The organism is Streptomyces sp. NBC_01689 (genome assembly GCF_036250675.1).
In the GTDB taxonomy this organism is placed as follows: domain Bacteria; phylum Actinomycetota; class Actinomycetes; order Streptomycetales; family Streptomycetaceae; genus Streptomyces.
This window is the reverse complement of sequence record NZ_CP109592.1, coordinates 7,067,360-7,125,030: the sequence shown is the minus strand read 5'-3', so window position 1 is coordinate 7,125,030 and position 57,671 is coordinate 7,067,360. Positions and strand designations below refer to the sequence as shown.

Genomic DNA, 57,671 nt, shown 5'->3' with positions numbered 1-57,671 from the left:
CGACCGCCGCGAGGCCGGGAGTTCCGGGTTCGACGACCTCTCGCGCGATCCGGTCCGCGTCGACCAGTACCGCGCCGTGCTCGACGAGGAGTCGCGACACCTCGCTCTTGCCGGCGCCGATACCGCCGGTCAGGCCCACCTTCAACATGCCGGAAAGCCTAGGGCCTGCCTCCGGCGCGCACCGGCGCGCCCCCGGTCCGTCGAGGGCGCTCCACGGCCGGCGCCGTCCGTCGTCCCGTCCGCTATTCGCCTTCGCGCTCCGCGAGGAAGCGCTCGAACTCCAGCCCGATCTCGTCCGCGGACGGGATGTCCACCGGCTCCGCGAGCATGTTGCCCCGTGTCTCCGAGCCCGCCGCGGCGTCGTACTGGTGCTCGAGGCCCTGGACGAGGGAGACGAGTTCCTCGTCGCCCTCCTGGACCTGGCGGTCGATCTCCGTCTGGGTGCGGTGCGCCTCGTTGCGCAGTGAGTGCGCGATGCCGGGAAGCACCAGGCCGGTGGCGCCCGTGATGGCTTCCAGGACGGTCAGCGCGGCGTCCGGGTACGGGGAGCGGGCGATGTAGTGGGGGACGTGCGCGGCGACGCCCAGCACGTCGTGTCCGGCCTCCATCAGGCGGTACTCGACGAGCGCCTCGGCGCTGCCGGGGACCTGCGCCTCGTCGAAGGGGCTGCGGTGACCGGGCACCAGGTCGGTGCGGTTGCCGTGCGGCGTGAGGCCCACGGGGCGGGTGTGCGGGACGCCCATGGGGATGCCGTGGAAGTTCACGGCGAGGCGGACGCCGAGCCTCTCCACGATCTGCTGGACCGCGGCGGCGAAGCGCTCCCACTCGACGTCCGGCTCGGGACCGGCCAGCAGCAGGAAGGGGGCGCCCGTGGCGTCCTGGACGAGCCGCACCTCGATCGAGGGCTCCTCGTAGTCGGTCCACCGGTCGCGCTTGAACGTCAGCAGCGGACGACGCGCCCGGTAGTCCACGAGACGGTCGTGGTCGAACCGGGCCACCACCTGGTGGGGCAGCGAGTCGAGCAGCCGGTCGACGATCTGGTCGCCCGTCTCACCCGCGTCGATGTATCCGTCGAAGTGGTAGAGCATGACCAGTCCGGCCGACTCCTGGGCGAGCGCCATGTCCACCACGGCCAGGCCCTTCGGCTCCCATGCGTACAAACCCTGCGGATCAAGCACTGTGACCGCTCCTCCTCGTGTTCCTACCCCACAACATGGCGCGCGGCACGGGCATTCCCGTTCCGCGCACCGCATCCGTGTCCGCGGCGCCCCCTCCCGCCGCCGGACGGACACCGGAGGCGGTACCCGGGACCCACCGCGCACGCCTTCGCGCCCGCGCCCGTCTCCGTGTACGCGTGCGCTTCCGTGTACGCGGCCGTCTCCGTGTACGGGTCCGCCTCCCCATCGCCTCCGCCGCCCCGTTCGCGTCCGTGTTCGTGAACGCCCCGCCGGGGAGACCGAGTTCGGGACGGCATTCCTCCAGGCCCCGAACCCGTACGGACGGGACCTTCGTCAACGACCCCTCATGGCCGCGCAGTTGCTCGCGACCGCACCGCACGCCCCCTCGCGCACCGCCTTGGTACGGACCTTGACGCGGACTCATGACGCCCTTACGTTCATATGGGCGCCCAAAGTTCACGTACAAGAACAGACTTCTTGCGAACCGACGGGAAGGTCACCCCCACATGCGTATCCGACGCACGCTTCTCCTCCCCCTGCTCGGCGCGGCCCTGGCCACGGGCGGGGTGCTGGCGTCCGCCCCCACCGCCTCCGCGGCCCAGACCATCGAGGTCTCCACGGCCGCCCAGCTGAAGTCGGCGCTCACCTCCGCCGCGCCCGGCGACACCATCCACCTCGCGGACGGCACGTACACCGGCAACTTCAAGACGACGACGGCCGCGGACTCCGGCTCCCGCATCACCCTCACCGGCTCCTCGAAGGCCGTCCTCACCGCGAGCGGCGGCTATGGGCTGCACCTCAACGGCGCCTCGTACTGGACAGTCCGGGGCATCACCGTCACCGGCGGCCAGAAGGGCATCATGATCGACTCGGCGAAGGGCGTCGTGGTCGACACGGTCACCGTCCACGGGCTCGACATGGAGGGCGTCCACTTCCGCAACTCCAGCACGGACGGCGCGATCAGGAACTCGAGGATCTACGACACCGGCAACGACGGCCGGGGCATGGGCGAGGGCGTCTACGTCGGCACGGCCGGCGGGACCTCGGACAGGAGCGACCGCATCGAGATCAGCGGCAACACGATCGGCCCGGACGTGGGCGGCGAGAACGTCGACATCAAGGAGGGCACCACGGGCGCGCGCATCACCGGCAACACCTTCGACGGCAGCGGCCTGACCGGCGCCAACTTCGACGACTCCTGGGTCGACGTGAAGGGCAACGGTGTCCTCGTCGAGAACAACAGGGGCACCGCCACCACGAACGACGGCTACGAGACCCACACCCAGCAGTCCGGCTGGGGTTGCGGCACGGTCTTCCGCGGCAACACCTCGGACCTGCGCGGCGCGTCCGGCGACAAGCAGCTGGCGGTCAACGTCACCAACTACAGCTCCTCCTGCAGGACCACCGTGTACGCGTCGAACACAGTCACGGGCGGGAAGGGGCTCACCAACATCACCGTGACGCCCTGACCCGTACCCGTCCAGGAAGAACGGACCCCCCATGGAAGTGGGCCCGCACCGAATCGGTGCGGGCCCACTTCTTTCAGCTACTGCCTAGCGGGGAGCCTTTCAGCTCTGGCCGCCGGCGAGCTTCTCGCGCAGGGCCGCCAGGGCCTCGTCCGACGCCAGGGCGCCGGAGGTGTCGTCCGACTCCGAGGAGTACGAACCGCCACCGGAGGCGGCCGGAGCCGCGCTGGAGGTGCTGGCACCCTCGGCCTCGGCCTGGGCGTCCGCCTCGCGGGACTTGATGACCTGAGCCTGGTGCTGCTCGAAGCGCTGCTGCGCCTCGGCGTACTGGTTCTCCCAGACCTCGCGCTGGGACTCGAAGCCCTCGAGCCAGTCGTTGGTCTCGGGGTCGAAGCCCTCGGGGTAGATGTAGTTGCCCTGGTCGTCGTAGGACGCGGCCATGCCGTACAGGGTCGGGTCGAACTCGACCGAGGCCGGGTCGGCACCGAAGGACTCGTTGGCCTGCTTCAGCGAGAGGCTGATGCGGCGGCGCTCGAGGTCGATGTCGATGACCTTGACGAAGATCTCGTCGTTGACCTGGACGACCTGCTCCGGGATCTCCACGTGGCGCTCGGCCAGCTCGGAGATGTGGACCAGACCCTCGATGCCCTCGTCCACGCGGACGAACGCACCGAACGGAACGAGCTTGGTGACCTTACCCGGGACGACCTGACCGATCTGGTGCGTACGGGCGAACTGCTGCCACGGGTCTTCCTGCGTCGCCTTGAGCGACAGGGAGACACGCTCGCGGTCCATGTCGACGTCGAGGACCTCGACGGTGACTTCCTGGCCGACCTCGACAACCTCGGACGGGTGGTCGATGTGCTTCCAGGAGAGCTCGGAGACGTGCACCAGACCGTCGACGCCACCCAGGTCCACGAAGGCACCGAAGTTGACGATCGAGGAGACGACGCCGGAGCGGACCTGACCCTTCTGGAGGGTGGTGAGGAACGTCTGGCGAACCTCGGACTGGGTCTGCTCCAGCCAGGCACGGCGGGACAGGACCACGTTGTTGCGGTTCTTGTCCAGCTCGATGATCTTGGCCTCGAGCTCCTTGCCCACGTAGGGCTGGAGGTCGCGGACACGGCGCATCTCGACGAGGGAGGCCGGCAGGAAGCCACGGAGGCCGATGTCGAGGATGAGTCCACCCTTGACGACCTCGATGACGGTACCGGTGACGATGCCGTCCTCTTCCTTGATCTTCTCGATGGTGCCCCAGGCGCGCTCGTACTGGGCGCGCTTCTTCGAGAGGATCAGGCGGCCTTCCTTGTCCTCCTTCTGGAGAACAAGGGCTTCGATCTCGTCACCGACGGCGACGACCTCGTTCGGGTCGACGTCGTGCTTGATCGAGAGCTCGCGGCTCGGGATGACACCTTCGGTCTTGTAACCGATGTCGAGCAGGACCTCGTCCCGGTCGACCTTCACGATGACGCCGTCGACGATGTCGCCGTCGTTGAAGTACTTGATCGTCTCGTCGATCGCGGCGAGGAAGGCTTCCTCGTTACCGATGTCGTTGACCGCAACCTGCGGGGTGGTGGCGGTGGTCTCGGTGCTGCTCGTCATGTGGGAAAGGGCTCCGGTACGGACAGTGAGTCGTAGGTACTGCTTGCGCCAGGAGCCCGTTTCGCTCTGCAGAAGGCCGGACAGCCAAGGAAGCGCCCGTCCGGAACCGTGTTCTCGCGAACACTGCCGGTGGCGCCTCGACAACCGAGGGGACATACATACAGATGCGAGCGCAGCCTGCTACGTCTGAGGTGCGCAGGCCCGCAGCGCAACTTGTAGCATACGGGGGCAGCCGGGCAGGGTCAATGCGCGAAGGCGCACACCCGGGGCGGATCGCCCCAATCCCGGCACAAGACCTGTCCCCTGAGGCCACGCGGGCCCCGGTCGGCCCCTGCCGTGACACCCCCGAGGCGGGTCGAAGGGCCGAGCCCGCAGATTAATACGAGGGAGCCGATCATCCAAGAGTTCGAGCAGTCCGAGCCCGAAGCCACCCGACGCGACGCGGACGTCACCGAGAGCTCCCGCGCCAATCGCGGCTGGTGGGACAGGAACGCGGACGACTACCAGATCGAGCACGGCACGTTCCTCGGGGACGACCGCTTCGTGTGGGGCCCCGAGGGTCTCGACGAGGTGGAGGCCGAGCTGCTCGGCCCGCCGGAGGACCTGAAGGGCAAGGACGTCCTGGAGATCGGCGCCGGCGCGGCGCAGTGCTCGCGCTGGCTGGCGGCCCAGGGCGCCCGCCCGGTCGCCCTGGACCTCTCCCACCGCCAGCTCCAGCACGCGCTGCGCATCGGCGGGCAGGTGCCGCTGGTGGAGGCCGACGCGGGCGCGCTGCCCTTCGCGGACGGCTCCTTCGACCTGGCGTGTTCCGCCTACGGGGCGCTGCCGTTCGTCGCCGATCCGGTGCGCGTGCTGCGCGAGGTGCGCCGCGTCCTGCGTCCCGGCGGCCGGTTCGTCTTCTCCGTGACGCATCCGGTCCGCTGGGCGTTCCCCGACGAACCGGGTCCGGAGGGACTGTCGGTCTCCGCCTCGTACTTCGACCGCACCCCCTACGTCGAGCAGGACGACGAGGGCCGCGCGGTGTACGTCGAACACCACAGGACGGTGGGCGACCGGGTGCGTGACGTGGTCGCCGGGGGCTTCCGTCTGCTGGACCTCGTGGAGCCGGAGTGGCCCGCCTGGAACACCCAGGAGTGGGGCGGCTGGTCCCCGCTGCGCGGGAACCTGATCCCGGGGACCGCGATCTTCGTGTGCCTGCGGGACTGAGGCGGCGTCGCCCTCTTCCCCGGGGGCCTCGTTTTCTCGTTCTCCTTCTCCTTCTCCTTCGTACGTGAGCCGCGCTCCCCGGGTGGGGGACGCGGCTCACGTACGAACAGGGCCGGGGTCGGGCGCGTACGGAACCGCGTTCCCCCCGTACCGGTCGGCGTTCCCCCCGTACGAGACTGGGGGTGTGATCCGTACCGACGCCCTCGACCGGCTGCCCGTCCGCTCCGCCCTGCCCGCGCTGCGTGAGGCCCTGGAGGAGCACGGCACGGCGGTGCTGTGCGCTCCGCCGGGCACGGGCAAGACGACGCTCGTGCCGCTGGTCCTCGCCGGGCTCGTCGGCGGGGGCCCGGCGCGCCGGGTGCTGGTCGCCGAGCCCCGGCGGATCGCGGCGCGGGCCGCGGCCCGGCGGATGGCGTGGCTGCTCGGCGAGCAGGTCGGCGGGAGCGTCGGCTACACGGTGCGCGGGGAGCGTGTGGTCGGGCCGCACGCGCGCGTGGAGGTCGTCACGACGGGAGTGCTCCTGCAGCGGCTGCAACGCGACCAGGAACTCGCGGACGTCGACGTGGTGGTGCTCGACGAGTGCCACGAACGGCATCTGGACGCCGACACGGTGGCCGCGTTCCTGCTGGACGTCCGGGCCACGCTCCGGCCCGGGCTGCGGCTCGTGGCCGCGTCCGCGACGACCGACGCCGAGGGATGGGCCCGGCTGCTGGGCGGGGCGCCGGTCGTCGAGGCGCAGGGGGTCTCGTATCCGGTGGAGGTCGTCTGGGCTCCTCCGCAGCGGCCCGTACGTCCCCCGCACGGGATGCGGGTCGACCCCGCCCTTCTCACCCACGTGGCGTCGGTGGTCCGGCGCGCGCTGGCCGAGGGCGACGGGGACGTGCTGTGCTTCCTGCCCGGTGTGGGGGAGATCGCGCGGGTCGCCGGGCAGTTGGGGGATCTGGGCGGGACCGGCGTGCTGCAGGTGCACGGGCGGGCGCCCGCGGCGGTGCAGGACGCGGTGCTGTCCCCCGGCACCGGCCGCCGGGTGGTCCTGGCCACCTCCGTCGCGGAATCGTCGCTGACGGTTCCCGGGGTGCGGGCGGTCGTGGACTCGGGGCTCGCACGCGAACCGCGGGTCGACCACGCGCGCGGGCTGAGCGCGCTGACCACGGTACGGGCCGCGCAGGCGTCCGGCCGGCAGCGGGCGGGCCGGGCCGGCCGCGAGGCGCCGGGGCGGGTGTACCGCTGCTGGTCCGAGGCGGAGGACGCCCGTCTTCCGCGCCACCCCGCCCCGGAGATCAAGGTCGCCGACCTGACGGCGTTCGCCCTGCAGGCGGCCTGCTGGGGCGACCCGGAGGCGACGGGGCTCGCGCTGCTCGACCCGCCGCCCGGAGGCGCGATGGCGGCGGCGCGTTCCGTGCTGACGGCGGTGGGCGCGGTGGACCCGGCGGGCCGGGCCACGCCGCGGGGGGTCCGCATGTCGCGGCTGGGCCTGCACCCGCGGCTGGCCCGGGCGCTGCTGGACGCGGTGCCCGAGGTCGGCGCGGACCGGGCGGCCGAGGTGGTCGCCCTGCTGAGCGAGGAGCCGCCGCGCGAGTACGGGGACGATCTGGCCGCGGCCTGGCGCGCCGCCCGGCGCGGCGGTGACGCCTACGCGGCGCGCTGGCGCACCGAGGCGCGCCGGCTGCGTTCGGCGGCCCGGGACGCGACGGGGACGGCACCCGCGCACGCGCCGTCGGACGCGCCGCCGGACCGGCGGGGGGACGTGGTACCGGACCCGCCGGGGAACGCGCGGCCCGTCCCGCCGTCGGGCGCGGCGGCATCGGCGTCGCGGCGGCCCTCCGGCACGGCCGCGTCGCCACGGCCGTCGGGCGCGCCCGCCACGGACGGCCGTGGCGCGTCCGCGCGCGGGACGTCCGCAGGTGCCCCGGACCGGGGCGGGCCAGGGGGCCGGAGCGGTGCGGGTGGCCCGGGCGGTCCGGCCGGTGCGGGTGGCCCTGGCGGTAGGGGTGGTGGCCCAGGCGGTGCGGGCGGTGCGGGCGGTGCGGGCGGTGCGGGCGGTGCGGGGGACGATCTCGTGGCCGGGCTGATCGCGGCCCTCGCCTTCCCCGAGCGGCTCGCCCGGGCGCGGGGCGGCTCGTTCCTGATGGTGAACGGGACCCGCGCCGATGTCGGCGACGGCTCCGCCCTGCGGGACGCGCCCTGGCTGGCCGTCGCCGTGGCCGACCGTCCCGTCGGTGCCGGGCACGCGCGCGTGCGGCTCGGGGCGGTGGTGGACGAGGCGACGGCCCGGCGCGCCGCCGCGAGCTTCGCCGCCGAGGGCGAGGAGGTCCACTGGGCCGAGGGCGATGTCGTCGCGCGGCGGGTCGAGCGGCTCGGGGCGGTGGAGCTCGCGGTGCGCCCGCTGGGGAGGGCTCAGCCCGGACTCGTACGCGAGGCCCTGCTGGAGGGGTTGCGGGCGGACGGACTCGGGCTGCTGCGGTGGTCCCCGGACGCCGAGGCGCTGCGCCGGCGGCTCGCCTTCCTGCGGCTGCGTCTCGGTGATCCCTGGCCGGACGTCACCGACGACGCGCTCCTCGCGCGGGGGGACGAGTGGCTGGAGCCGGAGCTGAGCCGCGCGCGGCGGCGGGCCGATCTCGCGCGGATCGACGCCGGGCAGGCACTGGCCCGGCTGCTGCCCTGGGCCACCGGTGACGCCGCCCGGCTGGAGGAGCTCGCGCCGGAGCGGATCGAGGTGCCCAGCGGGTCCAGGATCCGGGTCGACTACGGCGATCCCGAACAGCCCGTCCTCGCCGTCAAGCTGCAGGAGATGTTCGGTCTCCAGGAGTCGCCCGCGGTGGCCGGGGTGCCGGTGCTCGTCCATCTGCTGTCGCCCGCGGGGCGGCCCGCCGCGGTCACCGCCGACCTCGCCTCCTTCTGGAAGGACGGCTACCGGGCGGTCCGGGCCGAACTGCGCGGCCGTTACCCGAAGCATCCGTGGCCCGAGGACCCGGCGTCCGCCGAGCCGACCCGTCACACGAACGCGCGGCTCAGGCGCTGACCGGCTCGGGCCGCGCGGCCCGGGCGGGGGCGGGATCGTCCGGGCGCCGGCCGCGCGCCTCCAGGTAGAGGGAGAGGGAGAGCAGGGCCGCGCCCAGGACCAGCAGACCCCAGGGGAGGTAGGAGGTCATCAGCAGGACCAGGGTGCGGTTGGACTTGACCAGGGCGACGGTGTGCTCGATGTAGTCCTCGCGCATCTTCACGTGCCCGGAGAAGGCGGTCACCTCGGCGCGGCCGCCGAGCAGGGTGCCGCCGCGCAGTTCCTCCTTGTGGATCTCCTCGCCGTAGACCGGCGCGCCGGTGACCGGTTCGACCCAGAACCTGCGGACGGTCGTGTACCAGCGTGTCGTACCGGTCCTGGCGACGGACCGCGCGGTGATGCCCTTCACGGGCATGACCTTGGGGAAGGGGACCTTCGTCCAGGGGATCGTCTGCTCGAAGTAGTAGACCCCGACGCCACGGAAGGTCCGGGTGCCCTCGTAGTGGATGGGGGCCGAGGTGCGGGTCTGCGCGTCGAAGTACTCGTAGTCCCGTTTCTCGGTCCGGAAGGGCCATTTGAACTCGATGCCGTCGCGCCGGACGGGGTCGCCGTCGACCGACTCGCCGGTGGCGTGGACGGGTTCCTGGGTGTGGGCGTCGAAGATGTAGCGCTCGGGGAGCTTGGAGACCATCTTCCCGTCGGGGCCCTGGACGTAGGAGAGGGAGTCCCAGACGACGACGTCGCGGCCCGCCGTCCGTTCGATCCGCTCGGAGGCCTCCACGTTTCCCTTGAGGGTCTGCACGACGGTGACCTCGGGGACCTTCTTCGCCTTCATGGTGGCGTAGTCGAGCAGGGTGGCGTCCTTCGCCTCCAGGACCATGTCCTGGTACTGGCCCGCGGGGATCTTGGCCACCCGTGGGAAGACGTACCAGCGCAGCAGCGGGGACAGGGCCGCGCAGAACACGGCGAGGGCGAGCAGGATCAGGCTGGCCTTGCGGCGCATCTGGACGGCCCTCCCGGCTGGTTACGGATGCGTGGGGACGGTGGTGAGCAGGGGCTTGGGTGACGTGCTGCCGGACGGTGAGCCCACCGCGGCGATGGTGAACACCAGGGCGAGCGCCACGGCGAGCCCGGTCGCGGCGGCGATGAGGGCGCGCATACGGGCCTCCCGGAAACCTGGAGCTGATGCATCGTCAGATCGGGCACGGTAGCAACGGCGGGCCGAGATGAGAACACGTCGCGCACATGACGAGGGCGCCCCTCCGCCGGAAGCGGAGGGGCGCCCTGGTGGCGCGGGGCCACGGGTGGCCGCCGGTGGTCCTGGCGGGGACCACCGGGGCCTTGGTGGGTGGCCGCGCGGTCCCGGTGGGGGCCGCGCGGCCGTGCCCGACTACGGCGTGGCCGAACCGGACGGCGTGGCCGAGGAGGAGGGCGTGGCCGGCGTGGCCGAGGAGGACGGCGTGGCCGGGTCGGACGGCGTCGCGGGGGCGGCCGGGGCCACCGTCAGCTCGACCGTGAGCGTCGCACCGCCCGTGGCGGTGATCCGGAGCAGGAACGTGCCGGCCGTGTCGTCCGCGTACAGCTTGGGCAGTTGGAGCGTGCCGTCGGCGGCGGTCGTGAGGTCCGTGAGGGTGCGGACCGTCTTGCCGTCCGCGTCCTTGAAGTACGGGCCCTTGTCGTTCTCCGTCGCGTCGTCCGCCGACTTCACCAGCGTGGCGGTGGCCGCGACCTTGCCCGCGGCGGCGCCCTTGTAGGTGGCCTTCAGCTGGACCTGGCTCGCGAACTCGCCGCCCGGCACACAGGTCAGTTCGGTGTCGCCGGTGCGGGTCAGGGCGTCGGCCTGGCGCGCGGTGACGGTCGCCGCGTAGTCGAGACCGCTGAGCGTGCGGCCCACGACGGTGGCGCGGACGGTGAACGTGCCGGTCTTCTCGCCCGCCGCGAGCGCGGGCGCGGTGGCCGTGCCCTTGCTGTCGGTGACCACCGTTGCGACGCTCTCGCCGCCCGTGAAGGTGCTGTCCGTGTCGCCGACGATCAGGAACCGGACGCGGACCTTCGCGACCGCCTTGCCCGCCTTGGTCTCGGTGCGTACCGCGACCTTGGTGCCGAAGTCCTGGCCCGCCGTCGCGGTGAGCTTCCCGCTGCCCGCGTCCTCCAGGTGATCCACCGTCTCGGTGGGCGTGGGCGGCGGGGTCGAGGGGGTGGCGGGCGCGGTCGGGCCCGTACCGGGACCCGTCGAGCCGCCGTTGCCCGGCTTGGGGGTGCTGCTCGGCTTCGACTCGGGTGCCGAGGGCGCGGACGGCGACGGGCCCGCGCCGGACGGGGAGTTGTCGCCGCTGCTGTGCGACGGCAGGGTGCCCGTGCCGTCCGGCACCTCGTGGGTGCCCTTGCGGTAGTAATCCAGCCACGACAGCACCGTGTTGAGGTAGGCCGTCGAGTTGTTGTAGCTCAGGATCGCCGCGTTCATCTGCGCCTGCACGGACAGGTCGCGGTCGGACCTGCACAGGTAGTGGCCGGCCGCGAGCGCCGCGTCGTAGACGTTGTTGGGGTCCTTCTTGCCGTCGCCGTTGCCGTCCCGGCCCGCCCACGCCCAGGTGGAGGGGATGAACTGCATGGGGCCCACCGCACGGTCGTACGCGCTGTCGCCGTCGAACGCGCCGTGGTCGGTGTCGCCGATCAGCGCGAACCCGTTGCCGTCGAGCTTGGGGCCGAGGATCGGCGAGTAGGTCGTGCCGTTCGCGTCGACCCGGCCGCCGCGCGCCTGCCCGGACTCGACCTTGCCGATGGCCGCGAGGAGTTGCCAGGGCAGGTTGCAGCCCGGCTTGGACTCGCGCAGCGAACTCTCGGCCCTCTTGTACGCGTCGAGCACGGTCGCCGGTATCCCGGCCTCGGCCTCGCCCACCGAGACGGGCGTGCCGATGGTCGACGACGGGCTGGGGTTCGGGCTCTTCAGCGGCGGCAGATCGGTGTAGTAGGGCGAGTTGCCGGTCGCCGCGCCGTCACCGCCGCCCTGGCCGCTGCTGCTCGCGTCGGCCGAGGGCTGGGCGCCCGAGGCCTGTCTGCCGAGGCTGTCGGTGGCCACTCCGGGTGCCTGGGAAGCGGAGAGGGCCGCGACCGCCGCGGCGGCCACCGCGGTGGACGCCGCTCCCTTGCGCAGTCTGCCGAAATGCGCCGCCATTGAGTGATCCCCTCCCGTGGACGACCGCCCGCGCCCCGCGCCTTCGCCGACACGGTGACGCAGGTGACCCTACGACAACTTCCGTCGCCGGGGCACCCGTTCGTGCCCGATTTTCACCGGTTGGCCATGTTCGATTGTCCGATGGGACACGTACCCCCACGGCACGGCCTGACCTTCTCATACGTCTCTCATAATGACCCTCGGTGATCATCGGGGGCGGCGCCTTCGAACAACGTCAGTCACAGGGGGATGGTGTGCCCTTCACTCTCAGCCACGCGGCGGCCGTACTGCCCGCGGTGCGGGGCGACGGAAGCGGCCGGGGCCGGCTGGTGCCGGCGGTCCTGGTGGCCGGTTCCTTCGCGCCCGACATGACCTACTACGCGGCGGGCGTGGTCCCCGGCGCGATGGAATTCGGTGTCTTCACGCACTCGTTCACCGGCGTCCTCACCTTCGACGTGCTCGTCGCCTGGGCCCTGGCGGGTCTCTGGCTGGTGCTGCGCGAGCCGTCGGTGGCCCTGCTGCCGCGGGCCCGTCAGGGCAGGGTCGCGGGGCTGCTGCGCTGCGGGACGCCGCGCCGGGAGCCCGACGCGTCCCTGGCGCTGCGGTGGTACGCGTCGGCGGTGCTCGGCGCGCTGACGCACATCGGGTGGGACGCGTTCACCCACCACGACCGGTGGGGGGTGCGGCTGCTGCCCGCGCTGGGCCGGGACGTCGGGGGCACCCCGCTGTTCACGTACGCGCAATACGGCACTTCCGCGGCGGCGGCCGTGGTGATCACGGTCTTCGTGGTCGTCGCGCTGCGGCGGACACCGCCCGCCGAGCCGGTGGGGGTGCCGCCGCTGTCGCGTGCCGACCGGTGGCTCGCGGCCGCCGTGATCGGCGGCTGCGCGGTCCTCGCCGCCGGGCAGCGCGCCGCGCGCCGGTGGGCGTACCGGGGCTCCGTCGGGAATCCGTGGGAACTGGTCCCGACGCTGTGCTTCGGCGCGGGCGCCGGTCTCGCCCTCGGCCTGGCGCTGTACGCCGTCGGGGTCAGGGTGTGGCGTCCGGCTCCGGTTCGTCCCGGGCCGGGAGCCGGGCGTACGGAGCCGAGCCGTCCGGCCGCTCGCTGAGCCCGCCGCGCGGGGCCTGCCCCCGGGCGGGACCGCGCCCCTGCCCCAGACCGCGGTGCACGGCCCGGGCGATCCGTCCGATGGCGCGCGCCCGGTACGCCGTGGTCGGGTTGTCGTGCGACAGGACCACGATGCGGCAGGTCCCGCCGGTGCGGGTGAACGCACCGACACTGCGGACCCGCCAGCCGTGCGCGGGCCGGGGCAGCGGGCCGTTCCCCCGGCGTGCCCGCGCGTCGCCCGGCGTCCCCGCGGGACCGTCCGCGCGGACTTCACCGCGGACGTGGCCGAGCGGGTTCAGTCCATGGACGCGGCTGCGCAGGAAGGAGCCCGTGCCGGTGACCATCTCCGGCAGGCGCAGCGCCGCGATGCTGTCCGAGACGGCGACCAGGGGGTTGAGGACGGCGAGCTCCCACCGGTCCAGCGTGTCCCGGAGCCGCTGCGCCCGGCGCGGGACGGTCTCCCCGTCCGCACCGTCCGCGAAGCCCTCCGGGTCGTACTGGCACTCGCTCGCGAGATCGCAGGTCGGGCCGCTGCCGTCGGCGTGCGCCGGCGGGGCGCCGGTGTCCCGGTACGTGGCCGCCGCGGGCGCCGCTGCCGCCTCGATGGAGCGGGAGGCGGGAGCGGCCGAGCCGGGGGTGCGGCCGGCGCGGCGGGCCGCGGGCGTCTGAGCGGTACTCGCGCCCGCGGCCACCGCGGGGACCGGAACGGACAGCGCCGGGACGGCACCTGCGGGCAGGGCCGGGCGGCGGTGCGGTAGGCGTATACCCATGCCCGCATCCTTGCGGGCACCCTGCGCGGGGGGCGTCTTTGCGGGGGCCACGCGAGTGACGGTCTCTCCGAGGGCCGACCGGGAGACGGTGGGGCGCTGCCCCCGGGTCCCCTGAACGCCCTGGACCCCGGCCCCGGGTCCGGCTCCGGGGTCCCGCGACACCCCCGGAAGGCCCTGTGCTGCTGGACCGTGGCCCTGCGGCCCCGGGGCTCCGGCCTTCGGGTCCTGGATCCTGCGGTCCCCCGGCTCCCGGGCCTCCGGACTCCGAGCCCTGGACCTGCGAGTTCCCCTGCTTCCTGGCTCCTGGGGCTCAGGCCTCCGCGCTCAGGCGTCCGGACCCGGGGCTCCGGTGCTCCGTCCCCCATGGCTTCGCGAGCCTCTGGCCCTGGACCATCGGGGCCCCCGGACCTCTGCGACCCCGGGCTCCGGAGCGAGTCCCGGACTCCCCGTCCTCGGACCACGGAGTTTCCAGGTCGCCAGCTCTCCGGCCCCCTACCGGCGCGGTCAGGGCCGTCGTCGGGGGCCGGGCGGGGTGAGCGTTCGCCTGTCGAGGACGTGACCGGGCGGACCGGTCCCCGTCGCCGGTGGATCCGTCGATGGCGGAGGGCACGTCGTACGGGGCCGGTGTCCGCGACGGACCGGGGTCCCCGCCCGACCACGGCCGACGCCCGACCGTGCCGGTCCCGGTCCCGTGGCGGCTCGGGTCCCCGATCCGCGGCCACCGGGTCCGCGGTCGCCCCGAGCCCCGGTCGCGGCAGGCTAGTGCGCCGCCGATTCCCAGTCGGGGCCCGAGCCGACGGAGACGTCGAGCGGGGCCCGGAGTTCGACGGCGGACGCCATCTCGCGGCGGAGGAGCTCCTCGGTCCGCTCCCGCTCCCCCGGGGCGATCTCCAGGACGATCTCGTCGTGGACCTGGAGGAGCATCCGGGACTTCAGACCGGCCTCGCGCAGCGCCCGGTCGACGTTCAGCATCGCGATCTTCACGATGTCCGCGGCCGTGCCCTGGATCGGCGCGTTCAGCGCCATGCGTTCGGCCGTCTCGCGCCGCTGACGGTTGTCACTGTTCAGGTCGGGCAGATAGCGGCGCCGCCCGAACAGGGTCTCCGTGTAGCCCGTGGCCCGCGCCTCGTCCACGACCCGGCGCAGATAGTCCCGGACACCCCCGAAGCGCTCGAAGTACGTGTCCATCAGGGCCCGGGCCTCGCCCGCCTCGATGTTCAGCTGCTGGGACAGGCCGAACGCCGACAGCCCGTACGCCAGGCCGTACGACATGGCCTTGATCTTGCGGCGCATCTCCGCGTCCACCGCCGAACGCTCGACGGAGAACACCTGGGACGCCACCGTCGTGTGCAGGTCCTCCCCCGAGGTGAACGCCTCCAGCAGGCCCTCGTCCTCGGACAGATGGGCCATCACCCGCAGCTCGATCTGGCTGTAGTCCGCGGTCATCAGCGACTCGAAGCCCTCGCCGACCACGAAGCCGCGCCGGATCGCCCGGCCCTCCTCCGTACGCACCGGGATGTTCTGCAGGTTCGGGTCCACCGACGACAGACGGCCCGTCGCCGCCACCGTCTGGTTGAAGGTCGTGTGGATCCGGCCGTCCGCCGCGATCGACTTGATCAGGCCCTCGACGGTCACCCGCAGCTTCGCCTGCTCGCGGTGGCGGAGCATGACGACGGGCAGCTCGTGATCGGTCTGCTTGGCCAGCCAGGCCAGCGCGTCCGCGTCCGTCGTGTAACCCGTCTTCGTCTTCTTCGTCTTGGGCAGATCGAGCTCCCCGAAGAAGACCTCCTGGAGCTGCTTGGGCGAGCCGAGGTTGAACTCGTGGCCCACGGAGGCGTGCGCCTCCTTCACCGCCTGCTGCACGGCGGCCCCGAACATCTGCTCCATGGCCTCCAGATGCGCCCGGTCGGCCGCGATCCCGGACCGCTCCAGCCGCGCCAGCAGCGCCGACGTCGGCAGCTCCATGTCCCGCAGCAGATCGGCCGCGCCGACCTCCACCAGCTTCTCGTCGAACGCCTCACCGAGGTCGAGGATCGTCCGCGCCTGCGCCATCAGCGCCTCGGCCTCGGCCCCGTCGTCCGTGCCGAAGGCCAGCTGGCCGTCGGCCGCCGCGGCCGGGCCCAGCTCCCGCCCGAGATACTCCAGCGACAGCGCGTCCAGCGCGAAGGAACGACGGCCCGGCTTGACCAGATACGCGGCGAGCGCGGTGTCCATGGACACGCCCTCGACGCTCCAGCCGTGCTCGGCGAAGACCCGCATCACGCCCTTGGCGTTGTGCAGCACCTTCGGCTTCGCGGGGTCGGCGAGCCACCGCGCGAACGCGTTCTCGTCGCCCTCGTCCAGCTGCGCGGGGTCGAACCAGGCCGCGGCCCCCTCCCCCGCGGCGAGCGCGATCTCCGTGACCGAGCCCGCGCCCAGCGCCCACGCGTCGACCGTGGCCAGACCCAGGACCGCCCCGCCGTGCTCCGCCAGCCACGGCTTCAGCTCGCCCGCGCCCAGCACCGCACCGTCCAGCTCGACACCGGCGACGACCGGGGCCGCCGCCTCGGCCTCCTGCGCCCCGGGATCGACCGCGAACAGCCGCTCACGCAGCGACGGGTTACGGATCTCCAGCGTGTCCAGGACCATCGCCACGGCCGTGCGGTCGTACGCCGCGCGCTCCAGGTCCACGACCGCCCGGGGCAGCTCCACGTCCTTCACCATCTCGGTGAGACGACGGTTGAGCCGCACCGCCTCCAGATGGTCACGGAGGTTCTGGCCGGCCTTCCCCTTCACCTCGTCGACCCGCTCGACCAGCTCAGCGAACGAACCGAACTGGTTGATCCACTTCGCGGCCGTCTTCTCACCCACCCCCGGAATGCCCGGCAGGTTGTCCGACGGGTCACCCCGCAGCGCCGCGAAGTCGGGGTACTGCGCCGGCGTCAACCCGTACTTCTCGACGACCTTCTCCGGAGTGAACCGCGTCAGCTCGGAGACACCCTTCGTCGGATACAGGACCGTCGTGTGCTCCGAGACGAGCTGGAACGAGTCACGGTCACCGGTGACGATCAGGACCTCGAAGCCCTCGGCCTCCGCCTGCGTGGCCAGCGTCGCGATGATGTCGTCCGCCTCGAAGCCGTCCACCGCGAACCGCTGCGCGTGCATCGCGTCCAGCAGCTCACCGATCAGCTCGACCTGGCCCTTGAACTCGTCCGGGGTCTTCGACCGGTTCGCCTTGTACTCCGTGAACTCCTCGGAGCGCCAGGTCTTGCGCGACACGTCGAACGCCACCGCGAAATGCGTGGGCGCCTCGTCGCGCAGCGTGTTCGCCAGCATCGACGCGAAACCGTAGATCGCGTTCGTCGGCTGGCCGCTCGCGGTCGTGAAGTTCTCCGCGGGCAGCGCGAAGAACGCACGGTACGCCAGCGAGTGCCCATCCATGAGCATCAGACGCGGACGGCTCGCACCCTCGGTCTTCTCGGTCTTCTTCGATGCTGTTTCTGCCACGCCCCCGATCCTGCCACGCCCCACTGACAGCGCGGACCGTCCGGGACCGGCCGCACCCGTCCCCGGCAGCCCGTGCGAGGATCGAAGAGGTACCGCACACCAGGCACGCGAAGGGGTTCAGCGATGGCCAGCAAGCCGCCCAAGAGCGATCCGGTCCAGGACGCGCCCCAGGTCGAAGGACCGAAGCACGCGGCGGCCGGGCTGCCCGCGATCGGACACACCCTGCGGATCGCCCAGCAGCAGATGGGCGTGCGCCGCACCGCCCTCACCCTGCTCAGGGTCAACCAGAAGGACGGCTTCGACTGCCCCGGCTGCGCCTGGCCCGAGCCCGAGCACCGGCACACCGCGGAATTCTGCGAGAACGGCGCGAAGGCCGTCGCCGAGGAGGCGACCCTGCGCCGGGTCACCCCCGAGTTCTTCGCCGCGCACCCCGTCGCCGACCTCTCCGGCCGCAGCGGCTACTGGCTCGGACAGCAGGGCCGCCTCACCCACCCCATGTACCTGCCCGAAGGCGCCGACCACTACGAACCGGTGACCTGGGAGCGCGCCTTCGACATCGTCGCCGAGGAACTCGCCGCGCTCGGCTCCCCCGACGAGGCCCTCTTCTACACCTCCGGACGCACGAGCAACGAAGCCGCGTTCCTCTACCAGCTCTTCGCCCGCGAACTCGGCACGAACAACCTGCCCGACTGCTCGAACATGTGCCACGAGTCCTCGGGATCCGCCCTCACCGAGACCATAGGCGTCGGCAAGGGCAGCGTCCTGCTCGACGACCTCCACCAAGCGGACCTGATCATCGTCGCCGGGCAGAACCCCGGCACGAACCACCCCCGCATGCTCTCCGCCCTGGAGAAGGCAAAGGCCGGCGGCGCGAAGATCATCAGCGTGAACCCGCTCCCCGAGGCCGGCCTGGAGCGCTTCAAGAACCCGCAGACCCCGCAGGGCATGATCAAGGGCGCCGCCCTCACCGACCTGTTCCTGCAGATCCGCCTCGGCGGCGACCAGGCCCTCTTCCGCATCCTGAACAAACTCGTCCTCGACACGGAGGGCGCCGTCGACCAGGAGTTCGTCGCCGAGCACACCCACGGCTTCGAGGAGTTCGCCGCCGCCGCCCGCGCCGCCGACTGGGACGAGACCCTCACCGCCACCGGCCTCACCCGCGCCGAGATCGACGAAGCCCTCGCCATGGTCCTCGCCTCACGGCGCACCATCGTCTGCTGGGCCATGGGCCTCACCCAGCACAAGCACTCCGTGCCCACGATCCGCGAAGTCGTCAACTTCCTGCTGCTGCGCGGCAACATCGGCCGCCCCGGCGCGGGCGTCTGCCCCGTCCGCGGCCACTCGAACGTGCAGGGCGACCGCACCATGGGCATCTTCGAGCGCCCCGCCCCCGCCTTCCTCGACGCCCTGGAGAAGGAGTTCGGCTTCGCCCCGCCCCGCGCGCACGGCTACGACGTCGTCCGCGCCATCCGCGCCCTGCGCGACGGCGACGCGAAGGTCTTCTTCGCCATGGGCGGCAACTTCGTCTCCGCGTCCCCCGACACCGAGGTGACCGAGGCCGCCATGCGCCGCGCCCGCCTCACCGTGCACGTCTCGACGAAACTCAACCGCTCCCACGTGGTCACCGGCGCCCGCGCCCTGATCCTGCCCACCCTCGGCCGCACCGAGCGCGACCTCCAGGGCGGCGGCGAGCAGTTCGTCACCGTCGAGGACTCCATGGGCATGGTCCACGCCTCACGCGGCCGCCTGGCCCCCGCGAGCACCCACCTGCTCTCCGAACCGGCCATCGTCTGCCGCCTCGCCCGCCGCGTCCTCGGCGACGACTCCCGCACCCCCTGGGAGGAGTTCGAGAAGGACTACGCGACCGTCCGTGACCGCATCTCGCGGGTCGTCCCCGGATTCGAGGACTTCAACGCGCGCGTCGCCGACCCCGCCGGATTCGCCCTCCCGCACGCCCCGCGCGACGAACGCCGCTTCCCGACCGCAACCGGCAAGGCCAACTTCACCGCCGCGCCCGTCGAGTACCCGAAACTCCCCGAGGGCCGGCTGCTGCTGCAGACGCTGCGCTCCCACGACCAGTACAACACCACGATCTACGGCCTGGACGACCGCTACCGGGGCATCAAGAACGGCCGCCGGGTCGTCCTGGTCAACCCGCGGGACGCCCGCGCGCTCGGCGTCGCCGACGGCTCGTACGTCGACCTCGTCAGCGAATGGCAGGACGGCCTGGAACGGCGCGCCCCCGGATTCCGTGTCGTGCACTACCCGACCGCCCTCGGCTGCGCGGCCTCCTACTACCCGGAGACCAACGTCCTCGTCCCGCTCGACGCCACCGCCGACACCAGCAACACCCCGGCCAGCAAGTCCGTCGTGGTCCGTCTGGAACAATCGGCCACCGACTGAGCGTTTGCTCAGGACGTCAGCAAGAGAGATCGACGACGATCGGAGCCGGCCCCCATGGGCGAGCAGAGCCACGTGAAGTTCCCGCAAGAGGTCCTCGACGAGTACGCCGCGCTCGGTGTCGACCTGCCCGCCCTCTTCTCCGCGGGCCACCTCGGCACCCGTATGGGCGTGCAGATCGTCGAAGCCTCCGCGGACCGGGTCGTCGGCACCATGCCCGTCGAGGGCAACACCCAGCCGTACGGACTCCTCCACGGCGGCGCCTCCGCCGTCCTCGCGGAGACCCTCGGCTCCGTCGGCTCCATGCTGCACGGCGGCAGCTCCAAGATCGCCGTCGGCGTCGACCTGAACTGCACCCACCACCGCGGCGCCCGCTCCGGCCTCGTCACCGGCGTGGCCACACCCGTCCACCGCGGGCGCTCCACCGCCACGTACGAGATCGTCATCACCGACGAGGACGGCAAGCGCGTGTGCACCGCGCGACTGACCTGCCTGCTCCGCGACGTGAGGCCCGGCGACGAACAGCACGTACGCGCCCAGGGCTGACCCCCCGCCCCGCACGGCCCCCGGGCCCGGCCACCCGCCCCCTCGGCGGACGGCCGGGCCCTTCGGCCGTCCGCGGACGAACGCGGAGGCGGCACCACGAAGCGACGAGGCCGGACACGGGAGCCGGCCCCGGCCGACCAGCGGCGGCGAGACGGCGGCCCGCCACGACCGCTTCCAAGCGGGCCCGCGAGGACGGGAGTTGCCCCCGGCCCTGTCCGGCGCGCCCCGCACGCGCCCCTCGCACGCCCCCGGCCGCGCCGCCGACATGGCCGCGCGCCCCACCTGTCACTCCCTCACGAATCGCCGGAAGCAACGGAGTTGACGCCCCCTCGCACGGGACACGCCACGAGCGCGCACGGACGCCCGCCGGTACGGCCGAACCCGCACCCGCCAACGCCCCCGAACGGAAGCCGAGTCACACCCCGTCCGCCCCGACTCCCCTCGCGGCATCCCCCGTTGTGACGTCTCCCCCGCTCTCGGGATCATCACCGCTCCGACGGACTTCCCACCCGGACCCACCCCATGCGCCCCTTACCGCGCACCCCAGGACAACCCGGTGGATCACGGCCCGCACCTCCGTGACCGAGCGTCCCGGACTCCCCCTCGGCGCCCAACTCCCCCCGCCCGCCGTAACGCTGCGTAACACGCGCGCAATACAGCACCGGAGTTCGCCCCCCGAAGACCAGTACCCCGAAGGATCTTCCCCTACTCCTCCACCCGACCTGCGGCGCCTTCCCACCACGACGCTCACCCACGCACAACCGGAAGTGCGGATTCTCAACATGTGGACTTCGCAGAATTTCCGCCAAACCGGCTGAGAGCGCCCTTCCTCGAAGCTCACCAACCAGCACGTCATAACAAGAAAGTCACAAGCCAGCCCACGGCGATGCCGGGGCCCACAGACAGGCTTAGAGTCACGGCCAGTCACCGCGCCGCCGGGCGCGTCTGCAGCACGGCATCGGTACCACCAGTACGGCCCGGCGAGACTCACAGCGGCTCAGCCGAGCTGCTGCGCCAGGGAGAGGAATCATCGTGCGACAGCGTTCTTTGGTCATACTCACCTCCGTGCTCACCACGGGAGCACTCACGCTGACCGCCTGCGGTTCGCGCGACGACGGTGGTAACAAGGACAGCGGCAAGAAGACCGAGATCATCATCGGTGTCGACGCCCCGCTGACCGGTCAGAACTCCGCCACCGGCCTCGGCATCCAGGGCGGCGTCCAGATCGCCGTCGACGACGCCAACAAGAACAACACCGTCCCCGGCGTGACCTTCAAGGTCCAGGCGCTCGACGACAAGGCGATCCCGGCCAGCGGCCAGCAGAACGCCACCGCCCTCGTCGGCAACGACAAGGTGCTCGGCGTCGTCGGCCCCCTCAACTCCGGTGTCGCCACCCAGATGCAGCAGGTCTTCGCGACCGCCAACCTGGTCGAGATCTCGCCCTCCAACACCGCGCCCGAACTCACCCAGGGCAAGAACTGGCAGACCTCGAAGTCCCGCCCGTTCAAGACGTACTTCCGCACCGCCACCACCGACGCCCTCCAGGGCGGCTTCGCGGCCGAGTACGCGACCACGACGCTCAAGAAGAAGAACGTCTTCGTCGTCGACGACAAGCAGACCTACGGCGCCGGCCTCGCCAAGCTGTTCAAGGCCGGCTTCACCAAGGGCGGCGGCAAGGTCGCGGGCGAGGACCACGTCAACACCGGCGACACCGACTTCTCCGCCCTCGTCACCAAGATCAAGAACTCCAAGGCCGACCTCGTCTACTACGGCGGCCAGTACGACGAGTCCGAGAAGCTCACCAAGCAGCTCAAGGACGGCGGCGCCAAGATCCCGCTCTTCGGCGGCGACGGCATGTTCAGCGACACCTACATCCAGACCGCCGGCAAGACCTCCGAGGGCGACCTCGTCACCTCGGTCGGCCAGCCCGTCGACTCCCTGCCCTCCGCCGCCGAGTTCATCAAGAAGTACAAGGCCTCCGGCCTCAAGGGCGACTACGGCACCTACGGCGGCTACTCCTACGACGCCGCCACCGCCATCATCAAGGCCATCGGCAACGTCGTGAAGGACGGCAAGGTCCCCGACGACGCCCGCGCCAAGATCGTCGACGAGGTCCAGAAGACCAAGTTCGACGGCATCGCCGGCCCCGTCGCCTTCGACGAGTTCGGTGACACCACCAACAAGCAGCTCACCGTCTACCAGGTCGTCGACGGCAAGTGGAAGGCCGTGAAGAGCGGCACGTTCAACGGCTGACCCGATCTGATCCCCCCGGATCCGATCCGCCGCTAGCACAACCCCAGGGCCGCGCGGCCTCGACCACACGTCACCGCGCGGCCCGCTCCATACTCCCGTTCACTCTCCCCACCCACATGGAGGCCATGCGGTGAACACCCTGCCGCAGCAGCTGGCCAACGGGCTGTTCCTCGGCTCGATGTACGGGCTGATCGCCATCGGCTACACGATGGTGTACGGCATCGTCCAGCTCATCAACTTCGCCCACGGCGAGATCTTCATGACCGGAGGCTTCGGCGCACTCTCGGTCTACCTCTACGTCCTGCCCGACGGCACATCCATGTGGATAGCCCTTCCGGCGATGCTCATCGGCGGAGGCCTCGTCGCCGTCCTCATCGCCGTCGGAGCCGAACGGTTCGCCTACCGTCCGCTACGCGGCGCACCACGCCTCGCACCACTCATCACCGCCATCGGCCTCTCCCTCGCACTCCAGCAGGTCGTCTTCAACTGGTACCCGAACGCCAAGAACGACCTCAAGTTCCCCCAACTCCCCTTCGGACCCGTACACATCGGCTCCGTCAGCGTCCAGAGCGGCAGCGTCTTCGTCATCATCGCCGCCCCCCTCTGCATGGCGGCCCTCGCCCTGTTCGTCCGCATGTCCCGCACCGGCCGCGCCATGCAGGCCACCGCACAGGACCCGGACACCGCACAGCTCATGGGCATCGACACCAACCGCATCATCGTCATCGCCTTCGCCATCGGCGGCTTCTTCGCCGCCGTCGCCTCCGTCGCCTACGGACTGCGCTACGGCACCGTCAAGTTCGACATGGGCTTCCAGATGGGCCTCAAAGCCTTCACCGCGGCCGTCCTCGGCGGCATCGGCAACATCTACGGCGCCATGATCGGCGGCCTCGTCCTCGGCCTCGCCGAGACCCTGGCCACCTCCTACATCGACGGCATCCCCGGCATGCAGCAGCTCGGCGGCGGCGGCTGGTCCTCCGTCTGGGCCTTCGTCCTCCTCATCCTCGTACTGCTGTTCAGGCCACAAGGCCTGGTCGGCGAACGCGTCGCGGACAGGGCGTGAGCACCATGGCAACCACCGAGACCACCACCCCCGCCCGCGGCCTCGTCGCACTCCCCGAGACCGCCGCCCGCGCCCTCCTCGCCGTCGGCGCCGTCGCCAGCATCGCCAGCACCTTCATGTCCTGGACCTACACGTCCGACTTCCCCGGGGACCTCACCTACTACGGCTCCCCCGCCGGACTCCAGATCCTCGACCTCGTCGCCGGCCTCCTCGCCCTCCTCTACACCCTGACCCTCTGGAACGTCCGCGGCCTCGGCTGGCTCAACCCGGCACGCGCCACCCAGCCCGTCGTCCTCGCCGCCACCGCCGCGTTCACCGTCAGCTGGTTCAGCGCCATCGCCATCGCCGTCGACCTCAAGGGCCTCGTCGCCCTCGACCCCGGCGCCTACATCGCCGCCGTCGGCTCCCTCGTCGCCCTCCTCGGCGCCCTCGCACTCCCCAAGCCCGGTGACACCTTCAAGGACTACGTCACCAAGCCCGAGAACATCCCCGCCCCCGCCAAGCTCCCCGCCTGGGGCGAACGCCTCGCCATCACCGCCGCCACCGCCGTCGCCCTGATCGTCTTCAGCTACGGCATCGGCGTCGACCCCGAGGCAAGCGAAACGTTCCTGGGCTACCTGTTCCTCGTCGTCTTCGGCACCTGGGCCCTCCTCGCCGCCGGACTCTTCGACCGCTTCGCCCAACTCAACGCCCGGCACAAGGGATTCGCCACCTCCATGGCCTTCCTCGCCGCCGCGATCTTCCCCTTCGTCGAGAGCGACGAGCACAACGCCAACCTCGGCGTGAACATCCTCGTCGTCGCCACCGTCGCCCTCGGCCTCAACATCGTCGTCGGCCTCACCGGCCTCCTCGACCTCGGATACGTCGCCTTCCTCGGCGTCGGCGCCTACGCCGCCGCCCTCGTCTCCGGCTCCGAGTTCTCCCGCTTCTCCGGCGTCCAGTTCCCCTTCTGGGCCGCCATGCTCACCGGCATGGCCGCATCGCTCGTCTTCGGCGTCCTCATCGGCGCCCCCACCCTGCGACTGCGCGGCGACTACCTCGCCATCGTCACCCTCGGCTTCGGAGAGATCTTCCGCATCACCGTCAACAACCTCGACGGCTCCTCCGGACCCAACCTCACCAACGGCCCCAACGGCATCTCGATGATCCCCGACCTCAACATCTTCGGGTTCAACTTCGGCAACAGCCACGACATCGCCGGATTCACCCTCGGCCGGTTCGCCAACTACTTCCTGCTGATGCTGATCATCACCGGACTCGTCGTCCTGGTCTTCAACCGCGCCGCCGACTCCCGCATCGGCCGCTCCTGGATCGCCATCCGCGAGGACGAGACCGCCGCCACCGCCATGGGCATCAACGGCTTCCGCGTCAAGCTCATCGCCTTCGCCCTCGGCGCCTCCCTCGCCGGCCTCGCCGGCACGGTCAGCGCCCACGTCGGCTACAGCGTCAACCCGGCCCCGTACCAGTTCGCCGGCTCCGTACCCCCGAACTCCGCGTTCCTCCTCGCCGCGGTCGTCCTCGGCGGCATGGGCACCGTCAACGGCCCCATCCTCGGCGCCACCCTGCTCTACATGCTCCCCGAGAAGCTCAGCTTCCTGAAGGAGTACCAGCTCCTCGCCTTCGGCGCCGCGCTCGTCATCCTCATGCGCTTCCGCCCCGAGGGAATCATCGCCAACCGTCGCCGCCAACTCGAGTTCCACGAAGCCGACGAGACCATCGACATCCCCGAACAGGGCCTGCCCGACTCCACCGTCGGCGTCACCAAGGCAGGGGCGTGACCCACATGACCACCACCACAGCCCCCAGCCCCGTCCTCGAGGCCAGCGGCGTCACCATGCGCTTCGGCGGCCTCACCGCCGTCCGCAGCGTCGACCTCACCGTCAACACCGGAGAGATCGTCGGCCTCATCGGCCCCAACGGCGCCGGCAAGACCACCTTCTTCAACTGCCTCACCGGCCTCTACGTCCCCACCGAGGGCAAGGTCTCCTACAAGGGCACCGTCCTCCCGCCCAAACCCCACCTCGTCACCAGCGCCGGCATCGCCCGCACCTTCCAGAACATCCGGCTCTTCGCCAACATGACCGTCCTGGAGAACGTGCTCGTCGGCCGCCACACCCGCACCAAAGAAGGCCTCTGGTCCGCCCTCCTGCGCGGCCCCGGCTTCCGCAAGGCCGAAGCCGCCTCCCGCGAACGCGCCATGGAACTGCTGGAGTTCATCGGCCTCGCCCACAAGGCCGACCACCTCTCCCGCAACCTCCCCTACGGCGAACAGCGCAAGCTGGAGATCGCCCGCGCCATGGCCAGCGAACCCGGCCTCCTCCTCCTGGACGAACCCACCGCCGGCATGAACCCCCAGGAGACCCGCGCCACCGAGGACCTCGTCTTCGCCATCCGCGACCGCGGCATCGCCGTCCTCGTCATCGAGCACGACATGCGCTTCATCTTCAACCTCTCCGACCGCGTCGCCTGCCTCGTCCAGGGCGAGAAACTCGTCGAAGGCACCTCCGACGTCGTCCAGGGCGACGAACGCGTCATCGCCGCCTACCTCGGCACCCCCTTCGAAGGCGCCCCCGGCGCCGACGAACTCGCCGAGGTCGAAGCCGCCGAAGCCGGCGGCACCGCGACGGCGACCGCACCCGTCGTGCCCGCACAGGCCACCGCCGAACCCGCCGACACGACGGAAACGGCCGACACCCCGGACCCCGACGGCACGACCGAACCCGCCGACACGACCGGCCCGGCCACCACCCCGGAGACCACGGAACCGGCCGACACCACGGAACCGGCCGACACCACGGAACCGGCCGACACCCCGGACGCCCCGGCGACCCCGCCCACCACCGGGACCCCGGAAGCCGCCCAGGACGACACCTCCGCGGAGAGCACCACCAGCAAGGAAGGAAACGCCCAGTGACCGCACTGCTCGAGGTCGAAGACCTCAAGGTCGCCTACGGCAAGATCGAAGCCGTCAAGGGCATCTCCTTCTCCGTCGAAGCCGGCCAGATCGTCACCCTCATCGGCACCAACGGCGCCGGCAAGACCACCACCCTGCGCACCCTCTCCGGCCTCCTCAAGCCCGTCTCCGGCCGCATCACCTTCGACGGACAACCCCTCACCGGAGTCCCCGCCCACAAGATCGTCTCCCTCGGCCTCGCCCACTCCCCCGAGGGACGCCACATCTTCCCCCGGCTCACCATCACCGAGAACCTCCAGCTCGGAGCCTTCCTCCGCACCGACAAAGCAGGCATCGAGAAAGACATCCAGCGCGCCTACGACCTCTTCCCCATCCTCGGGGAACGCCGCAAGCAGGCCGCCGGAACCCTCTCCGGCGGCGAACAGCAGATGCTCGCCATGGGCCGCGCCCTCATGTCCCAGCCCAAACTGCTCATGCTCGACGAACCCTCCATGGGCCTCTCCCCGATCATGATGCAGAAGATCATGGCCACCATCGCCGAACTCAAGGCCGACGGCACGACCATCCTCCTCGTCGAACAGAACGCCCAGGCGGCGCTCTCCCTCGCCGACCAGGGACACGTCATGGAAGTCGGCAACATCGTGCTCTCCGGAACCGGACAGGACCTCCTGCACGACGAGTCCGTACGCAAGGCCTACCTCGGCGAGGACTGACACCCCGCCCGCACACACGAAGAGGCCCGCGCCCCCACACAGGGACGCGGGCCTCTTCGCACACCCACACGCGCCAGGACTAACCCTTCGACGACTTCTTCTCCGCGGCGTCCGCGATGACCGCCTCGGCCACCTGCTGCATCGACATCCGCCGGTCCATCGACGTCTTCTGGATCCACCGGAACGCCGCCGGCTCCGTCAGCCCGTACTCCGTCTGCAACACCGACTTCGCCCGGTCCACCAGCTTCCGCGTCTCCAGCCGCAGACTCAGGTCCGCGACCTCCTGCTCCAACTGCTTCAGCTCCGCGAACCGCGACACGGCCATCTCGATCGCCGGCACGACATCACTCTTGCTGAACGGCTTCACCAGATACGCCATCGCACCCGCGTCCCGCGCCCGCTCCACCAGATCGCGCTGCGAGAACGCCGTCAGCATCAAAACCGGGGCGATGCCCTCCTCCGCGATCTTCTCCGCCGCCGAGATACCGTCCAGCTTCGGCATCTTCACGTCGAGGATCACCAGATCGGGCTTGTGCTCACGGGCCAGCTCGACGGCCTGCTCACCGTCCCCCGCCTCACCCACGACGGAGTAGCCCTCCTCCTCGAGCATCTCTTTCAGATCGAGACGGATCAGCGCCTCGTCCTCGGCGATGACGACACGGGTCGTCAGCGGAGGCACGTGCGACTTGTCGTCGTCGGGCGCGTCTACGGGCTGGGGCGACTCGGGGGCGGTCACGGGGGCTCCTCGGTACGGGCCGGGCAAGTGCTGCTGCCCAAGAGCCTACCTAGCTGCAGCGGCCTGTGGTCACCCGGTATGCTTCCGGACAGCCAGTCTCGCCGGGTTGGTGGAACGGCATACACGGAGGTCTCAAACACCTCTGCCCGTGAGGGCTTGCGGGTTCGAATCCCGCACCCGGCACAGTCTCCGGCCAAGCGGATGTTCACCTTCTCGTGAACATCCGCTTTTTGCTGCGTGTCGTTACGGTCAGTGACGCAGGGTGGTCACATGATCCAACACGGAACTGAAGTTCGACAGCAGGCGCTCACACTGTTGCGCAACGGGGTGAGGAACGCGGACGTGGCTCGGCGATTCAATGTCCCGCTGGGGACAGTCGGCTACTGGAAGCATCAGGATCGGGCTGCCGCAATGTGAAGGTCTACTCCAAGCACCTGCACTGCATGTTTCCGCAACACGGCCCGGGAAAGAAACACGAGCGCCCCATCGTCCTCGAACCCTGGCAGCAGGACATCGTCGGCGCCCACCCGTGGGAATGCGTCCGGGGCCTGATCCACTCCGACGGATGCCGGATCACCAACTGGACGACCCGCGTCGTCGGCGGTGAGCGCAAGCGCTACGAATATCCCCGGTACTTCTTCACCAACATGTCCGACGACATCCGGCGGCCCTACACCGACACCCTGGACACGCTCGGCGTCCGGTGGACGCACTGCACCCGCGGCGGGAACCCGTACAACATCTCCGTCGCCCGCGGGGCCTCCGTCGCGCTCATGGACGCCCACGTCGGCCCCAAGTACTGAAAAGACCTGCCTACTTGGGGCTGTCGTCCTCTCCGATGTGGTGGACGCGGACGAGGTTGGTCGTGCCGGAGACGCCGGGCGGGGAGCCGGCCGTGATGACCACGATGTCGCCCTTCTGGCAGCGGCCGTACTTCAGCAGCAGTTCGTCGACCTGGTCGACCATCGCGTCGGTGGAGCCGACGTGCGGGCCGAGGTAGGTCTCGACGCCCCAGGTCAGGCTGAGCTGGGAGCGGGTCGCCGGGTCCGGGGTGAAGGCGAGCAGCGGGATGGGTGAGCGGTAGCGGGAGAGGCGGCGGACGGTGTCGCCGGACTGGGTGAAGGCGACGAGGAACTTGGCGCCGAGGAAGTCGCCCATCTCGGCGGCCGCGCGGGCGACGGCGCCGCCGTGGGTGCGGGGCTTGTTGCGTTCGGTGAGGGGTGGCAGGCCGGTGGCGAGGATGTCTTCCTCGGCGGCGGCGACGATGCGTGCCATGGTGCGGACGGTGGTGATGGGGTGTTTGCCGACGCTGGTCTCGCCGGAGAGCATGACGGCGTCGGTGCCGTCGACGACGGCGTTGGCGACGTCGGAGGCTTCCGCGCGGGTGGGGCGGGAGTGGTCGATCATGGAGTCGAGCATCTGGGTGGCGACGATGACCGGTTTGGCGTTGCGCTTGGCCAGTTTGATGGCGCGTTTCTGGACGATGGGGACTTGTTCGAGGGGCATTTCGACGCCGAGGTCGCCGCGGGCGACCATGATGCCGTCGAAGGCGGCGACGATGCCGTCGATGTTGTCGACGGCCTGGGGTTTCTCGACCTTGGCGATGACGGGGAGGCGGCGGCCTTCTTCGTCCATGATGCGGTGGACGTCGTGGATGTCGTCGCCGGTGCGGACGAAGGAGAGGGCGATGACGTCGAAGCCGGTGCGCAGGGCCCAGCGGAGGTCTGCTTCGTCCTTGTCGGAGAGGGCGGGGACGGAGACGGCGACGCCGGGGAGGTTGAGGCCTTTGTGGTCGGAGACCATGCCGCCTTCGATGACGGTGGTGTGGACGCGGGGGCCGTCGACGCCGGTGACTTCGAGGCAGACTTTTCCGTCGTCGACGAGGATGCGCTCACCGGGGGTGACATCGGTGGCGAGTCCGGTGTAGGTGGTGCCGCAGGTGTGGCGGTCGCCCTGGGCGCCTTCTTCGACGGTGATGGTGAAGGTGTCTCCGCGTTCAAGGAGTACGGGGCCTTCGGTGAAGCGGCCGAGTCGGATCTTCGGGCCTTGAAGGTCGGCGAGGAGTCCGATGCTGCGGCCGGTTTCGTCGGCGGCCTTGCGTACGCGCTGGTAGCGGTCCTCGTGTTCGGCGTGGGTGCCATGGCTGAGGTTGAAGCGGGCTACGTCCATTCCGGCGTCGACCAGGGCTTTGATCTGGTCGTAGGAGTCGGTGGCGGGGCCCAGGGTGCAGACGATTTTCGCTCGGCGCATGGTCTGAGCCTAGGCCTTACCCGTGGGTAGAGATTTGGCCGTGCATGTCTACTCAACAACCTTTGCGTGAAGGATTATTGACAACTGTTGAATTGTGCGTGGGGGCGCTCTGATGAGCGGATGAAGGGTTCGGGGGTGGCCGTTCCGTCTGTCGACGCGGTGCGGGACGGCGGCGGGCGGGGTGGCGTGGGGAGATGGTTCGGTTACCGAGTGTGATGGTTTTGGTGGTCACAGTTGGGGTGGGTTCATGGTGAATCGGGCGTTGACCTGGGCGTGGACGTGCTGGCGTTGGGGTTCGAGGTCGAGGGCGGGGGCTTCTTCGGGGGCTGCGCCGGCGAAGGACCTGGAGCGCAGGGCGCCGGCGGGGGCGGCGAGGTGGGGTGGGGTGTTCTCGGCGCCGATGTCGGCGAGTTCGACGAGGGCGGCGAGGGTGGTGTCGAGGGCTTCGGCGTATTCGCGGGCGCGTTGGACGGCTTCGTGGACGGCTTGTCGGCGGGCTTGGCGGTGGGCGGGTGAGTCGGGGCGGAGGTCCCACCAGGGGCCGTCGATGCGGATGAGGTCGAGGTCGGCCAGTCGGGTGGTGAGTTCGCCGAGTGCGGTGAAGTCGGTGAGTTCGGCGGTGATGTGGACGCGGCCGTGGTAGGCGCGGATGCGTTCGCCGCGGCCGTGTCGGGTGAGTTCGGGGCTGATGGAGTAGGCGCCGGTCTCGATGTGGGTGACGGCTTCGCCGTAGGACTTGATGAGGTCGAGGGCGGTGGTGTTGCGGTGGGTGAGGTCGGTGAGGGCTGTGCGGCGGTCGGTGCCGCGGGCGGTGAGGGTGATGCCGATGCGGGCGATCTCGGGGTCGACTTCGAGGTGGGCTTCGCCGCGGACGGCGATGCGGGGTGCGGCGGGTGTGCCGTAGGGGAGGGCTGGTTGGGGTTCTTCGGTGGGGGTCATGCGTCCCACTCTGTCATCGTGCGGGGGGTGTGCGGGGGTGTCCGGTCATCAGATGGAAACCTCCGGGCCCTGTTCGGGGGTGTCATGTGTGGGTCAGAATCTACGCGCGTCGTTGACCGATTCCCGAGGAGTCCCTGACATGTCTTTGAACCGCCGGAAGTTCCTGGAGAAGTCCGCCGTGACGGGTGCGGGGGTGGCTCTCGCGGGTGCGGTCGCGGCGCCGTCCGCGCAGGCCGCGACGGCCGCGTCGGCATCGGTGGCGAAGGGTGGGAAGAAGCCGGTGAAGCGGTATTCGTTGACGGTGATGGGCACGACGGACCTGCACGGACATGTCTTCAACTGGGACTACTTCAAGGACGCGGAGTACCGGGACGGTGCGGGGAACGCGCAGGGTCTGGCCCGGATCTCGACGCTGGTGAACGCGGTCCGCAAGGAGAAGGGGCGCTGCAACACGCTGCTGCTGGACGCGGGTGACACGATCCAGGGGACGCCGCTGACGTACTACTTCGCGAAGGTGGATCCGATCACGGCGAAGCACGGTCCGGTGCATCCGATGGCGCAGGCGATGAACGCGATCGGGTACGACGCGGTGGCGCTGGGGAACCACGAGTTCAACTACGGGATCGAGACGCTGCGGAAGTTCGAGTCGCAGTGCGACTTCCCGCTGCTGGGTGCGAACGCGCTGGACGCGAAGACGTTGAAGCCGGCGTTTCCTCCGTATCTGATGAAGACGTTCCACGTTCCTGGCGCCCCGGCGGTGAAGGTGGCGGTGCTGGGGCTCACGAACCCGGGTATCGCGATCTGGGACAAGGCGTATGTGCAGGGGAAGTTGGTGTTCCCGGGTCTGGAGGAGCAGGCGGCGAAGTGGGTGCCGAAGCTGCGTTCGATGGGTGCGGACGTGGTGGTGGTGTCGGCGCATTCGGGTGCGTCGGGGACGTCGTCGTACGGTGACCAGTTGCCGTATGTGGAGAACTCGGCGGCTCTGGTGGCGCAGCAGGTGCCGGGGATCGACGCGATTCTGGTCGGGCACGCGCATGTGGAGATCCCTGAGTTGAGGGTGACGAACGTGAAATCGGGGCGGACGGTGGTGCTATCGGAGCCGTTGGCGTTCGCGGAGCGGTTGTCGGTGTTCGACTTCGAGCTGGTCTTCGAGAAGGGGCGCTGGGAGGTCGAGTCGGTCGCGTCGTCGGTGCGCAACTCGAATTCGGTGGCGGACGATCCGCGGATCACGCGGTTGCTGAAGGATGAGCACGCGTTGGTGGTGGAGTACGTCAATCAGGTGGTCGGTACGGCGACGGAGACGTTGACGACGGTGGAGGCGCGGTTCAAGGACGCTCCGATCATCGATCTGATCACGAAGGTGCAGGAGGACGTGGTCAGGGCGGCTCTGGTGGGGACGGAGTATGCGTCGTTGCCGGTGATCGCGCAGGCGTCGCCGTTCTCGCGGACGTCGGAGATTCCGGCGGGTGAGGTGACGATCCGGGATCTGTCGAGCTTGTACGTGTATGACAACACGTTGGTGGCGAAGGTGCTGACGGGTGCGCAGGTGAGGGCGTACCTGGAGTATTCGGCGAACTATTTCGTGCGGACCGCGGTGGGTGCGGTGGTGGACGTGGAGAAGCTGACGAATGCGAACGATCGTCCGGACTACAACTACGACTATGTGTCGGGGTTGCGGTACGACATCGACATCGCGCAGCCGGAGGGTTCGCGGATCAGGAATCTGAGCTATGAGGGTGTGCCGTTGGACGACGCGCGGCAGTTCGTGCTGGCGGTGAACAACTACCGGGCGAACGGTGGTGGTGCGTTCCCGTTCGTGGCGTCGGCGAAGGAGGTGTGGTCGGAGTCGACGGAGATCCGGACGCGGATCGCGGAGTGGGTGACGGCGAAGGGTGTGCTGGATCCGGCGGAGTTCGCTTCGGTGGACTGGAGGCTGACGCGGGAGGGCACGCCGGTGTTCTAGGGCTGCGAGGTGAGGTGGACGGCGTCGGTGATCCCTTCGGGGGGCCGGCGCCGTTTGTCGTGCGGGCGCGTGTGCGGGGCGGTTGCCGGTGGTGGGGGAGCTTATCGGCCGTCGACGAGGGGGGTGAGGGCTGGTGTCTGCCGGCTGGGTGGGATGTGGGGGTGGGGTTCGAGGCCGAAGGTGGTGAAGGCGGTGCGCTGTGGGAGGGGGTAGGGGTCTTTGCCGGTGAGGGCGTTGAGGATGGTGGCGCTGCGCCAGGCGGCGAGGCCGAGGTCGGGGGCGCCGACGCCGTGGGTGTGGAGTTCGGCGTTCTGGACGTAGACGTGGCCGGTGACGGTGGGGTCGAGGTGGAGGCGGAACTGGTCGTCGATGCGTGGGCGTTCGGCGTTGTCGCGGCGGAGGTAGGGGTCGAGTCCGGCGAGGATGCGGTCGAGGGGGCGTTCGCGGTAGCCGGTGGCGAGGACGACGGCGTCGGTGGTGAGGCGGGTGCGGGTGCCTTGTTGGGCGTGTTCGAGGTGGAGTTCGACTTTGGTGGTGGCGACGCGTCCTGCGGTGCGGACGGTGACGGCGGGGGTGAGGACGGCGTCGGGCCAGTCTCCGTGGAGGGTGCGGCGGTAGAGCTCGTCGTGGATGGCGGCGATGGTGTCGGCGTCGATGCCTTTGTGGAGTTGCCATTGGGCGGCGACGAGGCGGTCGCGTACGGGTTCGGTGAGGGCGTGGAAGTAGCGGGTGTAGTCGGGGGTGAAGTGTTCGAGGCCGAGTTTGGAGTACTCCATGGGGGCGAAGGCCTCGGTGCGGGCGAGCCAGTGGATCTTCTCGTGTCCGGATGGGCGGTTTCTGAGGAGGTCGAGGAAGACTTCGGCGCCTGATTGTCCGGCGCCGATGACGGTGATGTGTTCGGCGGTGAGGAAGCGGTCGCGGTGGGCGAGGTAGTCGGCGGCGTGGATGACGGGGACGCCGGGGGCTTCGACGAGGGGTTTGAGGGCGTCGGGGATGTGGGGGGCGGTGCCGACGCCGAGGACGATGTTGCGGGTGTGGGTGCGGCCGAGGAGTTCGGTGTCGCCGTCGGCGGCGAGGCGGGTGAAGTCGACTTCGAAGAGGGCTTGTTCGGGATTCCAGCGGACGGCGTCGACCTGGTGTCCGAAGTGGAGTCCGGGGAGGCGGTCGGCGACCCAGCGGCAGTAGGCGTCGTATTCGGCGCGCTGGATGTGGAAACGCTCGGCGAAGTAGAAGGGGAAGAGGCGGTCGCGGTCCTTGAGGTGGTTGAGGAAGGACCAGGGGCTGGTGGGGTCGGCGAGGGTGACGAGGTCGGCGAGGAAGGGGACTTGGAGGGTGGCGCCGTCGATGAGGAGGCCGGGGTGCCAGTCGAAGCCGGGGCGTTGTTCGTAGAAGACGGTGTCGAGTTCGGGGAGGGGGTGGGCGAGGGCGGCGAGGGAGAGGTTGAACGGGCCGATGCCGATGCCGACGAGGTCGCGGGGCGCTTCGGGTTCGTGGTGTGCCGGGGTCATCGGGGGGTGTGTCCTTCCACCAGTTTCAGGAGGGCGGCCAGGTCGTCGGGCCGGGTGTGGGGGTTGAGGAGGGTGGCTTTGAGCCAGAGGCGGTCGTCGAGCCGGGCGCGGCCGAGGACGGCGTGGCCGTCGTGGAGAAGGGTGCGGCGGATGGCGGCGACGGTTTCGTCGGTGGCTCCGGCGGGCCGGAACAGGACGGTGCTGAGGGTGGGCGGGCCGTGGAGTTCGAGGCCGGGGCGGGTGGTGATGAGGTCGGCGAGGTCGGTGGCGCGGGCGCAGACGTGGTCGACGAGGGCGCCGAGGCCGGTGCGGCCGAGGGTTTTGAGGGTGACGGCGATCTTGAGGATGTCGGGGCGTCGGGTGGTGCGCAGGGAGCGGTCGAGCAGGTCGGGGAGGCCGGCTTCGGTGTCGTCGTCGGCGTTGAGGTAGTCGGCCTGGTGGCGCAGGGGGGTGAGGTCGTGGGGGTCGCGTACGGCGAGGAGGCCGGCGGCGATGGGCTGCCAGCCGAGTTTGTGCAGGTCGAGGGTGACGGTGTGGGCGCGGTCGAGTCCGTCGAGGGCGGGTCGGTGGCGGTCGCTGAAGAGGAGGCCCCCGCCGTAGGCGGCGTCGATGTGGAGGCGGGCGCCGTGGGTGGCGCAGACGTCGGCGAGGTCGGGGAGGGGGTCGATGAGTCCGGCGTCGGTGGTGCCGGCGGTGGCGGCGACGAGGAGGGTGCCGCGGGGGCCTCGGAGGGTGGTGAGGGCTTCGTCGAGGGCTACGGGGTCCATGGTGCCGGTGGGGGCGGGGACGACGACGGGTTCGGGGAGGCCGAGGAGCCAGGCGGCGCGGGGCAATGAGTGGTGGGCGTTGGCGCCGTGGACGAGTCGGACGCCGTTGTGGGCTTCTCGGGCGAGGAGTACGGCGAGTTGGTTGGATTCGGTGCCGCCGGTGGTGACGAGGGCGGTGGCCGGGCGGGGTGTGCCGGCGGTCGGGTAGACCTCGGCGGCGAGGGCGGTGGTGACGAGGGTTTCGAGTTCCGAGGCGGCGGGTGCCTGGTCCCAGGAGTCCAGGGAGGGGTTGAGGGCGGAGGCCGCGAGGTCGGCGGCGGTGGCGACGGCGAGGGGCGGGCAGTGCAGGTGGGCGGCGCACAGGGGGTCGGCGGGGTCGGCGGAGCCTTCGGCGAGGGCGTGGACGAGGGTGCTCAGGGCGTCGTCGGTGCCGTGCCGGGGCAGGATGTCGCCGGCGGCGTCGCGCAGGCGGCGGGCGACGTGCTCGGGTCCTCCGGCGGGGAGGGGGCCGCCGCGTGCGGTGGTGCCGATGCGCAGGGCGTCGAGGACGGTGTCGAGCAGTGGCCGCAGTGCGCCGGGGCCTTCGGGTCCTGAGGCGAGGGGCGGCGTGCTCATGGGTGTCCTCCGGAGGGCGCGCGGCAGGGGGCTCCAAGCCTGTACGGGATGGGGACGGCGCGCCCGCAGAGCACAACGATCTGACCCGAATGGGGGTACTGCCGTGGCGGGTGAAGGTGAGGGGCGGGGGTGACGGGGGGTGTGAGGGCGTTCTGTGGGGTGGGTGGTTTTCAGGGCGTGCCGGGGCCGGGGGTGAACGGTTTCCGGGCCGGGCCGTCCGCAGGGCCGGCTGGAACGCGGGTCCGGCCGTCCGCAGGGGTCGCTGGAACGCGGGCTCGGCCGTTCGCAGGGGTCGCTGGAACGCGGGCTCGGCCGTTCGCAGGGGTCGCTGGAACGCGGACCCGGCGGATCCCGGACCCGGCCGTTCCCAGGGCGTGCCGGAGCACCGGGTCCGCTGTCCGTGCGGGGAGTGGGACCCGGTGCTCCTGTGGAATCAGCCGCGGCTCGCTTCGCGGACCTTCAGTGCCCGTGCCAGGTCGTCGAGTTGGTCGACGAGTTTGCGGCGCAGTGCGGGGATGGGGTCGGCGTCGCGCAGGCAGGTCTCGCCGAGGGCGAGGGTCTCGGGGGTGACGGCGTGGGCGGGGAAGGCGTAGCGGCCGGCGGCCTCGGCGATGGCGGGGCCGCGGCGGGCGGCGAGGGCGACGGCGTCGGGCCAGTACCGCTCGACGTACTGCTGGAGGAGGTCGGCCTGTTCGGGCTGCCAGAAGCCCTGGGCCGTGGCGGTGAACAGGTAGTTGGAGAGGTGGTCGGAGGCGAACATCTCCTGCCAGGCGTGGCGTTTGGCCTCGGGGTCGGGCAGTGCGGCGCGGCAGCGGGCGGCGCCTTCCTGGCCGGTGGCGCTGGGGTCCTGGACGAGTTCGGCCTCGATGACGGCGTCGTCGATGGCGCCGAGGACGGCGAGGCGGCCGAGGACGCGCCAGCGCAGTTCGGGGTCGAGTTCGGGGCCGCCGGGGACGGTGCCCTCGGAGAACCAGGCGCTGATGGTGTCGGGGTGTGCGGCGACGTCGATGTAGTGGCGTACGGCGGTGAGGCGCAGGCCCGGGTTGTCGCCGTCCTCGGTGCGGCGCAGGAGGTCGCGGCAGAGGTCGCTGAGGGTGGCGAGGGCGGTGGGGCGGTCCTCGGGGGGCAGGAGGCGGCCGGCGACCTGGGTGGCGGCGAAGGTGAGGACGCCTTGGACGAGGGCGAGGTCGGTCTCGTGCGGGAGGTGGGTGCGGGCCGCGTCCACGTAGGCCATGGCGGGCAGTTCGCCGTCGCGGACGGCGTCGCGCAGGGCGTTCCAGACGACGGCGCGGGTGAGGGGTTCGGGCAGTCCGGACAGGGCGTCGCGGACGGTCCGGAAGGAGTCGGTGTCGAAGCGGATCTTGGCGTAGCTGAGGTCGCCGTCGTTGAGGACGAGGAGGGCCGGTCGGCGGCCGGGGCCGAGGTCGACGGGTTCGCTCTGCGGTAGGTCGGTCTCGACGCGGTCGCGTGGGACGAGTCGACCGTTCTCGCCGGGGACGGTGTCGTAGGCGCCGACGGCGATGCGGTGGGGGCGGGTGCCGTCGTGTTCGACGGTGAGGCGCCAGGTGCCCTGGGTCTCGGTGAGCGTGGGGCGGAGGGTGTCGACGCCGGTGGTGCGCAGCCAGGCGGCGGCCCATGCGTGGACGTCGCGCTCGGTGGCGGCGGCGAGGGAGTCGATGAAGTCGGCGAGGGTGGCGTTGGCGAACTTGTGGCGGGCGAAGTGGGTGTTGATGCCGGCCAGGAAGTCCTTCTCGCCGAGCCAGACGACGAGTTGGCGCAGGGCGGAGGCGCCCTTGGCGTAGGAGATGCCGTCGAAGTTGAGCATGGCGGACGCGGTGTCGGGGACGGCGTCCGGGTCGGGGGCGACGGGGTGGGTGGAGGGGCGCTGGTCGGCGTCGTAACCCCAGGGTTTGCGGGTGACGCCGAAGTCGGTCCAGGTGTCGGTGAAGCGGGTGGCTTCGGTGAGGGTCTGGTAGCCCATGTACTCGGCGAAGGACTCGTTGAGCCAGATGTCGTCCCACCAGCGCAGGGTGACGAGGTCGCCGAACCACATGTGGGCCATTTCGTGGGCGATGACCATGGCGCGGGTCTGGCGTTCGGTGTCGGTGACGGCGGAGCGGTAGACGAATTCGTCGCGGAAGGTGACGAGGCCGGGGTTCTCCATGGCGCCGGCGTTGAATTCGGGGACGAACGCCTGGTCGTAGGAGTCGAAGGGGTAGGGCTCGTCGAACTTCTCGTGGTAGCGGTCGAAGCAGGCGCGGGTGACGTCGAGGATCTCGTCGGCGTCGGTGTCCAGATAGGGGGCGAGCGAGCGGCGGCAGTGGATGCCGAAGGGGAGGCCGCGGTGCTCGGTGCGGACGGAGTGCCAGGGGCCCGCGGCGACGGCGACGAGGTAGGTGGAGATGAGTGGGGTGGGTGCGGCTTTCCAGCGGCCTTCTCCGAGGTGTTCGGTGATGCCGTTGGAGAGGACGGTCCAGGTGTCGGGGGCGGTGACGGTGAGGTCGAAGACGGCCTTGAGGTCGGGCTGGTCGAAGGCGGCGAAGACGCGCTGGACGTCTTCCATGAAGAGCTGGGTGTAGAGGTAGGTCTCGCCGTCGGTGGGGTCGGTGAAGCGGTGCATGCCTTCGCCGGTGCGGGAGTAGTGCATGACGGTGTCGAGGCGCAGTTCGTGTTCGCCCGCGGTCAGGCCTTCGAGGGGGAGCCTGTTGCCGTCGAGGGTCTCGGGGTCGAGGGGTTGTCCGTCGAGGGTGACGGAGCGCAGCTCGGCGGGCTTCAGCTCGACGAAGGTGTCCGCGTCGGCGCGGGCGGTGAACCGGATGACGGTCCGGGAGTCGAAGGTCTCGTCCCCGCGGGTCAGGTCGAGTTCGATCCCGTAGTGGTGGACGTCGAGGAGCTTGGCACGGGTCTGCGCTTCGTCGCGCGTCAGTACGGACATGGGGGACATGCTGCCTGATGGCTCGGGCAGGGCACAGGGGCAGCCCGCGATGCGGCTTATGTCCGACCTGGTCAGGGGGTTCGGTCCTGTTCCAGGGGGTGGTGGGCGGCGTCGATCTCGGCGCGCAGTTCGCGCAGTTCCCGTTCCAGGGCCTGGCGGCGGCTGTGGGTGTCGTAGAGGTAGCGGACCTTGGTGCGCAGGGTCCAGGGGTCGACGGGTTTCATGACGAGGTCGGCGACGCCGAGCGCGTAGGCGGTGGCGGACAGTTCGGCGTCCGGGCCGAAGCCGGTGATCAGGATGACGGGGATGTGCTGGGTCTGTTCGAGGCGGCGCATGTAGCGGACGACGTCGAGGCCGCTGACGCCGGGCATGCGTACGTCGAGCAGGAGGAGTCCGATCCGGCCGCGGAGGACTTCCTTCAGGGCGTCGTCGCCGCTGGTGGCACGGGTGACGAGGTGGCCCAGTGGGGCCAGGGCGCTTTCGAGCGCGTACAGCGTGTCCTCGTGGTCGTCGACGATGAGGATCTTGGCATCCGACGGCATGGCCCGATACGTCCCCTCGCTCGGGCACCCGCCGGCCCGGGCGCGCACGGACGGGCGGCATGTGCCCTTGGCCTGACACCTGACAGGGAGTGCTCCGCGCAGGATGCCCGCTGGGGGCACCCGGTGTCACTCCCCCGTGGCTCCGGTGGGCTGTCCCGTGCCGTCCGCGATGCTCTCGTGGTGCCGGATGACCTCGGCGATGATGAAATTCAGCAACTTTTCCGCGAAGGCCGGATCCAGCTTGGCGTTCTCGGCCAGGCGGCGCAGCCGGGCGATCTGCTGGGCCTCGCGGGAGGGGTCGGCGGGCGGGAGCTGGTGGGCCGCTTTGAGGTGGCCGACCTGCTGGGTGCACTTGAAGCGTTCGGCGAGCATGTGGACGACGGCGGCGTCGATGTTGTCGATGCTGTCGCGCAGCCGGGCGAGTTCGGCGCGGACGGCGGTGTCGGCCTCCGGGCCGGGGGTGGCGGGGGTGTCGCCGGTGGGGTGGCCGGTCGCGTCGCCGGTGTCGTGGGTCGCGTCGCCGGTGAGGCCGGTCGCGTTGCCGGTGTTGCTGGTGGTCATGGTCGACCAGCCTACGTGCCGGACGGGGGGCCGGTCGTGGGCGGATCGTCGGGGCCGGGGGCGGCGGTGCGGTCCGGGGCGGGGCCGAGGTCGGCGGCCGTGCGGGCGCCGGGGCCGGGGACGTGGTCGACGCGGGTGGTGGCGGACGGGGTGCGGCCCTGCTGGGCGCGGAAGCGGACGGGAGCGATGCCGACACGGCGGGTGAACAGGCGGGAGAAGTAGGCGGGGTCGTCGTAGCCGACGCGCCGGGCCACGGCCGCGACGGGGAGGTCGGTGGCGGCGAGGAGTTCCTTCGCGCGGCCGAGCCGGACGGCGAGGAGGTACTCCTTGGGGCTGCGGCCGGCGGCGCGGCGGACGGCGCCGCGCAGTTCGGCGGTGGTCATGCCGTTGCGGGCCGCGTGTTCGGCGACGGACAGTGGCTGGAAGGCGTCGCGGGCCAGGGCATGCAGGACCGGGTCGTCGTCGGGTGCGAGGCCGGCGCGGGCGCGGCGCAGCACGACGAGGAGCTCATGGACGGCGGCGCCGGTCTCGACCTCCATGAGGGGGTTGCCGCGGCGGGTGGCGCGGGCGATACGGGCGACGGCGGCGCGGGCGCCGGCCGCGTCGGAGAGGGGGACGACGGGGCGGTCCGGTTCGATGTGGCCGAGTTCGGTGTAGGCGGCGGTGGCGGGGCCGGTGAAGTCGACGAAGCACTCGTCCCAGCTGGGGTCGGGGCCGTAGTGGTGGGGGACGCCGGGGGTGAGCCAGAGCAGGGCGGGCGCGGTGACGGTGTGGCGGTGTCCGCCCGGGTCCTGGAACCAGCCGCTGCCCGCGCTGACGACGACGGCGACATGGTGGTCGAGGGTGCGCGGTCCGACGGGGGGCAGTTCGCCGTGCTGGAGGCCGACGCCGAGGCAGGCGAGGCCGAGGCGGTGGTGGACGGGGGCGGGGGTGAGGTACCGCATCCAGGTGTGGTGCATCCGCCGTCCTTCCGCCGGTGCGGCCGGTGCGGCCCAGCCGGCCCAGCCGTTGCGGCCGGTGTCGCGATTCGGTCCAACCAGAGGTGATCTTTGTCCATGGACGGGGTCGCCGCCAGGGGGTGAGGGTGGGCCCATGAGCGAGTTCACGGTGGGGGACACGGATTTTCTGCTGGACGGGCGGCCGGTGCGGCTGCTGTCCGGGGCGCTGCACTACTTCCGGGTGCGTGAGGAGCAGTGGGGGCACCGGCTCGGGATGCTGCGGGCGATGGGGCTCAACTGCGTGGAGACGTACGTCCCGTGGAACCTGCACGAGCCGCGGCCGGGTGTGTTCCGTGATGTGCGGGCGCTGGGCCGGTTCCTGGACGCGGCGCGGGAGGCGGGGCTGTGGGCGATCGTGCGGCCCGGCCCGTACATCTGCGCGGAGTGGGAGAACGGCGGGCTGCCGCACTGGCTGACGGGCCGGTGGCGTACCCGGGACGAGGAGTATCTGCGGCCGGTGGAACGCTGGTTCCACCACCTGCTGAAGGAGATCGTGCCCCGGCAGGCCGACCGGGGCGGTCCGGTGCTGATGGTGCAGGTCGAGAACGAGTACGGCAGTTACGGGTCCGACCAGGTGTATCTGCGGCGTCTGGCCGAGGTGCTGCGTGCCGAGGGGGTGAGCGTCCCGCTGTTCACCTCGGACGGTCCCGAGGACCACATGCTCGGCGGGGGTTCGGTCCCGGGGGTCCTCGCGACGGTCAATTTCGGCTCTCGTGCGCGTGAGGCGTTCGGGGAGCTGCGCCGGCACCGGTCCGAAGGGCCGCTGATGTGCATGGAGTTCTGGTGCGGCTGGTTCGACCACTGGGGCGGTGAGCATGTCGTACGGGATCCGGGGGACGCGGCGGACGCGCTGCGCGAGATCCTGGAGTGCGGGGCGTCGGTCAATCTCTACATGGCGCAAGGCGGGACGAACTTCGGGGGCTGGGCGGGTGCGAACCGGGGTGGCGGGGCGCTGCACGAGGGGCCGCTGGAGCCGGATGTGACGTCGTACGACTACGACGCGCCGGTCGACGAACTCGGGCGGCCCACCGAGAAGTTCTGGCGGTTCCGGGAGGTCCTCGCGCCGTACGCCCAGGGCCCGCTGCCGGACCTGCCGCCGGCCCCGGCGTCGCTGGGCGCGTCCGCGGCCGTGGATCTGCGGGAGTGGGCCCCGCCGGACGACGTGCTGGAGGCACTCGGCGGCCCGGAGGGCGAGTACGCCGTCCCTCCGGACTTCGGTGAACTGGACGTGGACCGGGGCCTGGTCAGGTACGAGCTGACCGTGCCGGGGCCGCGGGCATCGTACCCGCTGCGGCTGCGCGGGCTGCGGGACCTGGCGGTGGTGTACGTCGACGGGACGGCGGCCGGGGCGCTGACGGAGGAGGACCCGGAACTCGCGGAGCCCGTGGCGGGAGGCGCGCGGGTGGAGATGTGGGTGGAGTCGCTGGGCCGGGTCAACTACGGTCCGCGGTCCGGCGAGCAGAAGGGCATCACCGGGGGTGTGCTGCACGAGCGGCAGTATCTGCACGGGGTACGCGCCCGGGGGCTGCGTCTCGACGCGTTCGACGGCGGTGTCGGCGGGGTGCCGTTCACCCGGTCGCCCGGGAACGGCGCCCGTGGACTGCACCGCGGCACGGTGGAGGTCACCGGCGCCGGGGACGCCCTCCTCGATCTTCCGGGCTGGACACGGGGGTTCGTGTGGATCAACGGGTTCAACCTGGGCCGCTACTGGTCGGCGGGTCCGCAGCGGTCGCTGTACGTGCCGGGACCGGTGCTGCGCGAGGGGACCAACGAGGTGTGGGTCCTGGAGTTGGAGGAGCCGGGCGGGGAGTCCTCCACCGGGCCGAGGCCGCCGGTGTTGCGCGTCCCGGAGCCGGCCGGCGCGCACGCCGCGTCCCCCGGCGCGCGGGACCCGGAGTAGACCCCGAGGCGGGGCGTCCGCCCGCGCACGGCGTACGGGCAGGGCGCGGGCGGGGTACGGCCAGGTACGGGGTGCGTCACCGGGCGCGGCGCGGGCACTCCTGACGCGACTCGGCACGGGCACTCGCGACAGGACCGGTGTGGCGTTCGCGACCGGAGTCGGCGCGGGCGTCCCTGACCGGAGTCGCGGACGCCCGCGCCGTGCACGGTGGCGGCCCGTCCCTACAGGGTGGACGCCGCCGAGGCTATGGCAGCCGCGAAGGTCGAGACCTCGCTGTACACGCCGGGGTACCCGGGCTCGGCGCAGCCCTGGCCCCAGCTGACGATCCCGACCTGGACGAACGCTCCGGAGTCGTCCTTGCGGAACATGGGTCCGCCGGAGTCGCCCTGGCAGGTGTCGACCCCGCCCTGCTGGACGAACCCGGCGCAGATCTCGTCACCGGGCACGAGGTCGCTGCCGTAGGCCTGCCGGCAGACGGCGTCGCTGACGAAGGGGACGGTGGCCTTGAGGAGGTAACGCTGCTGGGCGCCGCCCTCGCGGGTCGCGCCCCAGCCGGCGACGGTGAAGTTCCCGTTGTTGTACGCGGTGGTGGTGGCGATCTTCAGGGTGGGCTGCTCGATGGGTGCGGCGAGCTTGATGAGCGCCCAGTCCTTGCCCTTGCCGTTGTAGCCGGGTGCCTGGAGCACCTTCGTCGACCTGACCTTGATGGCACTGGTGCTCTGCAGGTCGACGACGCCGGCGGTGGCGGTGATGGAGGTGTTGGTGCCGGAGCCGTTCACGCAGTGCGCGGCGGTCAGCACGATCTGCTTGGTGTAGAGGGCGCCGCCGCAGCCCATGGAGAGCCGGACCATGAAGGGGAACTCGCCCTGGGCGGCGCGGGTTCCGCCGACGACGGGCGCGGGCGCGGCCTGTGCGGAGACGGGCTGGAGCGAAACGGCGGCGAGGGCGACGGCGCCGAGGGCGAGGAGTCTTCTGAGGCCCGTGAACTTCTTGGGAGACTTCAACGTGGTTCCTCTCGTGGGGGGTCGAGGCGTGGCGGTGGCACGCGTGACGCTCTCCGTGGTGCGCCGGGCCGCGTGAGCCGTGCGGAGCACGGCACGGGGTGCGGCACGACAGGGCGGAGATATGACATGCACCCGCCAATCCTTTGCCCATTGTTGGGACACCGGAGGGCCCCGGCAAGGACCGCTTTTCGGCCAGCCGCCTCCCGGCGCACGCCCCGCGCTCCCGCGACCGCACCCCCACGAGGGCGCGCACTCGCCCGGCCGCCCGGCCGGACCCGGCTTACAGTGGAGTGCGCAGGCCGGCGTCTTCAGGGGGTGCGGACGTGGCGAACGGCGGACCCGTCGAACACGGCTACCCGCACCTGGACACGGTGCGGGCCTCGATCACCGCGCTCTACAGACGGCTCTCGTGCGACACCGTGCACACCTTCGCGACCAGTGTGGCCCCCGCCGACGTGGCCTTCGGCGACGGCGACGACCTCCACCTGGGGGCCCAGCGGGTGGCCCGTGAGATGGTGCGCCACTACCGGCTGCCGGACGCCCGGATGATCATCGGCTTCCGCGAGATGACCCATGCGGCGAACGTCGAACTCACGGCGGGCCCCGAGTACTTCGTCGAACTCAACGACCGCTTCCGCACCCACCGCAGGGACATCGGCGCCGCGCTCGCCCACGAGGTGATGCACGTCTACCTGCACCGCCTCGACCTCTCCTTCCCCGGCACCCGCGACAACGAGATCCTCACGGACACCGCCGCGGCCTACCTCGGCGCGGGCTGGCTGCTGCTCGACGCCTACCGCGAGGACGCCGACTCCTCGCAGAAACTCGGCTACCTCACCCCGGAGGAGTTCGGCTACGTCCTCGCCAAACGCGCCCTGGTCTTCGGCGAGGACCCCTCCGTCTGGTTCACCAGCCCGCAGGCCTACACCGCGTACACGAAGGGCATGTCAAAGGCACGCGGCGACGGGCAGCAGCCCCCGCTGACCGCGGCCGGCTGGGCGGGCCGCCGCCGCTACGCGAGGGACCGGCGCCACGCCCAGGACCACCCCGCCCCCGGCCGGCACCCGGACGTCCCCTACGCGTTCACGCCGGACGGCCGCGGCCCGCTGCGCGTCTCCTTCCCCTGCCCGACCTGCCACCAGCGGATCAGGGTCCCGGTGAGAGGCCGGGTACGGGCGCGGTGCACCCTGTGCGGGACGGTGCTGGAGTGCGACACATAAGAGGAAGCCGCGGCGCGAGGGACGCGCGAGAGCCGCGAGGTGAGACAGAACACCCCAAAAGGCTTTGCCCCGGGCCTCCTTCAGGAGCGAGGCTCGAAGGATGAGCACGAACGACCCCGCGGCGCTTCTCCTCACCGCTGTGTACGAGGGTGACGGGGACGCGGTGGTACGGCTGCTGCGCTCCGGCGCGAGCCCGGAGTCGGCGGACCCGGACGGCGAGACGGCGCTGTATCTGGCGGCGGTCAGCGACCACCCGGACGTCGTACGGCTGTTGCTGGCCGCGGGCGCCGACCCGGACCGGCTCAGCCAGGGCACGGACGCGCCGCTGTGCGGGGCGGCCTGCGGCGGCCACACGACGGTGGTACGAGCCCTGCTGGCGGCCGGCGCGGACCCCGACCGCGTGGAGGGGTTCGGGTTCACCGCGCTGACCTGGGCGGTCCAGCGGGGCAAGGCCGCGGTGGTGACCGAACTGCTCGCGGCCGGCGCGGACCCCGACCGCCCGGGGCCGACGGGTGAGCCACCACTCGTGGCGGCGGCCCGTCGCGGCTCCCCCGGCTGCGTCCGCGCCCTCCTCCGGCGGGGAGCGCGGGACCGGTCCGCGGCGCTCGCCGAGGCGCACCGCTGGCTGACCGTCGACGTGGAGGCCGCCCTCCGCGCGAGCCTGGAGCGGACCCACGGCCCCGGTCTCCCCTCGGTCGTGCACCGGCACCCGGAGGACGGCGGAGTCACCGTCGAGGTCCAACTCCTCGGCCAGGACGGGCATCCGGTCTCCGGAGACGATCAGCAGACCGGGCACGCCGCCATCGTCACCCTCCTGGAGACGTCCCTCGGCATCACCGCGCCTGCCGCCGAACTCGCCGCCCGCGCCCTGCGCCACGGCGACCCCTCCGACGACGACTGGGGCGAGGCGGCGACGGTCCTGGGCCTGCGCGCCGACGAGGACACGTTCCGCGCGGCGGTGCTGTGGTGCCGCGGCACCGATCCGCTCCGGCAGGCCTTCGGGGCGGACGTGCTGGGCCGGTCCGGCGCGCCTCGCGGCCGGCAGGTGCTGCGCCAACTCGCCCGCGAGACCGGGCATCCCGTGGTCGCGCGGTCCGCCGTCGTCGCACTGGGCCGCCGCGAGGACCCGGCCGCGCTGCCCGAGGTCCTGCACCACGCCGGACATCCGGAGGCCGCGGTGCGCGCGGCGGTCGCCGACGCCCTGGCCGCCCTGCTGCCCGCGGGCCACTCCGAGGGCCTCGAACGGCTGCGCGCCCTGGCCGAGGACCACGACGCCGGGGTCCGCGCGCGGGCGGCAGGCGCGCTGACGGCGCTGGGCGCGCGGGGCTGACCGGCGGCGCGTTCATCGACGGCCCGGTGGATCTCCTGCTCCGGCACGGCGCTCACCTCCCCCGGCCCGTCCGCCGGTTCACCCCGGCGCGCCGCCCGCCCCGTACACCGCGCCGGGCGGCTGCGCGCGTGCGAGCAGCCGCCGGGCCGTCTCCCCGGCCTCCGAGGGGCTGCGGCGGGCGCCGCTGTCCGCGCCCGGCCCCGGCCGCCAGCCCTCCATGACCGTGATGCGGCCCCCCTCCGTCTCGAAGACGCGTCCCGTGACGCCGGCGCTCGCGTCCGCCCCCAGCCACACGACCAGCGGCGACACGTTCTCGGGCGCCATCGCGTCGAAGGAGCCCGCGTCCGGAGCCGCCATCGCCCGGGCGAAGACGCGTTCCGTCATCCGGGTGCGGGCGGCGGGCGCGATCGCGTTGACCTGGACTCCGTAGCGCCCCAGTTCGGCCGCGGCGACCAGGGTCAGCCCGATGATCCCGGCCTTGGCCGCGCTGTAGTTGCCCTGCCCGACCGAGCCCAGCAGTCCGGCCCCGCTGCTCGTGTTGACGATCCTGGCCCGCGGCGTCCGGCCCGCCCTCGTCTCCGCCCGCCAGTGCGCCGCCGCGTGCTTCAGGGGCAGGAAGTGCCCCTTGAGGTGGACGCGCACGACGGTGTCCCAGTCCTCCTCGTCGAGGTTGACGAGCATCCGGTCGCGCAGGAAACCCGCGTTGTTGACGAGGGTGTCGAGGCGTCCGTAGGTCTCCAGGGCGGTGCGCACCAGGGACGCGGCGCCCTCGGTGGTGGCCACGTCGCCGTCGTGGGCCACCGCCTCGCCGCCCGCCGCGCGGATCTCCGCCACGACCCGCTCGGCCGGGCCGTCCTTGCCCGGCGAGCCGTCCAGCCCGACCCCGAGGTCGTTCACGACGATCCGCGCGCCCTCGGCGGCGTACGCGAGCGCGTGCGCCCGGCCGAGGCCGCGCCCCGCGCCGGTGACGATCACGACCCGTTCCCGGCACAGCAGCGGTCCGCTCATCTCTCTCCTCCTGGTGGGCCCGAACGGCCCGTAGGGTCGGCCCTGTTGACGGTCGCGGCGTCGAGAAAGGCGGGCCGCTCCCCTCCCCCGTGGACGAGCAGCGAGGCCCCGCTGATGTAGGCCGCGGCGTCCGAGGCGAGGAAGACCGCCGCCTCACCGACGTCGTACGGTTCGGCGAGACGGCCGAGCGGGACGGTCCGGGAGACGGCGGCGACGCCGTCCTCGCCGCCGTAGTGCAGGTGGGACAGCTCGGTGCGGACCATGCCGACGACGAGGGTGTTGACCCTGACGGCGGGAGCCCACTCGACGGCCATCGAACGGGCCAGGTTCTCCAGACCCGCCTTGGCCGCCCCGTACGCCGCCGAACCGGGCGACGGGCGCGTCCCGCTCACGCTGCCGATCATCACGATCGAGCCGCCGGCCCGCCGGAGGTGCGCGTACGCGGCGAGCGAGGCGGTCAGCGGCGCGACCAGGTTGAGCGCGATCACGCGGGCGTGCCGCTCGGCGCCGGCGTCGGCCAGGGGGCGGTACGGGGCGCCGCCGGCGTTGTTGACCAGTACGTCGAGCCGGGGAAGCGCACCGAAGAAGGTGTGCACGGCGGACGGGTCGCAGAGATCGAGGGGGACGAACTCCACCCCCGGCACAGGTGTTCCGGGGGGCCTTCGGGCGCAGACCAGCACCGTCGCGCCCGCCCCCACGAAGGCCCGCGCGATCCCGGCGCCGACCCCGCGGGTCCCGCCGGTCACGACCACGGTCCGCCCGACGAGACCCGAGACCCCCGTGCCGTCCGTGCCGTCCACGTTGTCCACAGGGCCTCCCGCGCGGATGCATTCGCTGCTAGCTTCGACACTGCACCTAACAAACGTTTGGTGGGAAGGTAGCTGATGCGTCCATGGGTGTCTCCACCTCGTCGCCGGAAAACCGGATCTCCGTCGTCACGGTCGACTTCCCGCCGGTCAACGCGCTGCCCGTGCGCGGCTGGTTCGACCTGGCCGACGCCGTGCGGGCCGCGGGCCGCGACCCCGGGACGCACTGTGTCGTGCTGACCGCCGCCGGGCGCGGTTTCAACGCGGGCGTGGACATCAAGGAGATGCAGCGGGAGACGCGCGCGACCGCGGGCCACCGCGCGCTGGTCGGCGCCAACCGCGGCTGTTCCGAGGCCTTCGCGGCGGTCTACGAGTGCGAGGTGCCGGTCGTCGCGGAGGTCCACGGATTCTGCCTGGGCGGCGGGATAGGACTGGTGGGGAACGCGGACGCGATCGTGGCGAGCGAGGACGCCACCTTCGGCCTGCCCGAGCTGGACCGCGGCGCCCTCGGCGCGGCCACCCACCTGGCCCGCCTGGTCCCGGGGCACCTGATGCGCGCGCTGTACTACACCGCGCGCACGGCGACCGCGGCCGAGCTGCACGCGCACGGCTCGGTGTGGAGGGTCGTACCGCGCGCGCGGCTGCGGGCCGCGGCCCTGGAGCTGGCGCGCGAGATCGCCGCCAAGGACGGCGAGCTGATCAGACTCGCCAAGGCCGCCCTCAACGGCATCGACCCCGTGGACGTGCGCCGCAGCTACCGCTTCGAACAGGGATTCACCTTCGAGGCGAGCCTCAGCGGGGTGGCCGACCGCGTCCGGGACACGTTCGGCCGGGAAGCCCCGGCTCGCGGGGACGCGGATCACGGGGACGTGCATCACGGCGAAGCGGATCGCGGGGACGCGCATCACAAGGGCGCGGGTCACGGGAAACAGGAGGCCGGCCGGTGAGCGACAAGACCATGTCGGCGGACGAGGCCGTCGCCCGGCTGGAGAGCGGGATGACGCTGGGCATCGGCGGATGGGGCTCGCGCCGCAAGCCGATGACCCTGGTCAGAGCGCTGCTCCGCACCGATGTCACCGACCTCACCGTCGTGTCGTACGGCGGCCCGGACGTCGGTCTGCTCGCCGCGGCGGGCCGGATCCGCAGGCTGGTCACCGCCTTCACCACCCTCGACTCCATCCCGCTCGAACCGCACTACCGCGCGGCGCGCGAGCGCGGCGCCTTCGCGCTGACGGAGGTCGACGAGGCGATGTTCATGTGGGGCCTGCACGCCGCCGCCAACCGGCTGCCCTTCCTGCCGGTGCGCGCCGGCATCGGCTCGGACGTGATGCGGGTCAACCCCGGTCTGAGGACGGTCACTTCCCCGTACGAGGACGGGGAGACCCTGGTCGCCATGCCCGCGCTGCGAATGGACGCGGCCCTGGTCCACATGAACCGCGCGGACCGCGCGGGCAACGGCCAGTACCTCGGCCCGGACCCGTACTTCGACGACCTGTTCTGCGAGGCGGCCGACACGGCGTACGTCTCCTGCGAGCAGCTCGTCGACCATCTCGGCACCACCGCGCTCGGCAAGGAGACCGCGCCGCAGACGCTGCTGCTCGACCGGTCGGCCGTGACGGGTGTCGTGGAGGCGCCGAACGGCGCGCACTTCACCTCGTGCGCCCCCGACTACACACGCGACGAACCCTTCCAGAAGCTGTACGCGGCCACTCCGTACGAACAGTTCGCCGAGCGCTTCCTCGCCGGCGACGAAGAGGCCTACCGGTCCGCCGTGCGGACCTGGCACGAGGAGCGGGGATGAGCCCGGCCCCCGCGGTGACCCGCGCCGAGTACTGCGTGATCGCCTGCGCCGAGGCCTGGCGCGACGACGGCGAGGTACTCGCCAGCCCGATGGGCACGATCCCGTCCATCGGTGCCCGCCTGGCGCGGCGCACCTTCTCCCCCGACCTGCTGATGACCGACGGCGAGGCCCTGCTCGTCGGTCCCGACGGCACACCCGAGGGCTGGCTGCCCTACCGCCGGCACCTCACCGCGGTGACCGGCGGACGCCGGCACGTGATGATGGGCGCGAGCCAGATCGACCGGTTCGGCAACCAGAACATCTCCTGCGTCGGGGACTGGGAGCGGCCCCGGCGCCAGCTGCTCGGCGTGCGGGGCGCACCCGTCAACACACTGAACAACCCGACCAGTTACTGGATCCCGAAGCACTCCCGGCGGGTCTTCGTCGAGCGGGTCGACATGGTGTGCGGGGTGGGGTACGACCGGGCCGCCGCCGCGGGTCCGAGCGCGACCCGCTTCCATCGCATCCCCCGCGTGGTGACCGATCTCGCCGTCCTCGACTTCGCCACGCCCGACCGTTCCATGCGCCTGGCCTCCCTGCATCCGGGCGTCACGGTGGAGGAGGTGCGGGAGGCCACCGGCTTCGGGCTGTCCGTGCCCGCGGAGGTGCCGTACACCCGCGAACCGACGGCGCTGGAGCTGGAGTTGATCCGTACGGTGATCGACCCGGGCGGTGCCCGGGACCGCGAGGTCGCGGGGCCGGTCCCGCGCGCCGGGGAGGGCGGGCGCTGATGGAGACCGCGCTCACCCGGCTCGTCGGCGTCCGTCACCCGGTCGTGCAGACCGGCATGGGCTGGGTCGCGGGACCCCGGCTGGTCTCCGCGGCGGCGAACGCCGGGGCGCTGGGCATCCTGGCGTCCGCGACGATGACCCCCGCCCGGCTGCGGGACGCGGTGCGCGAGGTCAGGTCCCGTACGGACGCGCCGTTCGGGGTGAACCTGCGGGCCGACGCGGGGGACGCCGGCGAGCGGGTGCGGATCGTCGTGGAGGAGGGGGTGCGGGTCGCGTCGTTCGCCCTCGCGCCCTCCCGAGAGCTGATCGCCGAGCTGAAGGAGGCGGGTGTGGTCGTCGTGCCCTCCGTCGGGGCGCGCCGGCACGCGGAGAAGGTGGCCGCGTGGGGCGCGGACGCGGTGATCGTGCAGGGCGGCGAAGGCGGCGGACACACCGGCGAGGTGGCGACGACGGTGCTGCTGCCGCAGGTGGTGGACGCCGTGGACATCCCGGTGGTGGCCGCGGGCGGATTCCACGACGGGCGGGGGCTGGTCGCGGCGCTCGCGTACGGGGCGGCGGGCGTCGCGATGGGGACGCGGTTCCTGCTGACCTCCGACTCCGCCGTCCCGGACGCGGTGAAGGCGGCGTATCTGGCGGCCGGGGTCGGGGACGTCACGGTGACCCGGGCCGTCGACGGGCTGCCGCACCGCATGCTGCGTACGGACTTCGTCGCCTCCCTGGAGCGGGCCGGCCGCGCGCGAGCGCTCGTGCGGGCCGCACGCCGGGCCGGTGCCTTCCGGCGGGTGTCCGGCCTCTCCTGGCCCCGGATGGTCCGCGACGGCCTCGCCATGAGACACGGCAGGGATCTGACCTGGAGCCAGGTGCTGCTCGCCGCGAACACGCCGATGCTGCTCAAGGCGGCGATGGTGGACGGACGGACGGATCTGGGGGTGATGGCGTCGGGGCAGGTCGCGGGGGTGATCGACGATCTGCCGTCCTGCGCGGAGCTGGTGGAGGGGCTGATGGCGCAGGCGGACGAGGTCCTCCGGGGTCTTTCGGCACCCAGCACATCCACCCGGACAGGTATGCGTACGGGCCATGACCGAGACGCCGAGCATGCGTGAGGCCCGCGCCCGGCCGGCCCCGCTCCGGACCGGCGCGCGCCGGTCCGGGGCACCGCGTGAAGAACGCTCCCCGCTCCCCCTCCCCCCTCCGGAGCGCCGGCTCCGCCCCTCCTCTCCTGGCCCTTCCGGGCGCCGGGTCAGAGCCGTTCGATGATGGTCACGTTCGCCTGGCCGCCGCCCTCGCACATGGTCTGCAGGCCGAACCGGCCGCCCGTGCGCTCCAGTTCGTGCAGGAGCGTCGCCATCAGCCTCACGCCGGTGGCACCGAGCGGGTGGCCGAGGGCGATCGCGCCGCCGTTGACGTTGACCTTCCCGGGGTCGGCGCCGGTCTCCTTCAGCCAGGCGAGGACGACCGGTGCGAAGGCCTCGTTGATCTCCACGAGGTCGATGTCCCCTAGGGACATGCCGGTCTTCTTCAGGGCGTACGCGGTGGCCGGAATGGGCGCCGACAGCATGCGGATCGGGTCCTCGCCCCGTACGGAGAGGTGGTGCACACGGGCTCGCGGGGTCAGGCCGTGCTCGCGTACCGCCCGCTCGGAGGCGAGCAGCATCGCGGCGGCGCCGTCGGAGACCTGGGAGGAGCAGGCGGCGGTGACGGTGCCGCCCTCGACGACCGGGGCGAGGGCCGCCATCTTCTCCGGCGAGGTGTCCCGGCGCGGGCCCTCGTCGGCCGTGACCTCGCCGTAGGGGACGGTCTCGCGCGCGAAGCGGCCCTCGTCCAGGGCGCGCACCGCGCGCCGGTGGGAGCGGAGCGCGAACTCCTCCTGGTCGCGGCGGGTGATGCCCCACTTGGCGGCGATCAGCTCGGCGCCGTGGAACTGGTTGACGGGCCGGTCGCCGTACCGCGCCCGCCAGCCCTCGCTGCCGGCGAAGGGGCCTTCGGTGAGGCCGAGGGGCTCGGCGGCCCGCCGTGAGGCGAAGGCGATGGGGATCATGGTCATGTTCTGGACCCCTCCCGCGACCACGAGGTCCTGGGTGCCGGACAGGACCGCCTGGGCGGCGAAGTGCACGGCCTGCTGGGATGAGCCGCACTGGCGGTCGACGGTGACCCCCGGTACCTCCTCGGGGAGTCCGGCCGCCAGCCAGCTGGTGCGGGCGATGTCCCCGGCCTGGGGTCCCACGGCGTCCAGGCAGCCGAGGACGACGTCCTCGACGGCGGCCGGGTCCACGCCGGATCGTTCGACCAGCGCCCTGAGGACGTGCGCGCCGAGGTCGGCCGGGTGGACGGCGCTCAGTCCTCCCCCGCGCCGTCCCACGGGCGTACGGACCGCTTCGACGATGTAGGCCTCGGCCATGACGACTCCTCCGCTGACGGGACCGACGAACTGACGGGCTGACGGACTGGCGTGCTGACGGGCTGACGGACTGGCGTGCTGACGGACTGATGGAGCTGGGGCGCGTATGGGGTAAGGGGCGTGTGGGGTCAGGCGCGTACGGAGATGCCGTCCAGCACCATCGACAGGTACTGCCGGGCGATCTCCTCGGGGCTGTGCTGTCCGCCGGGCCGGTACCAGGACGCGGCGACCCAGACGGTGTCGCGCACGAACCGGTAGGTGAGCCGGATGTCGAGGTCGGACCGGAAGACCTCGGCACCGACACCGCGTTCCAGCGTGTTCAGCCACGCCTTCTCGAAGTTGCGCTGTGATTCCGCGAGGAACGCGAAGCGCTGCTGGGCGGCGAGCTGCCGGGACTCCTTCTGGTAGATCGCGACGGCGGCCCGATGCCGGTCGATCTCCCGGAAGGACTCGGTGACGAGGGCCTCCAGGGTCTCCCGGGGGCCGAGACCGGCGGCGAGGACGGTGTCGTAGCCGTCCCAGAGCTCGTCGAGGAAGGTCCGCAGGATCTCCTCCAGCATCGATTCCTTGGAGTCGAAGTGGTAGTAGAGGCTGCCCGCGAGCATCCCGGCCTGGTCCGCGATCTTCCGTACGGTCGTGGCGTCGTAGCCCTGCTCGGCGAAGACCTCGGCGGCGAGGCCGAGGAGTTCACCGCGCCGCTGCGGGGTGGCGGTCACCTGGGGCTTCTTCTTGGTAGGCACGGTTCCATTGTGGTGCTAGGCCTGCTGGCTGCTGACGGCGACGACCTCACCCGTCATGTACGACGAGTAGCCGGAGGCGAGGAACACGATCACGTTGGCCACTTCCCAGGGGTGCGCGTACCGGCCGAAGGCCTCACGGCCCGTCAGTTCCTCCAGCAGTTCCGGGGTGGTCACCTTCGCCAGGTGCGGGTGCATGGCGAGGCTGGGGGAGACCGCGTTGACCCGGACCCCGTAGGCGGCGGCCTCGACCGCCGCGCAGCGGGTGAGTGCCATGACTCCGGCCTTCGCGGCGGCGTAGTGCGCCTGGCCGGCCTGGGCGCGCCAGCCGACGACGGAGGCGTTGTTCACGATCACGCCGCCGCGGGGGCTCTCCTTGAAGCGGCGCAGTGCGGCGCGGGTGCACCGGAAGGTGCCACTGAGGGTGACGTCGAGGACCTTCGACCACTGTGCGTCGGTCATGTCGACCAGGGCCGAGGTGCCGCCGAGTCCGGCGTTGTTGACGACGACGTCCAGTCCGCCGTGGAGCTCGTCCGTGCGCGCGAAGAGGGCCGCCACCTGTCCGTCGTCCGTCACGTCACAGGGCAGCGCGGTGACGTTCCCGGCGCCGAACTCGGCCGCCAGGGCTTCCTCGCTCTCCTTGAGGCGGCGCGGGTGCGCGTCGCTGATCACCACCCGCGCGCCCTCCTCCAGGAACCTGCGGGCCGTGGCCCCGCCGATGCCCGCGCCCGCGGCGGCCGTGACGACGGCGGTGCGTCCGCTCAGCAGTCCGTGCCCCGGTTCGTAGACGGGAGTCTCGACGTCGCTCATCCTCCCAAGCTAACCTACCAAACACTTGTTAGGGAAGCTCGCCGTCGAGAGGTGCCGTCGATGGATCTCACGCACTCCCCCGCCGACGAGGCGTTCCGCGCCGAGGCCAGGGCCTGGCTCACCGCCCATGTGCCGGACGTCCCGCTCCCCTCCCTGGAGACCGGGGAGGGGTTCGCCGCGCACCGCGCGTGGGAGGCCGAACTGGCCGCGGACCGCTGGTCGGTGGTGTCCTGGCCGGCGGCCTACGGCGGCCGGGACGCGGACATCGTGCGCTGGCTGGTGTTCGAGGAGGAGTACTACGCGGCGGGCGCGCCGGGCCGCGTCACCCAGAACGGGATCAACCTGCTGGCGCCGACCCTCTTCGCCCACGGCACCCCCCGGCAGCGCGCCCGGGTGCTGCCCTCGATGGCGACCGGCGAGGTCGTCTGGGCCCAGGCCTGGTCCGAGCCGGAGGCCGGGTCCGACCTGGCGTCCCTCACCTCCCGCGCGGTGCGCACGGACGGGGGCTGGCTGCTGAGCGGCCAGAAGGCCTGGTCGTCGCGTGCCGCGTTCGCCGATCGCGCCTTCGGGCTGTTCCGCAGCGATCCGGACGCGCCGAAACCCCACCAGGGGCTGACGTATCTGATGTTCGGCCTGCGCGACCCGGGTGTCACGGTCCGGCCGGTCGGCCGTCTCGACGGGAAGCCGGCCTTCGCCGAGATCTTCCTGGACGAGGTCTTCGTCCCCGACGAGGACGTGATCGGCGAGCCCGGACAGGGCTGGCGGATCGCCATGGCGACGGCCGCCGACGAGCGGGGGCTGCGGCTCCGCTCCCCGGGGCGCTTCCTGGCCGCCGCGGACCGGCTGTTCGCCCTGTGGCGAAGCCGGGACAGCCCGGCGTGGGCCGCGGAGCGGGTGGCGGACGCGCTGATCGGCGCCCGCGCCTACCAGCTCTTCGCCCACACCCTCGCCTCCCGCTTCCTGGACGGCGGGACCATCGGGCCGGAGGCCAGCCTGAACAAGGTCTTCTGGTCCGAGTACGACATCGCGCTGCACGAGACCGCGCTCGATCTCCTCGGCCAGGAGGGCGAGACGACGGACACGGAGTGGTCCGAGGGGTACGTGTTCTCCCTCGCCGGCCCGATCTACGCCGGTACCAACGAGATCCAGCGCGACATCGTCGCCGAGCGTCTGCTCGGCCTGCCGAAGGGCCGCCGCTGATGCGCCTCCTCCTCGACACCGAACAGCGCGCGTTCGCGGACTCCCTCGACGCGATGCTGACGGCCGCGGACACGCCGTCGGCCGTACGCGAGTGGAGCCGGGGCGCGCCCGCCCGCGGCCGAGCGCTGTGGTCCCGGGTGGCCGGGGCGGGCGTGTTCGCGCTGGCGGTACCGCCCGCCCACACGGGGGTGGGTCCGCTCCCGGTGGAACTGGCCGTGGCCTTCGTCGAGCTGGGGCGGCACGCGGTTCCGGGACCGCTGGCCGAGACGGTCGCGGCGGCGGCGCTGCTGGCGGAGCTGGCGGACCCCGGCCCCGCCGGACGGCTGCTTCCGGCACTGGTCGCGGGCGAGGCGTCGGCGACCCTGGCCCTCGACGGTGCGTACGCGCCGGACGGCGACACGGCGGCCGTCCGTCTCGCCCTGACGGCCGGCGAACTGCGGCTGGCCCCCGGTCACGGGCCGGTCCGCGGCTGTCTGGACCCGGCCCGCCGCCTCACCCCGCTGACCGCGGGCGGTGAACTCCTGTGCTGCGCGCCTCCCGTGGAGCACGCCGTCACCTGGGCCCGGCTCGCCACCGCGGCCCAGGCCCTCGGCGTGGGTCTCGCGCTCCTCGACCGGACGGTCGCCCACGTCCGGCGCCGCACCCAGTTCGGGGTCCCCGTCGGTTCCTTCCAGGCCGTCAAGCACCGGCTCGCCGACGCGAGGACCGCCCTGGACTTCGCGCGCCCGCTGCTCTTCGGGGCCGCCCTGACCATGGCCCCGGCCGACGTCGCCGCGGCCAAGGTCACCGCCTGCGAGGCCGCGTACGCCACCGCGCGCACCGCACTGCAGCTGCACGGCGCGATCGGCTACACGGCGGAGTACGACCTGTCCCTGTGGCTGACCAGGGCCCGCGTCCTGCGCACCGCCTGGGGCGGCCCGGCCGCGTGCCGGACGGCCGTCCTCGAGGGCCGCGCCGCCCGCATGTGACGCGCCGTGGCCCCGTCGGCACGCCGTCCCCGCCGACGCGGACGGGACGTCACCGCCCGGTCGGTGCCGAGCCCGGGCCCGGTGCTCCGGTGAACCGGACGACGGCCGCGCGGCCGGCCGGCCGCAGCACGGCGTCCTCACCGCTCAGCAGCGCCGCGTCGTACCGGGCCAGGGTCAGCCCGGCCACCTCTGCGGCTCCGTCGAGCGCGACGATCAGCACCTCCGGGCCCGCGGGCACGGTGACGGCCGTACCCCCCGGCGCGACCGTGACGACCGGGTTCGCCCCGCCGTCCCTGCGCCACATGACGTTCAGATTCACGACCGGGCCCCCGAGCAGCCGGCAGTCGGTGGGCAGGTCGCCGGGGAAGGACCACGGCACGAACAGCCTGTCGACCCGCCGGTGTTCGCCGTCCACGGTCAGATCCATCCCCTCGCCCTCGACCATGGTGAGGGTCCGGTCCACCCCGGCGAACGACGAGAACGGCCCGTCTGCGCCGACGTCGGCGAGACTCACCCGCCACCGGAAGCCGTCCGTACCGGCCCCCTCGGGCCCCGCGACGATCTCCCGCGTCACCCCGCCGCCGTTCTTCCAGGGCACCGCGACGCGCCCGGCGGCGGTCAGCGACCGTACGGTCATCGCACGATCCCCCGCGTCCGCGCCGCCGCCAGCCACTGCGGGAACTCGCCGACGATCCGGCCGTAGAGCTCCTCGTCGCCCAGCTCCTGAGGATCCGAACCGGCGTGGAAGAAACCGGCGTTGTCGACCACGCGCCGCTGCGGGACGGCCAGCTCGTCGAGTCTGCGCAGGAAGTCGAACTGCTTGCTGTCCGGGTCACCGAACCCTATGAACTGCCAGAACAGCGGAAGTCTCGCCGCCTTGCACAAGTACCGTTCGGCGGCGAGCTTGTTGACCGGTCCGCCGTCGGTCTGGAAGACCACGAGCGCGGGGTCCGCGGAGCCGCTGTCGAGGTAGTGGTCGATGACCGCGTCCATGGCCAGGTGGTAACTGGTCCTGCCCATGTGC

General features: G+C 71.9%; 46 protein-coding genes, 1 tRNA gene and 1 pseudogene (2 of these 48 running past the window's edge). 23 read left to right on the top strand and 25 right to left on the bottom strand.

Annotation, left to right across the window (positions count from 1 at the left end; genetic code table 11):
- Both coaE and OG776_RS30405 read right to left on the bottom strand, forming a co-directional pair.
- On the bottom strand, nt 1–148 hold the 5' portion of the coding sequence (gene coaE / locus OG776_RS30410) for a dephospho-CoA kinase (protein WP_148013487.1). It extends 461 nt beyond the left edge of the window; only the first 148 of its 609 coding nucleotides appear in the window; its start codon is at nt 146–148; its stop codon lies beyond the left edge, outside the window.
- Between the two features lie 94 nt (nt 149–242).
- Nucleotides 243–1,178 carry a PAC2 family protein gene (locus OG776_RS30405; RefSeq protein ID WP_148013488.1) on the bottom strand — a complete coding sequence of 312 codons (936 nt, stop codon included), beginning with the start codon at nt 1,176–1,178 and terminating at the stop codon, nt 243–245.
- Nucleotides 1,179–1,684: 506 nt separating this feature from the next.
- Between OG776_RS30405 and OG776_RS30400 the strand changes: the two genes are divergently transcribed.
- Entirely contained in the window at nt 1,685–2,647 is a 963-nt protein-coding gene (locus tag OG776_RS30400; RefSeq protein ID WP_148013489.1) for a right-handed parallel beta-helix repeat-containing protein, read from the top strand.
- 99 nt (nt 2,648–2,746) lie between these two features.
- On the opposite strand, the gene rpsA is transcribed toward OG776_RS30400, so the two are convergent.
- Nucleotides 2,747–4,246, bottom strand: a complete 1,500-nt coding sequence (gene rpsA / locus OG776_RS30395) for a 30S ribosomal protein S1 (RefSeq protein ID WP_148013490.1) — start codon at nt 4,244–4,246, stop codon at nt 2,747–2,749.
- A 336-nt stretch (nt 4,247–4,582) separates the two neighbouring features.
- On the opposite strand from rpsA, the gene OG776_RS30390 reads away from it, so the two are divergent.
- Nucleotides 4,583–5,452 (top strand): class I SAM-dependent methyltransferase, encoded by an 870-nt coding sequence (locus tag OG776_RS30390; protein ID WP_148013491.1) that lies wholly within the window; start codon nt 4,583–4,585, stop codon nt 5,450–5,452.
- A gap of 184 nt (nt 5,453–5,636) precedes the next feature.
- A complete protein-coding gene (locus OG776_RS30385) occupies nt 5,637–8,474 on the top strand; it encodes an ATP-dependent RNA helicase (protein ID WP_329322860.1) in 2,838 nt (945 codons plus the stop codon).
- On the opposite strand, the gene OG776_RS30380 is transcribed toward OG776_RS30385, so the two are convergent.
- From OG776_RS30380 to OG776_RS30370, 3 genes are all read right to left on the bottom strand, one after another.
- On the bottom strand, nt 8,464–9,456 hold the full coding sequence (locus OG776_RS30380; protein WP_148013493.1) for a DUF3068 domain-containing protein: 993 nt from the start codon (nt 9,454–9,456) through the stop codon (nt 8,464–8,466). The two genes, OG776_RS30385 and OG776_RS30380, sit on opposite strands and share 11 nt — an antisense overlap.
- 21 nt (nt 9,457–9,477) lie before the next feature.
- Nucleotides 9,478–9,612 (bottom strand): SPW_0924 family protein, encoded by a 135-nt coding sequence (locus OG776_RS30375; protein WP_148013494.1) that lies wholly within the window; start codon nt 9,610–9,612, stop codon nt 9,478–9,480.
- Nucleotides 9,613–9,843: 231 nt separating this feature from the next.
- Nucleotides 9,844–11,628: a lytic transglycosylase domain-containing protein gene (locus OG776_RS30370; protein ID WP_329322859.1), complete on the bottom strand. Its 1,785-nt coding sequence runs from the start codon at nt 11,626–11,628 to the stop codon at nt 9,844–9,846.
- 254 nt (nt 11,629–11,882) lie between these two features.
- Between OG776_RS30370 and OG776_RS30365 the strand changes: the two genes are divergently transcribed.
- Nucleotides 11,883–12,737: a DUF4184 family protein gene (locus tag OG776_RS30365; RefSeq protein WP_329322858.1), complete on the top strand. Its 855-nt coding sequence runs from the start codon at nt 11,883–11,885 to the stop codon at nt 12,735–12,737.
- Here the strand turns inward: OG776_RS30365 and OG776_RS30360 are convergent.
- Nucleotides 12,658–13,506: a hypothetical protein gene (locus tag OG776_RS30360; RefSeq protein WP_329322857.1), complete on the bottom strand. Its 849-nt coding sequence runs from the start codon at nt 13,504–13,506 to the stop codon at nt 12,658–12,660. The two genes, OG776_RS30365 and OG776_RS30360, sit on opposite strands and share 80 nt — an antisense overlap.
- 759 nt (nt 13,507–14,265) lie before the next feature.
- Complete coding sequence (gene polA / locus OG776_RS30355) at nt 14,266–16,992, bottom strand: DNA polymerase I (protein ID WP_148013497.1); 2,727 nt, start codon at nt 16,990–16,992, stop codon at nt 14,266–14,268.
- A gap of 123 nt (nt 16,993–17,115) precedes the next feature.
- Between polA and OG776_RS30350 the strand changes: the two genes are divergently transcribed.
- From OG776_RS30350 to OG776_RS30320, 7 genes are all read left to right on the top strand, one after another.
- Nucleotides 17,116–19,395 (top strand): FdhF/YdeP family oxidoreductase, encoded by a 2,280-nt coding sequence (locus OG776_RS30350; protein ID WP_329322856.1) that lies wholly within the window; start codon nt 17,116–17,118, stop codon nt 19,393–19,395.
- 54 nt (nt 19,396–19,449) lie between these two features.
- On the top strand, nt 19,450–19,938 hold the full coding sequence (locus tag OG776_RS30345; RefSeq protein WP_148013499.1) for a PaaI family thioesterase: 489 nt from the start codon (nt 19,450–19,452) through the stop codon (nt 19,936–19,938).
- 1,032 nt (nt 19,939–20,970) lie between these two features.
- Nucleotides 20,971–22,191: a branched-chain amino acid ABC transporter substrate-binding protein gene (locus OG776_RS30340; RefSeq protein WP_148013500.1), complete on the top strand. Its 1,221-nt coding sequence runs from the start codon at nt 20,971–20,973 to the stop codon at nt 22,189–22,191.
- A 130-nt stretch (nt 22,192–22,321) separates the two neighbouring features.
- A complete protein-coding gene (locus tag OG776_RS30335) occupies nt 22,322–23,254 on the top strand; it encodes a branched-chain amino acid ABC transporter permease (RefSeq protein WP_148013501.1) in 933 nt (310 codons plus the stop codon).
- Nucleotides 23,255–23,259: 5 nt separating this feature from the next.
- Nucleotides 23,260–25,032: a branched-chain amino acid ABC transporter permease gene (locus OG776_RS30330; RefSeq protein WP_329323782.1), complete on the top strand. Its 1,773-nt coding sequence runs from the start codon at nt 23,260–23,262 to the stop codon at nt 25,030–25,032.
- 5 nt (nt 25,033–25,037) lie between these two features.
- Nucleotides 25,038–26,168, top strand: a complete 1,131-nt coding sequence (locus OG776_RS30325; protein WP_329322855.1) for an ABC transporter ATP-binding protein — start codon at nt 25,038–25,040, stop codon at nt 26,166–26,168.
- Nucleotides 26,165–26,881, top strand: a complete 717-nt coding sequence (locus OG776_RS30320; RefSeq protein WP_148013502.1) for an ABC transporter ATP-binding protein — start codon at nt 26,165–26,167, stop codon at nt 26,879–26,881. The genes OG776_RS30325 and OG776_RS30320 overlap by 4 nt, the downstream gene beginning before the upstream one ends.
- A 79-nt stretch (nt 26,882–26,960) precedes the next feature.
- Here the strand turns inward: OG776_RS30320 and OG776_RS30315 are convergent, their stop codons facing one another.
- On the bottom strand, nt 26,961–27,617 hold the full coding sequence (locus OG776_RS30315; protein WP_148013503.1) for an ANTAR domain-containing response regulator: 657 nt from the start codon (nt 27,615–27,617) through the stop codon (nt 26,961–26,963).
- Nucleotides 27,618–27,717: 100 nt separating this feature from the next.
- On the opposite strand from OG776_RS30315, the gene OG776_RS30310 reads away from it, so the two are divergent.
- Nucleotides 27,718–27,800: transfer RNA gene (locus OG776_RS30310), tRNA-Leu, on the top strand.
- An 87-nt stretch (nt 27,801–27,887) separates the two neighbouring features.
- Nucleotides 27,888–28,420: pseudogene (locus OG776_RS30305) on the top strand (hypothetical protein).
- A gap of 10 nt (nt 28,421–28,430) precedes the next feature.
- Here the strand turns inward: OG776_RS30305 and pyk are convergent.
- Nucleotides 28,431–29,867 (bottom strand): pyruvate kinase, encoded by a 1,437-nt coding sequence (gene pyk / locus OG776_RS30300; protein ID WP_148013504.1) that lies wholly within the window; start codon nt 29,865–29,867, stop codon nt 28,431–28,433.
- Between the two features lie 228 nt (nt 29,868–30,095).
- Complete coding sequence (locus OG776_RS30295) at nt 30,096–30,806, bottom strand: SIMPL domain-containing protein (RefSeq protein WP_329322854.1); 711 nt, start codon at nt 30,804–30,806, stop codon at nt 30,096–30,098.
- Nucleotides 30,807–30,945: 139 nt separating this feature from the next.
- Here OG776_RS30295 and OG776_RS30290 point away from each other — a divergent pair, with 139 nt between their 5' ends.
- The gene (locus OG776_RS30290; protein WP_329323781.1) at nt 30,946–32,769 is read left to right on the top strand and encodes a bifunctional metallophosphatase/5'-nucleotidase; all 1,824 of its coding nucleotides are present in this window, start codon (nt 30,946–30,948) and stop codon (nt 32,767–32,769) included.
- A gap of 101 nt (nt 32,770–32,870) precedes the next feature.
- Here OG776_RS30290 and OG776_RS30285 read toward each other — a convergent pair whose 3' ends face one another.
- From OG776_RS30285 to OG776_RS30260, 6 genes are all read right to left on the bottom strand, one after another.
- Nucleotides 32,871–34,277, bottom strand: a complete 1,407-nt coding sequence (locus OG776_RS30285; protein ID WP_329322853.1) for a lysine N(6)-hydroxylase/L-ornithine N(5)-oxygenase family protein — start codon at nt 34,275–34,277, stop codon at nt 32,871–32,873.
- Nucleotides 34,274–35,659, bottom strand: a complete 1,386-nt coding sequence (locus tag OG776_RS30280; protein WP_329322852.1) for a pyridoxal phosphate-dependent decarboxylase family protein — start codon at nt 35,657–35,659, stop codon at nt 34,274–34,276. The genes OG776_RS30285 and OG776_RS30280 overlap by 4 nt, the downstream gene beginning before the upstream one ends.
- Nucleotides 35,660–36,092: 433 nt before the next feature.
- Complete coding sequence (pepN, locus tag OG776_RS30275) at nt 36,093–38,594, bottom strand: aminopeptidase N (protein WP_329322851.1); 2,502 nt, start codon at nt 38,592–38,594, stop codon at nt 36,093–36,095.
- A gap of 71 nt (nt 38,595–38,665) precedes the next feature.
- A complete protein-coding gene (locus tag OG776_RS30270) occupies nt 38,666–39,136 on the bottom strand; it encodes a response regulator (RefSeq protein WP_148013506.1) in 471 nt (156 codons plus the stop codon).
- A 126-nt stretch (nt 39,137–39,262) separates the two neighbouring features.
- A complete protein-coding gene (locus OG776_RS30265) occupies nt 39,263–39,697 on the bottom strand; it encodes a chorismate mutase (protein ID WP_329322850.1) in 435 nt (144 codons plus the stop codon).
- Nucleotides 39,698–39,708: 11 nt separating this feature from the next.
- A complete protein-coding gene (locus OG776_RS30260; protein WP_329322848.1) occupies nt 39,709–40,656 on the bottom strand; it encodes a helix-turn-helix transcriptional regulator in 948 nt (315 codons plus the stop codon).
- A gap of 133 nt (nt 40,657–40,789) precedes the next feature.
- On the opposite strand from OG776_RS30260, the gene OG776_RS30255 reads away from it, so the two are divergent.
- Nucleotides 40,790–42,595, top strand: a complete 1,806-nt coding sequence (locus tag OG776_RS30255; RefSeq protein ID WP_329322847.1) for a glycoside hydrolase family 35 protein — start codon at nt 40,790–40,792, stop codon at nt 42,593–42,595.
- Between the two features lie 221 nt (nt 42,596–42,816).
- Here OG776_RS30255 and OG776_RS30250 read toward each other — a convergent pair whose 3' ends face one another.
- Nucleotides 42,817–43,599, bottom strand: a complete 783-nt coding sequence (locus OG776_RS30250; RefSeq protein ID WP_329322845.1) for a S1 family peptidase — start codon at nt 43,597–43,599, stop codon at nt 42,817–42,819.
- A gap of 323 nt (nt 43,600–43,922) precedes the next feature.
- Here OG776_RS30250 and OG776_RS30245 point away from each other — a divergent pair, with 323 nt between their 5' ends.
- Together OG776_RS30245 and OG776_RS30240 are read left to right on the top strand one after the other, a co-directional pair.
- The gene (locus OG776_RS30245; protein WP_148013509.1) at nt 43,923–44,819 is read left to right on the top strand and encodes a hypothetical protein; all 897 of its coding nucleotides are present in this window, start codon (nt 43,923–43,925) and stop codon (nt 44,817–44,819) included.
- A gap of 100 nt (nt 44,820–44,919) precedes the next feature.
- Nucleotides 44,920–46,149 (top strand): ankyrin repeat domain-containing protein, encoded by a 1,230-nt coding sequence (locus tag OG776_RS30240; RefSeq protein WP_329322844.1) that lies wholly within the window; start codon nt 44,920–44,922, stop codon nt 46,147–46,149.
- A gap of 78 nt (nt 46,150–46,227) precedes the next feature.
- On the opposite strand, the gene OG776_RS30235 is transcribed toward OG776_RS30240, so the two are convergent.
- Together OG776_RS30235 and OG776_RS30230 are read right to left on the bottom strand one after the other, a co-directional pair.
- Nucleotides 46,228–47,157, bottom strand: a complete 930-nt coding sequence (locus OG776_RS30235) for an SDR family oxidoreductase (protein WP_148013511.1) — start codon at nt 47,155–47,157, stop codon at nt 46,228–46,230.
- On the bottom strand, nt 47,154–47,966 hold the full coding sequence (locus OG776_RS30230; RefSeq protein ID WP_329322843.1) for an SDR family oxidoreductase: 813 nt from the start codon (nt 47,964–47,966) through the stop codon (nt 47,154–47,156). The genes OG776_RS30235 and OG776_RS30230 overlap by 4 nt, the downstream gene beginning before the upstream one ends.
- 83 nt (nt 47,967–48,049) lie before the next feature.
- Between OG776_RS30230 and OG776_RS30225 the strand changes: the two genes are divergently transcribed.
- Genes OG776_RS30225 through OG776_RS30210 form a run of 4 tightly spaced genes read left to right on the top strand, consistent with a single transcriptional unit; the run spans nt 48,050 to nt 51,637 of the window.
- Entirely contained in the window at nt 48,050–48,910 is an 861-nt protein-coding gene (locus OG776_RS30225; RefSeq protein ID WP_329322842.1) for an enoyl-CoA hydratase family protein, read from the top strand.
- Nucleotides 48,907–49,764: a CoA transferase subunit A gene (locus tag OG776_RS30220; protein ID WP_329322840.1), complete on the top strand. Its 858-nt coding sequence runs from the start codon at nt 48,907–48,909 to the stop codon at nt 49,762–49,764. Before OG776_RS30225 ends, OG776_RS30220 begins: the two co-directional genes overlap by 4 nt.
- Nucleotides 49,761–50,534 carry a CoA-transferase subunit beta gene (locus tag OG776_RS30215; protein WP_329322839.1) on the top strand — a complete coding sequence of 258 codons (774 nt, stop codon included), beginning with the start codon at nt 49,761–49,763 and terminating at the stop codon, nt 50,532–50,534. The genes OG776_RS30220 and OG776_RS30215 overlap by 4 nt, the downstream gene beginning before the upstream one ends.
- The gene (locus tag OG776_RS30210) at nt 50,534–51,637 is read left to right on the top strand and encodes an NAD(P)H-dependent flavin oxidoreductase (protein WP_329322838.1); all 1,104 of its coding nucleotides are present in this window, start codon (nt 50,534–50,536) and stop codon (nt 51,635–51,637) included. The genes OG776_RS30215 and OG776_RS30210 overlap by 1 nt, the downstream gene beginning before the upstream one ends.
- A 137-nt stretch (nt 51,638–51,774) precedes the next feature.
- Here the strand turns inward: OG776_RS30210 and OG776_RS30205 are convergent, their stop codons facing one another.
- The 3 genes from OG776_RS30205 to OG776_RS30195 all read right to left on the bottom strand — a co-directional run bounded on the left by OG776_RS30205 (nt 51,775) and on the right by OG776_RS30195 (nt 54,479).
- Nucleotides 51,775–52,932, bottom strand: coding sequence for an acetyl-CoA C-acetyltransferase (locus OG776_RS30205; RefSeq protein ID WP_329322837.1), 1,158 nt, complete (start codon nt 52,930–52,932; stop codon nt 51,775–51,777).
- 128 nt (nt 52,933–53,060) lie between these two features.
- Nucleotides 53,061–53,672, bottom strand: a complete 612-nt coding sequence (locus OG776_RS30200) for a TetR/AcrR family transcriptional regulator (protein WP_148013517.1) — start codon at nt 53,670–53,672, stop codon at nt 53,061–53,063.
- 15 nt (nt 53,673–53,687) lie between these two features.
- Nucleotides 53,688–54,479 carry an SDR family oxidoreductase gene (locus OG776_RS30195; protein WP_148013518.1) on the bottom strand — a complete coding sequence of 264 codons (792 nt, stop codon included), beginning with the start codon at nt 54,477–54,479 and terminating at the stop codon, nt 53,688–53,690.
- A 60-nt stretch (nt 54,480–54,539) separates the two neighbouring features.
- Here OG776_RS30195 and OG776_RS30190 point away from each other — a divergent pair, with 60 nt between their 5' ends.
- Both OG776_RS30190 and OG776_RS30185 read left to right on the top strand, forming a co-directional pair.
- Nucleotides 54,540–55,679, top strand: a complete 1,140-nt coding sequence (locus OG776_RS30190; protein ID WP_148013519.1) for an acyl-CoA dehydrogenase family protein — start codon at nt 54,540–54,542, stop codon at nt 55,677–55,679.
- Nucleotides 55,679–56,647 (top strand): acyl-CoA dehydrogenase, encoded by a 969-nt coding sequence (locus OG776_RS30185; RefSeq protein ID WP_329322836.1) that lies wholly within the window; start codon nt 55,679–55,681, stop codon nt 56,645–56,647. Before OG776_RS30190 ends, OG776_RS30185 begins: the two co-directional genes overlap by 1 nt.
- 49 nt (nt 56,648–56,696) lie before the next feature.
- Here OG776_RS30185 and OG776_RS30180 read toward each other — a convergent pair whose 3' ends face one another.
- A complete protein-coding gene (locus OG776_RS30180; RefSeq protein ID WP_329322835.1) occupies nt 56,697–57,284 on the bottom strand; it encodes a HutD/Ves family protein in 588 nt (195 codons plus the stop codon).
- Nucleotides 57,281–57,671, bottom strand: the 3' portion of a protein-coding gene (locus tag OG776_RS30175; protein WP_329322834.1) for a vWA domain-containing protein. The gene runs 329 nt beyond the window's last position; 391 of the gene's 720 nt are visible here — the last part of the coding sequence; its start codon lies beyond the right edge, outside the window — the gene reads right to left on this strand; the stop codon is at nt 57,281–57,283. Before OG776_RS30175 ends, OG776_RS30180 begins: the two co-directional genes overlap by 4 nt.

Excerpts from the sequence above, each read along its gene's own strand:
- OG776_RS30330 (WP_329323782.1), top strand. The coding sequence starts at position 23,260 with ATGGCAACCACCGAGACCACCACCCCCGCCCGCGGCCTCGTCGCACTC.
- OG776_RS30215 (WP_329322839.1), top strand. The coding sequence starts at position 49,761 with ATGAGCCCGGCCCCCGCGGTGACCCGCGCCGAGTACTGCGTGATCGCC.
- OG776_RS30255 (WP_329322847.1), top strand. The coding sequence starts at position 40,790 with ATGAGCGAGTTCACGGTGGGGGACACGGATTTTCTGCTGGACGGGCGG.
- OG776_RS30190 (WP_148013519.1), top strand. The coding sequence starts at position 54,540 with ATGGATCTCACGCACTCCCCCGCCGACGAGGCGTTCCGCGCCGAGGCC.
- OG776_RS30280 (WP_329322852.1), bottom strand. The coding sequence starts at position 35,659 with ATGAGCACGCCGCCCCTCGCCTCAGGACCCGAAGGCCCCGGCGCACTG.
- OG776_RS30290 (WP_329323781.1), top strand. The coding sequence starts at position 30,946 with ATGTCTTTGAACCGCCGGAAGTTCCTGGAGAAGTCCGCCGTGACGGGT.
- OG776_RS30295 (WP_329322854.1), bottom strand. The coding sequence starts at position 30,806 with ATGACCCCCACCGAAGAACCCCAACCAGCCCTCCCCTACGGCACACCC.
- OG776_RS30285 (WP_329322853.1), bottom strand. The coding sequence starts at position 34,277 with ATGACCCCGGCACACCACGAACCCGAAGCGCCCCGCGACCTCGTCGGC.
- OG776_RS30375 (WP_148013494.1), bottom strand. The coding sequence starts at position 9,612 with ATGCGCGCCCTCATCGCCGCCGCGACCGGGCTCGCCGTGGCGCTCGCC.
- OG776_RS30235 (WP_148013511.1), bottom strand. The coding sequence starts at position 47,157 with ATGAGCGGACCGCTGCTGTGCCGGGAACGGGTCGTGATCGTCACCGGC.
- OG776_RS30210 (WP_329322838.1), top strand. The coding sequence starts at position 50,534 with ATGGAGACCGCGCTCACCCGGCTCGTCGGCGTCCGTCACCCGGTCGTG.
- OG776_RS30380 (WP_148013493.1), bottom strand. The coding sequence starts at position 9,456 with ATGCGCCGCAAGGCCAGCCTGATCCTGCTCGCCCTCGCCGTGTTCTGC.
- pyk (WP_148013504.1), bottom strand. The coding sequence starts at position 29,867 with ATGCGCCGAGCGAAAATCGTCTGCACCCTGGGCCCCGCCACCGACTCC.
- OG776_RS30180 (WP_329322835.1), bottom strand. The coding sequence starts at position 57,284 with ATGACCGTACGGTCGCTGACCGCCGCCGGGCGCGTCGCGGTGCCCTGG.
- OG776_RS30265 (WP_329322850.1), bottom strand. The coding sequence starts at position 39,697 with ATGACCACCAGCAACACCGGCAACGCGACCGGCCTCACCGGCGACGCG.
- OG776_RS30240 (WP_329322844.1), top strand. The coding sequence starts at position 44,920 with ATGAGCACGAACGACCCCGCGGCGCTTCTCCTCACCGCTGTGTACGAG.
- OG776_RS30185 (WP_329322836.1), top strand. The coding sequence starts at position 55,679 with ATGCGCCTCCTCCTCGACACCGAACAGCGCGCGTTCGCGGACTCCCTC.
- OG776_RS30325 (WP_329322855.1), top strand. The coding sequence starts at position 25,038 with ATGACCACCACCACAGCCCCCAGCCCCGTCCTCGAGGCCAGCGGCGTC.
- OG776_RS30345 (WP_148013499.1), top strand. The coding sequence starts at position 19,450 with ATGGGCGAGCAGAGCCACGTGAAGTTCCCGCAAGAGGTCCTCGACGAG.
- pepN (WP_329322851.1), bottom strand. The coding sequence starts at position 38,594 with ATGTCCGTACTGACGCGCGACGAAGCGCAGACCCGTGCCAAGCTCCTC.
- OG776_RS30360 (WP_329322857.1), bottom strand. The coding sequence starts at position 13,506 with ATGGGTATACGCCTACCGCACCGCCGCCCGGCCCTGCCCGCAGGTGCC.
- OG776_RS30270 (WP_148013506.1), bottom strand. The coding sequence starts at position 39,136 with ATGCCGTCGGATGCCAAGATCCTCATCGTCGACGACCACGAGGACACG.
- OG776_RS30205 (WP_329322837.1), bottom strand. The coding sequence starts at position 52,932 with ATGGCCGAGGCCTACATCGTCGAAGCGGTCCGTACGCCCGTGGGACGG.
- OG776_RS30400 (WP_148013489.1), top strand. The coding sequence starts at position 1,685 with ATGCGTATCCGACGCACGCTTCTCCTCCCCCTGCTCGGCGCGGCCCTG.
- OG776_RS30370 (WP_329322859.1), bottom strand. The coding sequence starts at position 11,628 with ATGGCGGCGCATTTCGGCAGACTGCGCAAGGGAGCGGCGTCCACCGCG.
- OG776_RS30195 (WP_148013518.1), bottom strand. The coding sequence starts at position 54,479 with ATGAGCGACGTCGAGACTCCCGTCTACGAACCGGGGCACGGACTGCTG.
- OG776_RS30350 (WP_329322856.1), top strand. The coding sequence starts at position 17,116 with ATGGCCAGCAAGCCGCCCAAGAGCGATCCGGTCCAGGACGCGCCCCAG.
- OG776_RS30225 (WP_329322842.1), top strand. The coding sequence starts at position 48,050 with ATGGGTGTCTCCACCTCGTCGCCGGAAAACCGGATCTCCGTCGTCACG.
- rpsA (WP_148013490.1), bottom strand. The coding sequence starts at position 4,246 with ATGACGAGCAGCACCGAGACCACCGCCACCACCCCGCAGGTTGCGGTC.
- OG776_RS30260 (WP_329322848.1), bottom strand. The coding sequence starts at position 40,656 with ATGCACCACACCTGGATGCGGTACCTCACCCCCGCCCCCGTCCACCAC.